General features: G+C 65.1%; 48 protein-coding genes, 1 tRNA gene and 1 pseudogene (1 of these 50 running past the window's edge). 22 read left to right on the top strand and 28 right to left on the bottom strand.

Translation table 11 applies throughout. The features are described 5' to 3' along the window. The 6 genes from QMA10_RS03440 to QMA10_RS03415 all read right to left on the bottom strand — a co-directional run. Positions 1–303 carry the start of a glutamate--cysteine ligase gene (locus tag QMA10_RS03440; protein ID WP_290166215.1) on the bottom strand. 849 nt of this gene lie to the left of the window's left edge, so only the first 303 of its 1,152 coding nucleotides appear in the window; its start codon is at positions 301–303; its stop codon lies off the left edge, out of view. Between the two features lie 64 nt (positions 304–367). Continuing rightward, positions 368–1,177, bottom strand: a complete 810-nt coding sequence (locus tag QMA10_RS03435; RefSeq protein WP_290166213.1) for a class I SAM-dependent methyltransferase — start codon at positions 1,175–1,177, stop codon at positions 368–370. A gap of 2 nt (positions 1,178–1,179) precedes the next feature. After that, positions 1,180–1,989, bottom strand: coding sequence for a histidinol-phosphatase (gene hisN / locus QMA10_RS03430; protein ID WP_290166211.1), 810 nt, complete (start codon positions 1,987–1,989; stop codon positions 1,180–1,182). A gap of 115 nt (positions 1,990–2,104) precedes the next feature. Continuing rightward, positions 2,105–3,220 (bottom strand): ribosome small subunit-dependent GTPase A, encoded by a 1,116-nt coding sequence (rsgA, locus tag QMA10_RS03425; protein WP_290166209.1) that lies wholly within the window; start codon positions 3,218–3,220, stop codon positions 2,105–2,107. Beyond that, positions 3,220–4,536: a 3-phosphoshikimate 1-carboxyvinyltransferase gene (aroA, locus tag QMA10_RS03420; RefSeq protein WP_290166207.1), complete on the bottom strand. Its 1,317-nt coding sequence runs from the start codon at positions 4,534–4,536 to the stop codon at positions 3,220–3,222. The genes rsgA and aroA overlap by 1 nt, the downstream gene beginning before the upstream one ends. Before the next feature lie 4 nt (positions 4,537–4,540). After that, positions 4,541–5,122, bottom strand: coding sequence for a DoxX family protein (locus tag QMA10_RS03415; protein ID WP_290166205.1), 582 nt, complete (start codon positions 5,120–5,122; stop codon positions 4,541–4,543). A gap of 355 nt (positions 5,123–5,477) precedes the next feature. Here QMA10_RS03415 and QMA10_RS03410 point away from each other — a divergent pair, with 355 nt between their 5' ends. Both QMA10_RS03410 and rsrA read left to right on the top strand, forming a co-directional pair. After that, a complete protein-coding gene (locus tag QMA10_RS03410) occupies positions 5,478–6,161 on the top strand; it encodes a sigma-70 family RNA polymerase sigma factor (protein ID WP_290166203.1) in 684 nt (227 codons plus the stop codon). Continuing rightward, positions 6,158–6,418, top strand: a complete 261-nt coding sequence (gene rsrA / locus QMA10_RS03405) for a mycothiol system anti-sigma-R factor (RefSeq protein WP_290166201.1) — start codon at positions 6,158–6,160, stop codon at positions 6,416–6,418. Before QMA10_RS03410 ends, rsrA begins: the two co-directional genes overlap by 4 nt. 298 nt (positions 6,419–6,716) lie before the next feature. Here rsrA and QMA10_RS03400 read toward each other — a convergent pair whose 3' ends face one another. The 6 genes from QMA10_RS03400 to QMA10_RS03375 all read right to left on the bottom strand — a co-directional run bounded on the left by QMA10_RS03400 (position 6,717) and on the right by QMA10_RS03375 (position 17,807). Then, positions 6,717–8,504, bottom strand: coding sequence for an ABC transporter ATP-binding protein (locus QMA10_RS03400; protein ID WP_290166199.1), 1,788 nt, complete (start codon positions 8,502–8,504; stop codon positions 6,717–6,719). Continuing rightward, positions 8,501–9,538 (bottom strand): ABC transporter permease, encoded by a 1,038-nt coding sequence (locus QMA10_RS03395; RefSeq protein WP_290166197.1) that lies wholly within the window; start codon positions 9,536–9,538, stop codon positions 8,501–8,503. Before QMA10_RS03395 ends, QMA10_RS03400 begins: the two co-directional genes overlap by 4 nt. Positions 9,539–9,550: 12 nt before the next feature. Beyond that, positions 9,551–11,083 carry an ABC transporter permease gene (locus tag QMA10_RS03390; RefSeq protein WP_290166195.1) on the bottom strand — a complete coding sequence of 511 codons (1,533 nt, stop codon included), beginning with the start codon at positions 11,081–11,083 and terminating at the stop codon, positions 9,551–9,553. A gap of 115 nt (positions 11,084–11,198) precedes the next feature. Further along, on the bottom strand, positions 11,199–12,953 hold the full coding sequence (locus tag QMA10_RS03385) for an ABC transporter family substrate-binding protein (RefSeq protein ID WP_290166193.1): 1,755 nt from the start codon (positions 12,951–12,953) through the stop codon (positions 11,199–11,201). Positions 12,954–13,295: 342 nt separating this feature from the next. Next, positions 13,296–13,895 (bottom strand): GDSL-type esterase/lipase family protein, encoded by a 600-nt coding sequence (locus QMA10_RS03380; RefSeq protein WP_290166191.1) that lies wholly within the window; start codon positions 13,893–13,895, stop codon positions 13,296–13,298. 63 nt (positions 13,896–13,958) lie between these two features. Beyond that, positions 13,959–17,807 carry a multifunctional oxoglutarate decarboxylase/oxoglutarate dehydrogenase thiamine pyrophosphate-binding subunit/dihydrolipoyllysine-residue succinyltransferase subunit gene (locus tag QMA10_RS03375; RefSeq protein WP_290166189.1) on the bottom strand — a complete coding sequence of 1,283 codons (3,849 nt, stop codon included), beginning with the start codon at positions 17,805–17,807 and terminating at the stop codon, positions 13,959–13,961. A 496-nt stretch (positions 17,808–18,303) separates the two neighbouring features. Here QMA10_RS03375 and QMA10_RS03370 point away from each other — a divergent pair, with 496 nt between their 5' ends. The 5 genes from QMA10_RS03370 (at position 18,304) to QMA10_RS03350 (ending at position 23,608) form a co-directional block, all read left to right on the top strand. Further along, on the top strand, positions 18,304–19,722 hold the full coding sequence (locus QMA10_RS03370; protein WP_290166187.1) for a hemolysin family protein: 1,419 nt from the start codon (positions 18,304–18,306) through the stop codon (positions 19,720–19,722). Then, positions 19,719–20,789 (top strand): hemolysin family protein, encoded by a 1,071-nt coding sequence (locus tag QMA10_RS03365; RefSeq protein ID WP_290166185.1) that lies wholly within the window; start codon positions 19,719–19,721, stop codon positions 20,787–20,789. The genes QMA10_RS03370 and QMA10_RS03365 overlap by 4 nt, the downstream gene beginning before the upstream one ends. 125 nt (positions 20,790–20,914) lie before the next feature. Further along, positions 20,915–21,940 carry a zinc ABC transporter substrate-binding protein gene (locus QMA10_RS03360; RefSeq protein ID WP_290166184.1) on the top strand — a complete coding sequence of 342 codons (1,026 nt, stop codon included), beginning with the start codon at positions 20,915–20,917 and terminating at the stop codon, positions 21,938–21,940. Beyond that, positions 21,937–22,752: a metal ABC transporter ATP-binding protein gene (locus QMA10_RS03355; protein ID WP_290166182.1), complete on the top strand. Its 816-nt coding sequence runs from the start codon at positions 21,937–21,939 to the stop codon at positions 22,750–22,752. Before QMA10_RS03360 ends, QMA10_RS03355 begins: the two co-directional genes overlap by 4 nt. Continuing rightward, positions 22,739–23,608 carry a metal ABC transporter permease gene (locus tag QMA10_RS03350; RefSeq protein ID WP_290166181.1) on the top strand — a complete coding sequence of 290 codons (870 nt, stop codon included), beginning with the start codon at positions 22,739–22,741 and terminating at the stop codon, positions 23,606–23,608. The genes QMA10_RS03355 and QMA10_RS03350 overlap by 14 nt, the downstream gene beginning before the upstream one ends. A 40-nt stretch (positions 23,609–23,648) precedes the next feature. Here QMA10_RS03350 and QMA10_RS03345 read toward each other — a convergent pair whose 3' ends face one another. Continuing rightward, entirely contained in the window at positions 23,649–24,071 is a 423-nt protein-coding gene (locus QMA10_RS03345) for a Fur family transcriptional regulator (protein WP_290166180.1), read from the bottom strand. A 177-nt stretch (positions 24,072–24,248) separates the two neighbouring features. On the opposite strand from QMA10_RS03345, the gene QMA10_RS03340 reads away from it, so the two are divergent. The 3 genes from QMA10_RS03340 (at position 24,249) to QMA10_RS03330 (ending at position 26,356) form a co-directional block, all read left to right on the top strand. After that, a complete protein-coding gene (locus QMA10_RS03340) occupies positions 24,249–24,923 on the top strand; it encodes an MBL fold metallo-hydrolase (RefSeq protein ID WP_290166179.1) in 675 nt (224 codons plus the stop codon). Next, positions 24,920–25,792: a sulfurtransferase gene (locus QMA10_RS03335; RefSeq protein WP_290166177.1), complete on the top strand. Its 873-nt coding sequence runs from the start codon at positions 24,920–24,922 to the stop codon at positions 25,790–25,792. Before QMA10_RS03340 ends, QMA10_RS03335 begins: the two co-directional genes overlap by 4 nt. 135 nt (positions 25,793–25,927) lie before the next feature. Then, on the top strand, positions 25,928–26,356 hold the full coding sequence (locus QMA10_RS03330) for an HIT family protein (RefSeq protein ID WP_290166175.1): 429 nt from the start codon (positions 25,928–25,930) through the stop codon (positions 26,354–26,356). On the opposite strand, the gene hrpA is transcribed toward QMA10_RS03330, so the two are convergent. Next, positions 26,353–30,267, bottom strand: coding sequence for an ATP-dependent RNA helicase HrpA (gene hrpA / locus QMA10_RS03325; RefSeq protein WP_290166173.1), 3,915 nt, complete (start codon positions 30,265–30,267; stop codon positions 26,353–26,355). The genes QMA10_RS03330 and hrpA overlap by 4 nt on opposite strands. A gap of 13 nt (positions 30,268–30,280) precedes the next feature. Next, positions 30,281–31,279, bottom strand: coding sequence for a YafY family protein (locus QMA10_RS03320; RefSeq protein ID WP_290166171.1), 999 nt, complete (start codon positions 31,277–31,279; stop codon positions 30,281–30,283). A 150-nt stretch (positions 31,280–31,429) separates the two neighbouring features. On the opposite strand from QMA10_RS03320, the gene QMA10_RS03315 reads away from it, so the two are divergent. The 3 genes from QMA10_RS03315 (at position 31,430) to QMA10_RS03305 (ending at position 33,414) form a co-directional block, all read left to right on the top strand. Further along, entirely contained in the window at positions 31,430–32,074 is a 645-nt protein-coding gene (locus QMA10_RS03315) for a DinB family protein (protein WP_290166169.1), read from the top strand. 111 nt (positions 32,075–32,185) lie between these two features. Then, complete coding sequence (fabG, locus tag QMA10_RS03310; protein ID WP_290166167.1) at positions 32,186–32,959, top strand: 3-oxoacyl-ACP reductase FabG; 774 nt, start codon at positions 32,186–32,188, stop codon at positions 32,957–32,959. Positions 32,960–32,961: 2 nt separating this feature from the next. Further along, on the top strand, positions 32,962–33,414 hold the full coding sequence (locus tag QMA10_RS03305; protein WP_290166165.1) for a MaoC family dehydratase: 453 nt from the start codon (positions 32,962–32,964) through the stop codon (positions 33,412–33,414). Between the two features lie 92 nt (positions 33,415–33,506). On the opposite strand, the gene QMA10_RS03300 is transcribed toward QMA10_RS03305, so the two are convergent. From QMA10_RS03300 to QMA10_RS03250, 11 genes are all read right to left on the bottom strand, one after another. Then, positions 33,507–34,844 (bottom strand): ABC transporter substrate-binding protein, encoded by a 1,338-nt coding sequence (locus QMA10_RS03300; RefSeq protein ID WP_290166163.1) that lies wholly within the window; start codon positions 34,842–34,844, stop codon positions 33,507–33,509. Next, the gene (locus tag QMA10_RS03295) at positions 34,841–36,022 is read right to left on the bottom strand and encodes a branched-chain amino acid ABC transporter permease (protein WP_290166161.1); all 1,182 of its coding nucleotides are present in this window, start codon (positions 36,020–36,022) and stop codon (positions 34,841–34,843) included. Before QMA10_RS03295 ends, QMA10_RS03300 begins: the two co-directional genes overlap by 4 nt. Further along, positions 36,019–36,897: a branched-chain amino acid ABC transporter permease gene (locus QMA10_RS03290; protein WP_290166159.1), complete on the bottom strand. Its 879-nt coding sequence runs from the start codon at positions 36,895–36,897 to the stop codon at positions 36,019–36,021. The genes QMA10_RS03295 and QMA10_RS03290 overlap by 4 nt, the downstream gene beginning before the upstream one ends. A 1-nt stretch (position 36,898) precedes the next feature. Continuing rightward, on the bottom strand, positions 36,899–37,615 hold the full coding sequence (locus QMA10_RS03285; RefSeq protein WP_290166157.1) for an ABC transporter ATP-binding protein: 717 nt from the start codon (positions 37,613–37,615) through the stop codon (positions 36,899–36,901). Then, positions 37,612–38,409, bottom strand: coding sequence for an ABC transporter ATP-binding protein (locus tag QMA10_RS03280; RefSeq protein WP_290166155.1), 798 nt, complete (start codon positions 38,407–38,409; stop codon positions 37,612–37,614). The genes QMA10_RS03285 and QMA10_RS03280 overlap by 4 nt, the downstream gene beginning before the upstream one ends. Positions 38,410–38,480: 71 nt before the next feature. Next, on the bottom strand, positions 38,481–39,455 hold the full coding sequence (locus QMA10_RS03275) for an NADPH:quinone oxidoreductase family protein (protein ID WP_290166153.1): 975 nt from the start codon (positions 39,453–39,455) through the stop codon (positions 38,481–38,483). Beyond that, positions 39,452–40,048, bottom strand: a complete 597-nt coding sequence (locus QMA10_RS03270) for a TetR/AcrR family transcriptional regulator (RefSeq protein ID WP_290166151.1) — start codon at positions 40,046–40,048, stop codon at positions 39,452–39,454. The genes QMA10_RS03275 and QMA10_RS03270 overlap by 4 nt, the downstream gene beginning before the upstream one ends. A gap of 343 nt (positions 40,049–40,391) precedes the next feature. Next, positions 40,392–40,464, bottom strand: a tRNA-Arg gene (locus QMA10_RS03265). Positions 40,465–40,546: 82 nt separating this feature from the next. Next, complete coding sequence (locus QMA10_RS03260; protein WP_290166149.1) at positions 40,547–42,088, bottom strand: FAD-dependent oxidoreductase; 1,542 nt, start codon at positions 42,086–42,088, stop codon at positions 40,547–40,549. Continuing rightward, a complete protein-coding gene (locus QMA10_RS03255) occupies positions 42,085–42,951 on the bottom strand; it encodes an FAD:protein FMN transferase (protein WP_290166147.1) in 867 nt (288 codons plus the stop codon). The genes QMA10_RS03260 and QMA10_RS03255 overlap by 4 nt, the downstream gene beginning before the upstream one ends. 7 nt (positions 42,952–42,958) lie before the next feature. After that, positions 42,959–43,396, bottom strand: a complete 438-nt coding sequence (locus QMA10_RS03250; RefSeq protein ID WP_290166145.1) for a hypothetical protein — start codon at positions 43,394–43,396, stop codon at positions 42,959–42,961. 187 nt (positions 43,397–43,583) lie between these two features. On the opposite strand from QMA10_RS03250, the gene argS reads away from it, so the two are divergent. The 9 genes and pseudogenes from argS to QMA10_RS03205 form a co-directional block, all read left to right on the top strand. Then, positions 43,584–45,233 carry an arginine--tRNA ligase gene (argS, locus tag QMA10_RS03245; RefSeq protein WP_290166143.1) on the top strand — a complete coding sequence of 550 codons (1,650 nt, stop codon included), beginning with the start codon at positions 43,584–43,586 and terminating at the stop codon, positions 45,231–45,233. Positions 45,234–45,236: 3 nt separating this feature from the next. Beyond that, positions 45,237–46,688, top strand: a complete 1,452-nt coding sequence (lysA, locus tag QMA10_RS03240; protein ID WP_290166141.1) for a diaminopimelate decarboxylase — start codon at positions 45,237–45,239, stop codon at positions 46,686–46,688. A 17-nt stretch (positions 46,689–46,705) separates the two neighbouring features. Next, a complete protein-coding gene (locus QMA10_RS03235; protein ID WP_290166139.1) occupies positions 46,706–48,004 on the top strand; it encodes a homoserine dehydrogenase in 1,299 nt (432 codons plus the stop codon). A gap of 4 nt (positions 48,005–48,008) precedes the next feature. Beyond that, positions 48,009–49,124: a threonine synthase gene (gene thrC / locus QMA10_RS03230; RefSeq protein ID WP_290166137.1), complete on the top strand. Its 1,116-nt coding sequence runs from the start codon at positions 48,009–48,011 to the stop codon at positions 49,122–49,124. A gap of 93 nt (positions 49,125–49,217) precedes the next feature. Then, positions 49,218–50,135 (top strand): homoserine kinase, encoded by a 918-nt coding sequence (gene thrB, locus QMA10_RS03225; protein ID WP_290166306.1) that lies wholly within the window; start codon positions 49,218–49,220, stop codon positions 50,133–50,135. A 380-nt stretch (positions 50,136–50,515) separates the two neighbouring features. Next, entirely contained in the window at positions 50,516–52,699 is a 2,184-nt protein-coding gene (rho, locus tag QMA10_RS03220) for a transcription termination factor Rho (RefSeq protein ID WP_290166135.1), read from the top strand. 218 nt (positions 52,700–52,917) lie between these two features. Continuing rightward, on the top strand, positions 52,918–53,997 hold the full coding sequence (gene prfA, locus QMA10_RS03215) for a peptide chain release factor 1 (protein WP_290166133.1): 1,080 nt from the start codon (positions 52,918–52,920) through the stop codon (positions 53,995–53,997). A 7-nt stretch (positions 53,998–54,004) separates the two neighbouring features. Then, positions 54,005–54,877, top strand: a complete 873-nt coding sequence (gene prmC / locus QMA10_RS03210) for a peptide chain release factor N(5)-glutamine methyltransferase (RefSeq protein WP_290166305.1) — start codon at positions 54,005–54,007, stop codon at positions 54,875–54,877. A gap of 56 nt (positions 54,878–54,933) precedes the next feature. Then, positions 54,934–55,584, top strand: a pseudogene (locus tag QMA10_RS03205) (L-threonylcarbamoyladenylate synthase); the annotation flags it as partial. A 138-nt stretch (positions 55,585–55,722) separates the two neighbouring features. Here the strand turns inward: QMA10_RS03205 and QMA10_RS03200 are convergent. Then, positions 55,723–56,736, bottom strand: coding sequence for an NAD-dependent epimerase/dehydratase family protein (locus tag QMA10_RS03200; RefSeq protein WP_290166132.1), 1,014 nt, complete (start codon positions 56,734–56,736; stop codon positions 55,723–55,725). Further along, positions 56,733–57,671 (bottom strand): glycosyltransferase (locus QMA10_RS03195; RefSeq protein WP_290166130.1); only part of this gene is annotated, 939 nt, incomplete at its 5' end. The genes QMA10_RS03195 and QMA10_RS03200, both read right to left, overlap by 4 nt.

The raw sequence follows: 57,671 nt of genomic DNA, 5'->3' as shown, positions 1-57,671 counted from the left end.
GGTGGGAGCGACGTCGAGACCCGCAGCGGCAGCCGCTTCGGCGAGGCGCTTGCGGAAATGCAGCAGGGAAACAGCCGCTTCCTCCCCGGTGCTGCATACCGGGGTGGAGCTTTCCACCTGGCAGGCCAGCAGTTCCGCGCTGCTGGTAAGACTGAGGCCGTCACCGGGAATCAGCGCCGCGATTACCTCGCCGGCACGGGAGCTGGGCATGTCACTGTCAGGGTTGACGAGCAGGAATTCTTCTTCGATTCCAAAGGTGACCACGTGCGTGCCCCCGTTCCGCAGCAGAGTATTGCAGGACAAGTCCGGCCACCCATCGGAGCCGGAGGCCTCAGACTACAGGCCGCGGGGTCTTGGCGAACAGGTACTACCTGACCCGCTGCTCATCAGCTCCTGACAACGCCATCCGCCAGGTAAGCGTCAGATAAGGCAGCTCCAGGGCTTGCCCCGGGCGGTAGTCCAAATGCTCAAACAGATACCAGGTCAGGTTCGCCATGACCTTCTCCCGGACCGGCTCGGAGGCTGAGAGGTAGTAGGAACGGGACTTCGCCAGTTCCATCAGATCCACGGGCGTCATTTCCTGGGACCAGCGCGTGGTGTGGGATGCGTCGGGAACAAACTCGGGGCCAACCACCGGCCGGAATCCGGGCTTGAGGACGTCTCCGGCATGGATGATGCGGGAATAGCGGTGAACCCAGGGAACGCTGACGTCCAGCTGGTTCCAGATCAGGCCCAGGATGCCGCCGGGCCGCAGAATTCGTGCCAGCTCGGTGCTCGCCGCGAGGGGATCGCACCAGTGCCAGGCCTGTGCCACGGTGGCGGCGGCCATGGAGGAGGACGGGATTCCGGTTGCCTCGGCCGTGCCCTGTAGAGCCGGTACTCCGGGCAGCATCTGCTGCAGCTGTTTGAGCATGCCGGCGGAAGGGTCGACGGCGGTTGGCCGGTATCCGGCGGCGGCCAGGGACCGGGTGTACTTACCGGTACCCGCCCCGATGTCGGCCACCGGGGCACCCGGCTCAACAGCTGTGCCCCGGTCCCCGGCAAACAACCACTGAACGGCCTCGGCGGGGTAGCCGGGCCGGATGCGGTCATAGTGTTCCCCGCCGTCCTCATAGCTGCGCGCCAGTTCCCGCCGGCGCAGCGCTTCCAGCCGGGGGCCGGACGTTGACGGTGCCATCGTCAGAGCAGGTCGTCCAGAGCCGGGTTCAGGCGGCGGAGGACGTCACTGTGCAGCGCGCCGTTGGTGGCCAGGGCGTTGCCGCCGAACGGACCGTCTTCACCTTCCAGGGAAGTGAACCGGCCCCCGGCCTCGGTAATGATGGGGACCAGCGCCGCCATGTCATAGAGGTTCAGCTCAGGCTCGCAGGCAATATCCACGGCGCCCTCGGCAACCATGCAGTAGGACCAGAAATCGCCGAACGCCCGGGTGCGCCAGACTGATTCCGTCAGCCCGATGAACTCGTCAAAGTTGCCGCGTTCCTTCCAGCCTCCGAGGCTGGAGTAGGACAGCGACGCGTCTGAGAGGTTCGAAACATTGGACACCCGCAGGCGTGTGGCCGAGGCCAGGGACCGTCCCATATAGGCGCCGGTTCCCGTGGCCGCCCACCAGCGCTTGCCGAGCGCCGGGGCACTGACGACCCCCAGGACGGGAACGCCGTCGTCCACCAGGGAAATCAGGGTGGCCCAGACGGGGACGCCGCGGATAAAGTTCTTGGTCCCGTCAATGGGATCAATAACCCAGCGGCGCGGGCCGTTTCCGGTGGAGCCAAACTCTTCACCGAGGACCGCGTCCCGCGGCCGGGCACGGGAGAGCTGGCCGCGGATGGCATCTTCCGCCGCCTTGTCGGCATCGGTCACGGGGGTCAGGTCCGGCTTGGTTTCGACCTTCAAGTCCAGGGCCTTGAAGCGGGACATTGTCTGATCGTCCACGGAATCGGCCATGACGTGGGCGAGTCGGAGATCATCGTTGTAGTTCTGGGCGAACGGCATACTGTTCAACTTATCCTTATTCGGTGGGCGGTGCCCACGATTACACGGCCCGGGGCCCGCCGTGGCGCTGTCCCGGGGAAGAACCGGCGGACTGCCGGGGTGTTGCCGGCAGGCGTCACTGCGCGCCGAGCTCCTTGGCGGATGCCCGGTTTTCCGTCCGGGTCCCTGAGCCCAGGAGCCTGCGCAGGGAAGCGAGCCGGGCCGGGCCGGCAGTGCCGGCCTGCCCTGATTCCACCCACGGGTCCAAGCCGCAGTTTTTAGCCTGGTCGTCGTGCCGGCACCCGCGTTCGCAGGCTTCAGTCCCGGGTGCCAGATCCGGGAACGCCTGGAGGATGCGGTCCGGGTCCACATGTGCAAGGCCAAAGGAACGGATGCCGGGAGTGTCAATGATCCAGCTGCCCGACGGCGCCTCCAGGACCTTCAGGGCGAGCGCTGACGAGGAGGTGTGCCGGCCGCGGCCGGTCACGGCGTTGACGCCGCCGGTGGCGCGGTCGGAGCCGGTCAGCGCATTCACCAGCGTGGACTTGCCGACACCGGAATGCCCCACCAGGACCGAGACCTTGCCCTCGAGATGACGGTGCAGCTGCTGCACTGCGTCTCCCTGCAGGCGGGCAGACAATCCGTCGTCGGAACGGGCGTCGATCCCGGACGCATCATCTGCCGCCGTGCGGCTGATAATCACGTCCAGATCCAAATGCTCGTAATTGGCCAGCAGCTCCGCGGGGTCTTTGATATCTGCTTTGGTGATGCACAGCAGCGGTGAGATGCCGGCGTCGTAAGCGGCAACCAGGGCGCGGTCGATGAACCCGGTGCGCGGCTCTGGGTTGGCTGCGGCCACCACGATGACCAGCTGGTCAGCGTTGGCGACGACGGCGCGTTCCACGGGATCGGTGTCATCGGCGCTGCGGCGCAGCAGGGTCCGGCGGTCCTGGATGCGCACCAGGCGGGCCAGCGTGTCGGGTCCGCCCGACACATCCCCCACCAGCGACACGAGGTCGCCGGCAACCACCGGGTTTCGGCGCAGCTCACGGGCCCGGGCTGCAATGACGATGCGTTCAGCGGGGGTGTCTTCATCCACGACGGCGGTGTAGCGTCCCCGGTCCACAGTGATGATGCGTCCGGTTACGGCCTCGTCGTAGGCCGGCCGGTCTTTGGTGCGGGGGCGCGAGCCCTTTTTGTTCGGACGGATCCGGACGTCTGATTCATCCCAGCTGCCGGTAGAGCGGGCCATCAGTGCATTCCTCCCGTGAGTTCGCGCCACAGCCGCGGGAACTCCGGCAGGGTCTTGGCTGTGGTCCCGATGTCCTGCACCAGCACGTCGGGGACAGCCAGGCCGATCAGGGCGCCGGCGGTGGCCATCCGGTGATCCGCATACGTTTCAAAGACGCCGCCGTGCAGCGGGGCCGGCCGGATGATCAGGCCGTCCGCCGTCTCTTCGGCATCGCCGCCCAGCCGGTTGATCTCGCTGACCAGGGCTGCAAGCCGGTCGGTTTCGTGGCCCCGCAGATGTGCAATGCCGGTAAGGACTGACGGGGAGTCAGCCAATGCGCACAGGGCAGCCGCTGTGGGCGCCAGCTCGCTGGTGTCGGCGAGCCGTGCTCCGGTAATGCGGCCGGTGCCGGTAACTGTCAGGGTGCCTCCGGACAGGGTAGCCGTGCCGCCGAGGGCGGGCAGGATGCTCCGCCAGCGGTCGCCCACCTGCGTGGTGTGCTCTGGCCAGCCGTGCAGCCGCACGGTACCGCCGGCCACGAGCGCTGCTCCCAGAAACGGTCCGGCATTGGACAGGTCGGGTTCGATGGCGACGTCGAAGGCCCGGATGGGACCGGGGGAGACCCGCCATTCGTTGGGAACGGAGTCATCCACCTGAACGCCGACACCGCGCAGGACCTGCACCGTCATGGCAATGTGTTCACGGCTGGGGAGGGTGGAGCCCACATGGACCAGGTGCAGCCCGTTGGCGAACCGCGCCCCCGCCAGCAGCAGCGCAGAGACAAACTGGGACGACGCGCCTGCGTCAATCTCCAGCCGGCCTCCGGCCACCGCGCCGGTGCCGGCCACGGTAAACGGAAGGGATCCGGTGCCGTCGTCGTGCACCGTCACGCCCAGCGCCCGGAGGGCATCAATGATCGCAGCCATCGGCCGCTCGCGCGCGTGGGGATCGCCGTCAAACTCGGTGCTTCCGGCTTTCAGTGCGGCCAGGGGAGGCACAAACCTCATGACGGTTCCCGCCAACCCGCAGTCAATGCCTGTTCCGGTTGCGCTGCCCGAATCCATTGGACGGATCTCCAGATCCGGTCCGAAGGAACCGTCGCCGTCGATCTCGGTCACCGTGGCGCCCAGCGCACGCAATGACTGGACCATGAGCGCGGTGTCCCGGGAATGGAGGGGAGCGCGGAGCCTGCTGGGGCCGTCAGCCAAGGCAGCGAGGACCAGATACCTGTTGGTCAGGGACTTGGAACCCGGCACCCGGACGTCGGCGTCCAGCGGCGCGGACACCCGGGGAGCGGGCCAGGGAGAGACTGTCTGCGGATCGGCGGAAAAAGACATGGAGCTAGGAACCCACAATGCCGGCTGCGGTGGTGCGGACGGTCTTGTTGGCCTTCTTGAGCTGCTTGGCGGCATCCTTCTGGACCGACCGCGACTTGCGGCCGGCATCCTTGCCCAGGGAAGCAACGCCGCGGCGCGTGTCATCAGCAAGGTGGCCGGCACGCCACGCCAGGCCGGGGCGGCCGTTGGTGTCAACGGCGACCAGAAGAACGGCGCCGATCAGCGACAGGTTCTTGAGCAGGGCCGCACGGCGGGCCTTGCGCTCATCGGCGGTGTCCGTTTCGGCGTTCTTGTACTCGACGACTGCGTTCAGCACAGCCGTGCCCGTGAGCAGCAGGCCGGAGAGACGCGGCAGCTTGCCCATTGCCAGCAGCGAACCGGCACCCACCTGCGTGGCGCCAAGCACCTTGGCTACCAGCTGGGGGTTCCCGGTGACGGATGCAGCCGAAGGCACCAGTGCGCCCACGCGGTCCAGGGTGGGGCGCAGCTGATGAGCTGTCTGATCTGAATCCCGCAGGCGGTCAACACCGGCTGCGATAAAACCTGTGGCCAGCAGCGGACGGGCGAGCAAACGGACAATCGACATATTGACCTCCTGGTTGCTGCCCGTTCTCGGAAATTACCGGGCAGAATACTCCTAGTTTGGCACTTTTGCGGAGCTGGCACACCTTGTGCCGCGCTGTGCGGGCAAATCCCGGCGGCGGAATAAGTCCCCGGGCCTCTGTGTTGGAAGGGTGTACGGCATTCTTTCTGAAAGGGGGGATTACCGGATTCGAGGACCGTCGGCTGCCTGCGGACAAGTGACTGGCAGAAGCGGTCCCCAAGTGAGGAGAGTGAACGTGCCAGCTGCTTTGGTCATGACAGATGCGCAGCGTGAAGCTTCCGCGTCTGCAGTTCAGTTGCGTGTGGGACCGGCGCCCCGCACCGTAGACTTGGAAGTGATGAGAACTGATGTGCCGGAAGGCAGCCCCCAGGTGGAAGACTCCGAGCTGGATGTCGCTTCCGAATCGGAAGAGGCCCGCAAAATACGCTTTGAGCGCGATGCCATGCAGTACGTGGACCAGCTCTACTCTGCAGCTATGCGCATGGCCCGTAACCCCTCCGACGCCGAGGACCTGGTCCAGGAGGCCTATACCAAGGCCTTCTCTGCGTTCCACCAGTACCGTCCCGGGACCAATCTGAAGGCCTGGCTGTACCGGATCCTGACAAACACCTACATCAACCTGTACCGGAAGCGTCAGCGCGAACCGCTGCAGGCGAACTCGGACGGTGTGGAAGATTGGCAGCTGGCCCGTGCGGCTGAACACAGCTCCACCGGGCTGCGCTCCGCCGAAGCGGTGGCGCTGGACCACCTTCCCGATTCGGATGTAAAGAATGCCCTGCAGTCCATTCCCGAGGAATTCCGTTTGGCTGTGTATTTCTCCGACGTGGAGGGATTCGCATACAAGGAAATCTCGGAAATCATGAACACTCCCATCGGAACCGTAATGTCGCGCCTGCACCGGGGCCGCAAAATGCTCCGTGAACTATTGGCCGAATATGCACACGAACGCGGCATCCGCGGCAAGGCAGCACCTGCACCCGCCGCGGCCAGCCAGAACAAGAAACAGGGGAACACGCTATGAGCGATTGCCAAAGCCTGGGCGATTGCGAGGATGCCCGCATCGCACGGCTGTACGAATACCTTGACGGTGCGCTGTCCCATGAGGACATCGTCGAAATCAAAGAGCACCTGGACGGTTGCCCCGAATGCGCCGAAGAGCATGATTTGGAGTGCGTCATCCGGTCAGTGGTGAAGCGGTCCTGCACCGAAGCCGCTCCGGAAACACTCAAGGCCAACATCCTGGCAAGGATCAGCCAGATCCAGACCGCCGAGCATTAGCAGGCCGTGATCCGTACCGAAGACTGAATAACAGAAAACCCCCGGCGGCCGTAAGGCTCCCGGGGGTTTTCTGTTAGTGGCGATGGGCCACACGGTTAGTCCAAGACTTAAGTGTTGGGACGCTTACCGTGATTGGCGCCGCCGCGCTTACGGTCACGACGCTTGCGTGCACGCTTGCTCATAGCTGCCTCCTTCGATTTGCTGAAAGTTCTGCCCTCCAGTGTCCCACAAGGTGAGCCCGACAACCTAAACCGCGGCGCGGGTCGGTCCGCGGAACCGGTCCGCGGAACCGGTCCGCCTACTCGATCGAACTGCCTGCAGCCATCAGGGCGTTGCGCTGTTCCCGGCGAAGGGCCTGCTCGGCCGGGTCCGGCACCGGAGCGGCGGCGAGCAGCCGGCGGGTGTAGGCGTCCTGCGGATACCGCAGCACCTGCTCCGTTGACCCCTGCTCCACCATGACGCCCTTATTCAGCACGGCAATGTGGCTGGCCAGGATTTCCACCACTGCCAGGTCGTGGCTGACGAACAGGCACGCGAAACCATACTGCTGCTGCAGGTCCTGGAGAAGGGAAAGCACCCTGGCCTGAACCGAGACGTCCAGTGCTGACGTTGGCTCATCGGCCACGAGCAGCGAAGGCCGCAGCGAGAGTGCCCGGGCAATACCGACCCGCTGCCGCTGCCCGCCGGACAGCTCATGCGGGTACCGGTTGCGGAAACTGGTGGGAAGCTGAACATCGTCAAGCAACCCCTCCACCCGGTGATCGAGGTCCTTGCGGGAGAGCTTCTCGTGCAGGAACAACGGCTCTCCGATGGATTCGCCGATGGACATGCGCGGATTCAGCGACGCCGCCGGGTCCTGGAACACGATGGCGAACTTCCTGCGCAGCGGCAGCATCTTTTTGGGTGACAAACCGGCGATGTTGGTGCCGTTGATGTCCACGCTGCCGGCACTGACCGGAAGCAGGCCGGTTACGGCCCGGGCAATGGTCGATTTTCCGGACCCGGATTCACCCACCAGTCCCATGACCTCGCCGGGATTGATGACGAAGGAAACATCGTTCACGGCTTTGAACCCGGGCTGGCGGAACCGTCCCGGGTATTCAATGGACACCCCGGTCAGCTGCAGTGCGGGCACGATGCCGGCGTCAGCTGTGACGAGGTCTGCAGAGTCCCGGAGCACGGCCCGCGGAGCGTCGGAGATCTGCAGCGCTCCGCCTTCCTCCACCTCAACGGACGACAGCACACCGCCGACTATGGAGCCCAAGTGGGGCACAGCTGCCAGCAGTTGGCGGGTGTACTCCTCCTTCGGGTTGGAAAACAGTTCAGCCACGGGTGCGGACTCAACAATCCGGCCCTTCTCCATAACAACCACTTTGTCAGCGAGGTCCGCCACCACACCCATGTCGTGGGTGATCAGCATGACGGCGCTGTTCAGCCGCTTGCTGAGGTTCCGCAGCAGTTCCAGGACTTCGGCCTGGACCGTGACATCCAGCGCGGTGGTGGGCTCATCAGCGACGAGCAGGATGGGGTCATTGGCGATGGCGATGGCAATCATGGCCCGCTGGCGCTGTCCGCCGGAGAACTGGTGGGGATAGGACTCGTAACGCCTCTCCGGCTCCGGAATTTCCACCATGCGCAGCAACTCGATGGCCCGTTCCCTGGCCTGCGCCGGAGAAGCATCCGTGTGCTGTTCGATGATTTCCTTGATCTGCTCACCGACAGTCAGGACGGGATTGAGCGCCGTCATGGGTTCCTGGAAAATCATGGCGATGTCATTGCCGCGGATTTTCCGCAGCGCCGACTGCGGAGCACCGATCAGCTCCTTGCCCTGAAGCTTGGCGCTGCCTTTGGAACGTCCGTTGCCGGGAAGCAGGCCCAGCAGCGCCATGGACGACATGCTTTTTCCTGAACCGGATTCACCCACGATGGCCAGGATCTCGCCGGGCGAAACTGTGAAGGAGACGTCCTCCGCTGCCATCACCCATTTGTTGTCCACGCTGAAATCGACGCCCAGACCCGAAACTTCCAGAATGGGAGCCGTTGTCGCCGTCGGGGCGACGTCGCTGTACAGGGGTGCCGAACTCATTGCTTGTTCCTTGTCTGTCGGGGATCAAACGCGTCCCGGAGGCCGTCGCCGATGAAGTTCACGGTGAGCGCGATGGCGACAATAAAGATGCCGGGCCAGAAAAAGAGCCACGGACGGGTGGTCATGGCCGCCCGGTTTTCATTGATGAGCTTGCCCAGCGACGTGTCCGGCGGCTGCACGCCCAGGCCCAGGAAGCTCAGGGCCGTCTCCAGCAGGATGGCCCCGGAGATGGCCAGCGTTGCGGACACGATGATGACGCCAACGGTGTTGGGCAGGATGTGCTTGAAGATAATGCGGCGCGAACTGGCGCCCACGGATTTAGCGGCTTCGACGAACTCCTTTTCCCGCAGGGACAGGAATTCGCCGCGGACGATGCGGGCCAGCCCGGTCCAGGTCAGCAGGCCCAGGAAGATGGCGAACACCACGATGCCGTATTTCGAGACCACGCTGGCCAGCACTGCAGCCACCACCAGAAGGGGGATGGTGATGATGACGTCGGTCAGGCGCATCAGGACGGCCTCGGTGAAACCGCGGAAATAGCCGGCAAGTGCACCAATGACAGTTCCCACCACGGTTCCGACTATCCCGACAATGAAGGCAATGGTCAGCGAGATCTGGGCGCCGCGCATGGTCATGGCAAAGTAGTCGCGTCCCAGGGTGTCCTGGCCGAACGGGTGGTTCCCCAGCCCGGTCCAGGAGAGGGTCGGAGACCCGCCGTCCTCCAGCGGCATGACGGTGGAGAACGTGTGGGGCCACCAGCCGGGGATGCGCAGGGGCCCTACGGAGATCCCAATTGAGGTAAAGGCCAGCAGCATGATGAAGATCAGCCCGCTGAGGCCTACGAGTGCTCCCTTGTGGCGGAAGAACCGTTCCCGGACCAGCTGGCCCTGGCTCTTGGCAGCGGTGATCTGTGGATCCGCGGTGACGGCCCGGGTTGCGGGCGCATCTGCGATATCCGTTCTCTGGCTTTCCAGAGTCATGCTCGTCAGCTCCGGGCTGCTGCCCGTGGTTCCGGACGGTATTTTCTCAGTCATATCTATCGCCTATCAGTTCAGGCTAATGCGCGGGTCGAGGAACGCGTATGCGATGTCGGCCAGCATGTTGAAGGTCACCGCTGCCACGCCGGTCACGAGGAAGAAGGCCATGATGACATTGGGATCCACGTTGTTCAGACCGTCCGTGAACATTCTGCCCATGCCGCTCCAGCCGAAGACGGCCTCGGTGATGACCGCACCGCCCAGAACGCCGGCAAAGTCGAAGGCCATCAGTGTGGTGATGGGAATCATGGCATTGCGGAACGCATGCTTGACGACCACGGAGCGCTCGCTCAGGCCCTTGGCCCGGGCGGTGCGGACATAATCCTGGTTCATGACTTCAAGCATGCTGGCACGCGTGTACCGGGTGTAGGTGGCAAAGGAGATCAGCATGATGGCAATGGTCGGCAGGACCAGGTAGAGGGCGTAGTCCAGGTTGATCTCCCAGAACGTGCCCTGCAGGTTGGGCGTGGAGGAACCCGTGGTGGGAATGGGACGGCCGCCGTTTTTGCGGGCGAGCGAAGGATAAGCACCCAGCAGCGCGTCAATGAAGACAAAGAAGCCGATGGCGAGCCCGATGACGGCGGTCAGGTTGCGTGTTTGCTTGGCATAGGGTCCGCCGATGAAGTGGCCAAGAGCCAGGGAAACCAGGAGGGTAACGGCAGCGAGGCCGGCAATGAGGACCCAGTTCGGATCCTGCATCAGCGGCTGGGTCACCAGGTACCCGATAAAGCCAACAGCTGCAGTGGCAAGGGCCGCATACACGATCCGGCGGCGGCGGAATCCCGCCAGCAGGGCGGTCAGCCCAAGAGCCAGGCCAAAGGCCGTAATGAGGAGGCCGATGGGGCCCAGGCCCGGAGTCTTGAACCAGTTGGTAATAAGCAGCAGGTAGAACGTGACTGACGTGGCAACGGCGGCAATGGCGAAGACACGCAGGCGGCGGTTCCTGTCGCCGCCGATGACGACAGCTGCGACGACACCCGCTGCGAGCCCGACGGCGGCTATGCCCAGATAGGACATTTGCGGGTCCGCCAGCCAGCTGTTCAGGTCAATCGCCAGGTACTGCTTGAGCAGTGTGGAGAGCCAGAACAGCGGCATGGAGAAGAGCAGGAAGGCAACGAAGGTAATGGAGTAGTCAAAGACGCTGTACTGGCGCAGGGCCGTGATCAGGCCAACGGCGACGCCCAGGACAATGGCCACCAGGGTGGCTACGACGACGAGCCGGAAAGTGGAACCGATGGCGGTCTGCAGCTGTTCGATGACGGGGTTCCCGGCACGGTTCAGTCCGAGCGTACATTCGGCGCCGCCGGGGATCATGCAGCGTCCCACTTCCTGCAGCCAGAGGAGATAGCGGACGGGCACGGGCTGGTCCAGGTTCAGGGCAGCGGTTCGCTGGGCAATGCGTGACTCGCGGTCCGCGCTCTGCAATTCAATCAGGTCATGAAAGGGATCGCCCGAGTTGACGGCAAGGATAAACATCAGCACTGTGGCGGCGAGAAGGACGAAGAACGAGGTCACCGCTCTTCTAAGGATGAAAAAGAACACCGAAGGCTCCTATTGGGGGGTGGTACGTAAAGCCGCTAGCGGGGCAAAAGTTTGGGATGGGCAGACCATGGGTCTGCCCATCCCGCTTTCTAACCGTTATGGCGTGATGCCTTGGTTAGGCCTGCTTGGTCCACTCGAAGGCGTTCCAGGTGACGCCGCTCTGGGTGGGGTTGTACACCACTTCCTCCATGGTGGAGTTATGGGCAACGATGTCGGCGTTGGCGAAGAGGAGGACGTTGTAGACGTCCTTGGCGAGTTCCTCTTCGAGCTGCATCTTCAGCTCCTTGACCTTGTCGGCGTCTGTGGTCTGGGCAATTTCATCCCACAGGTCGTCGACCTTTTCGCTCTTGAACTTGCCGTAGTTCTGGACACCCTCGGAGTCGTAGATCGACTGGCCGCTGGCGACCAGGCCGGAACCGGCCCAACCGAACAGGGCTGCGTCCCAGGAACCAAGCTCATCAAGCTTCTTGGTCCACTCGGCATCCGGGGTGGCAATGATGTTGAAGCCGGCCTGGTCGCAGGAATCCTTGATCAGGGCGGTCATGTCAGCGCGGACCTGGCTGGCTGAGGAGAAGAGCACGCGGACGTCAACGGGCTCGGTCTTTCCGGCTTCAGCCATGAGGGCCTTGGCGCCTTCAAGATCAACTTCGTCGTATTCGCTCGCAGCAGGTGCACCCTCGAGGATCTCGTCGTACTCAGGCTGTGAGGGCTGGTATTCGCGCAGGTTGACCACGGTGGCTTCGGGATCGACCGGCTTGACGAACTTGTCAACGATGTCCTGGCGCGGAACGCACTTGGAGAATGCCTGGCGAACCTTGATGTCTTTGAACACACCGTTTTCGGACTGGTCCAGGTCGATGTGCGAGAACGTCATGCCCGTGCCGGTGAGCATGTTCACGGACTCGCCGATGGCCTCGATCTGGGACTTGGTGTCACCGGTGGGGCCGGACGGCTCGATGACGTCAACATCGCCGTTCTGCAGTGCCTGCACGGCTTCGGTGTCCTCGATGGTCTTGAAGACGATGCTCTCCGTGGCGCCGGCGCGCTCTTCGCCCCAGTAGTTCTCATTCTTGGTCAGCGTAAGGTTGCCGCCGGCTGCGTTGTCCAGCGTGTACGGTCCCGAGGAGGGGATGAGGGCTGCATCAGGAAGCGAGGGGAGGCCTTCGGCATAACCCCAGCCGGTGTTCCAGAACTCGGCAACGGGCTTCAGGGAAGCCAGATCGTTGTCCTGGATGGCGGCAACAAGTGCTTCGCCGTTGTTCTCGGTGCTCAGGCCACCCTGCTCAGCCGCAACGTGGGCCGGCATGATGGAGCCGATCATGAGGTTTTCCCAGTCAGCGTAAGGCTGCTCGAAAACGTAGGTGAATTCCTTGTCTCCGGCTTCGCCTTCGGGCATGGCCAGGTACTCGTAGCCGTTGTTGGAGGAAGGCTCGAAGATTTCTGCCTCTCCGTCCACCACCTTGCCGGAGAACGCGGCCCAGTTCAGCAGCACGTCATCGAAGTCGATGGGCGTACCGTCGGACCACTGGGCGTCCTCGTTGATCTTGTATTCAACGGTCAGGGGATCGTCGCTGGTCTTTTCGAAGGTGCCAAACTCTTCATTGCGAATAACACCCTCGGGGCTGTACTCCGAGAAGTTGCTGTGGACCAAGTTGTCCACGTACGTGTTGTACACGCTGTTGGACTTGGACGTGCCGCCGTTGTAGAAATCCGGGGCCTGGCTGATGGCAACGGAGATGGACGACGCGAGGTTGGCGTCCTCGGTGCTGTCGCCTTCAGTGGTTTCTCCGCCTCCGGCTGAACCGCAGGCGCCCAGGAAGAGGGCTCCCACGGAAAGTGCGGCAAGAGTTGCCGTGCGCTTTGTACGCATTCGTAGTCCTAACTTGTGAAGAAGTCGTCAGGAACCACCGCTGGCGGCTCCCCCAAGCGATCGTGATGACCGCCACATGTTCCGAAAGACTAGTCACTAAATGTTTCCGCTGTGCTAACTGTGAGCGGACGTTAACTGATTGTTACCTGGAAAGCGCGTCAGCAGGGTTGTGCAGGAAGGTGCGTTGGGTGCAGAAGCGGACCGTAACTCCGCGGTTCTGCACGGATTTCCTGTTGCCGCCGCCAGAGCGGGCGGGGAAAACTACTTGGGGCAATGCGACTTAATGTGTAGAGGGCCCCCGGCGTGTCGCCGGGGGCCCTCAGGGAGTGCTTTTTTCTATTTTCAGTTCATATCCGGAAGGTCCAGCCAGCGGTACCAGCCGCGGTGGAGGACCAGCCAGGCCATGAGGCCGTAGCCGGCCTGTCCGGGTGTTCCACCGTTGGATGCCAGATCAGTGCGCCACTGTTCATGGTTGAGCAGCGGGGTCAGGGTGTCCACGTACATGTGCTTGCGCCGTGTAGTCACGTCACCAAAAGCCGCTGAGAGATCGGACAGGCGGCGGTTCCGCTCGGCATCCAGCCCCGGCGGGGGACCGACGACGAAAACCTTGATGCTCATCTGTGCAGCCCCGTCGAGGATATTCGCCAGGTTGAGGCGGCTTCTGGCTGTAGACAGATCGAGATCCAGGTCCCGGTCGGACAGCCCGATCACCAGCCGGTTTTCACATCTTTCGTCAAAACGGCGGCCGGCTTCCTGCAGCCAGCGGTTGGCCAGCGACTCGGTTCCCTCCTGGGGCGCCGCAAGGGTATACGCCTGTACATTGACGTTTTCGGGGGTGGTGCGGGCCAAAACGCGGCCCAGCCAGCCCAGGGCGCGAGGGTCGCCGTGCCCGGCCAGCAGCTCGTCGCCGACGGCTGCAAGCCTGATTTTGCGTTGTTCCACTAGTCACCTTCTCCGGTCACAAAAAACGGGGTGGGGCGCCGCGGCGCCCCACCCCAACTTAGCCTACTGACGCTCGAAGGCCTTCTTGACAAGAATGTCCTGCTCCACGGCGTGCCGCTTGGCCGAGCCGGTGGCAGTGGACGCGGATGCCGGACGCGACACCAGGCGCAGCGGACGGTCCAGCTGTGCCGGCAGGTTCAGGCCGATGAACGGCCAGGGACCCTGGTTGGCAGGCTCATCCTGTGCCCAAACGATGTCAGCGTTCGGGTACTTGGCGACAGCCGCCTGGATTTCCGCGACGGGCAGCGGGTACAGCTGCTCGACACGGACAATGGCCGTCTTTTCGTCACCTGTCTTCTGCCGGTTGGCCAGCAGATCGTAGTACAGGCGGCCGGAGACGAGCAGCACGCGGTCGACGGCGTTCGCGTCCAGGTCTGCGTGCTCCGGGATGACCGGCTGGAACGAACCCTGCGTGAAGTCTTCCACGGACGTTGCTGCTGCCTTCAGGCGCAGCAGCTGCTTCGGCGTGAAGATAATCAGCGGCTTCCGCGGCCGGCTGTAGGCCTGGCGGCGCAGCAGGTGGAAGTGCGAAGCACCCGTGGTGGGGTTCGCCACGATCATGTTGTCCTCGGCGCACATCTGCAGGAAGCGCTCAATCCGGGCCGAGGAGTGGTCCGGGCCCTGGCCTTCGTAGCCGTGCGGAAGCATCAGCACCAGCGAGGAACGCTGGCCCCACTTCTGTTCCGCCGAGGAGATGAACTCGTCGATGATGGTCTGCGCACCGTTGACGAAGTCGCCAAACTGCGCTTCCCACAGCACGAGGGCATCCGGTCGCTCCACGGAGTATCCGTACTCGAAGCCCATGGCAGCGAATTCCGACAGCAGCGAGTCGTAGATCCACAGCTTGGCCTGGTTCGGATCCAGGTCGGCCAGCGGCATCCATTCCTCACCGGTTGCCCGGTCGTGGAAGACGGCATGGCGCTGCGTGAAGGTACCGCGGCGGGAATCCTGGCCGGCAAGGCGGACGGGGACGCCTTCCATGACCAACGAGCCAAAGGCTGCGATCTCAGCAAAGCCCCAGTCGATGCCGCCTTCGCGGGACATCTGCTCGCGCTTTTCCAGCAGGGCCTTCAGCTTCGGGTGCACCGTGAAGCCTTCGGGTACGGCTACGTGAGCCTTGCCGATGTGTGCCAGGACCTCGGCGGAAATGGCCGTGGACGCCGGGGAGACAATGGTGCTGCCTTCCTGCTGGGACGCCGGGCGTTCCAGATCCGAGACGGCTTCGGTGTCCTTGGTGATGACCGGCAGGGGAGAGGTCTGGGCAGCGTGTGTTTCTGCGAACACCCGTTCCAGGCGGCCCTGGTAGTCGCGCAGTGCCTGTTCCGCTTCTTCCTGGCTGATGTCTCCGCGTCCGATCAGGGACTCGGTGTACAGCTTGCGCACGGAGCGCTTGGCCTCGATCAGGCTGTACATCATCGGCTGGGTCATCGAGGGGTCATCGCCCTCGTTGTGCCCGCGGCGGCGGTAGCAGACCATGTCGATGACGACATCCTTGTGGAAGCGCTGGCGGTAGTCATAGGCCAGCTGCGCAATGCGCACCACCTGCTCCGGGTCATCGCCGTTCACGTGGAAGATCGGAGCCTGAACCATCTTGGCGACGTCGGTGGAGTACACCGAGGAGCGCGACGACGTGGGCGAGGTGGTGAAACCCACCTGGTTGTTGACCACAACGTGGATGGTTCCGCCGGTGCGGTAGCCGCGGAGCTGGGAAAGGTTCAGCGTCTCCGCCACCACGCCCTGGCCGGCAAAAGCGGCGTCGCCGTGGATCAGGATCGGCAGGACAGGGAACTCGTCACCCTGGTCCAGGCGGTCCTGCTTGGCACGCACGATGCCTTCGAGCACGGAATCCCCGGCTTCGAGGTGGGACGGGTTGGCAGCCAGATACACCTTGGTCTGGTTGCCGTTGTCCGAGGTGAAGGTGCCTTCGGTGCCGAGGTGGTACTTCACGTCACCGGAGCCCTGGACGCTGCGCGGGTCCTGGGTTCCTTCGAATTCACGGAAGACCTGGGCGTAGGTCTTGCCTGCGATGTTGGTCAGCACGTTCAGGCGGCCGCGGTGGGCCATGCCGATGCCGACCTCAGCCAGACCGTCGTCGGCGGCACCGGAAATCACGGTGTCCAGCAGCGGGATCAGGGACTCGCCGCCTTCCAGCGAGAAGCGCTTCTGGCCGACGAACTTCGTCTGCAGGAAGGTCTCGAAAGCTTCGGCCGCATTCAGCTTGCCGAGGATGCGCAGCTGTTCTTCGCGCGTCGGCTTGCTGTACTTGGTTTCCAGACGGTTCTGGAACCACTCGCGTTCCGCCGGATCCTGGATGTGCATGTACTCGATTCCGGCGGTGCGGCAGTACGCATCGCGGAGCACGCCAAGAATCTTGCGCAGCTTGAGCATGGGCTTGCCGCCGAAGCCGCCGGTGGGCCACTCCCGGTCCAGGTCCCAAAGGGTCAGGCCGTGGGTCAGCACATCCAGGTCCGCGTGGCGGCGCTGGACGTACTCCAGCGGGTTGGTGTCCGCCATCAGGTGTCCGCGGACGCGGTACGCATGGATCAGCTGCTGGATGCGGGCAACCTTGTTGATCTGCTCGTCCGGATTGACCTGGATGTCCGGGCTCCAGCGCACGGGCTCGTAGGGGATCCGCAGGGATTCGAAAATCTCGTCGTAGAACCCCTGCTCGCCGAGGAGCAGCTGGTGGATGATCCGCAGGAATTCGCCGCTGCCGGCACCCTGGATCACGCGGTGATCGTAGGTGGAGGTCAGGGTGATGACCTTGGAGATGGCATTCTGGGCCAGGATCTTCTCGTTGGAACCCTGGAACTCAGCCGGGTAATCCAGGGCGCCGGCACCGATGATGCAGGCCTGGCCCTTGGACAGGCGGGGAACGGAGTGGACCGTTCCAATGCCGCCCGGGTTGGTCAGCGAGATGGTGGTGCCCTTGTAATCGTCCGCCGTGAGCTTGCCGTTCCGGGCCTTCTTCACGAGATCTTCATACGCCTGCCAGAACTCCGAGAAGTTCAGCGTTTCGGCCTTCTTGATGTTCGGCACCACAAGCAGGCGGGTTCCGTCCGGCTTCGGCATATCAATGGCCAGGCCGAAGTTCACATGCGCGGGCTGCACAGCCACAGGCTTGCCGTCCACGACGTCGTAGTAGACGTTCTGTGACGGGAACTGGGCTGCGGCGCGGATGATGGCGTAGCCGAGGAGGTGGGTGAAGGAGACCTTGCCGCCGCGGGCGCGCTCCAGATGGCTGTTGATGACAATGCGGTTGTCGATCAGCAGCTTTGCGGGCACGGCACGCACAGTGGTTGCCGTGGGGACGCTCAGGCTCAGGTCCATGTTGGTGGCGATGGCCTTGGCCGGTCCGCGCAGGACGTTGACCTTGTCCTCTTCCGAGGGCTTGCTGTTGGGCTGGGTCTTGGGCAGCTGGGCCGGAATCGGCGGAGTCTTGCTCTCTGCTGGCTTGGTTCCCTCAGCTTCGGCCTTGCCTGCTGCGGGCTTGGAGTCCTTGGCGGCCGAGTTGGACGCTGCGGACTCCTTGGCAACCGGAGGCTTGCCGGACTGCTGGGTGGAGGCGGGGGATTCGCCGGAGGCCTTCGGCTTGGCGGACTCGGCCTGCACTACAGGGAGCTGGCGCGTTGTGGGATTGGCGCCGAGTTCGCTCGGAGCTGACGATCCGTTTCCACGGGAAGCAGCTGAAGCGGAGTCCCCGGCTTCCTCGTTCTTAAAGGAGTCGAAAATGCTCCACCACTTCTTGTCAACCGAGTTCTTGTCCTTGAGGTACTGCTCGTAGAGTTCATCGACAAGCCACTCGTTGCCGCCGAATTCTTCCGGCAGCCGGTGGTTGGATTGGTCTGGCACTGTTAATACGCCTCTTCCATGAGTTGCCTTTTGCCCTGATTGGCACCATGTCTGAGGGCAAGAAGCCTCAAAGCTCACTGGTGCGGCCCGGCCGGTGCGCAGTGACCGAGACTTCATGCCAGTCTAGTGACATTGCGGGACAACTGGCCAATTCTGTTTGACATCCGTCCTGCAGCGGGGTCTCACGCGCGCAGGCTTCTCCGCGGGTGCGCGGCCGTTCCGTTTTACCAGTGGCGCGGCAAACCCAAACCTGTAAACTGAAAATCTCATGGACAGTTTCTCTAGGCGCCGGCCTGCGTCCCCGTCCGCAGCTCCTGCGGACCGCACGCACAGAGCCGGCCACGCCCGCACCCACTCACCCCGCACCCCCGGCGCCGCATCGGAGCCTTCCAGACCGGCTTCGGCCGATCACCCCCCGCCTGCCGCACACTGCGGGCACTCCCCAGCGGTGCTTCCTGCCGCGCTTCCCCTGATGATTCCGGCGGTGGAAGCTTAAATGGAATGGTTATATCTCTTCTTTGGCCTGGTGCTGATTCTCGGCACCGGCTTTTTTGTGGCTGTTGAGTTTTCCCTGGTTGCCCTCGACCAGCCCACGGTCCGGCGGGCGGTGGAAAACGGCGACAAGGGCGCCGAGCCGCTCCTGCGCTGCCTGACCTCCCTGTCCACGCAGCTGTCCAGCTGCCAGCTGGGCATTACGCTCACCACGCTGCTGACCGGTTTCGTGATGGAACCGTCAGTGGGCCGCCTGCTGAAAACCCCGCTGGCGGCGCTGGGACTGCCGCCCGTTGCAGTGGATTCGGTGTCCGTCGTGACGGCCATGGTCCTGGCGACGTTCCTGTCCATGCTCCTGGGTGAGCTGATCCCCAAGAACATGTCCATCTCACTGCCGTTCCGCATGGGGCGCGCCCTTGCCCGGCCGCAGCTGGCCTTCACCGTGGTCTTCAAGCCGGCCATCCTGGTGCTCAACGGCTTCTCCAACAAGGTCCTGAACCTCTTTGGCCTCGAGGCCAAGGAGGAAGTCACCGGAGCGCGCACCCCCGCCGAGCTTTCTTCCATGGTCCGCAGGTCAGCCGAGATGGGCACCCTGGACCAGGGAACAGCGAACTTCCTGTCCCGCACGTTTTCCTTCGCGGAGCGGACGGCGGCCGATGTCATGACGCCGCGCATCCGGCTGGAGACCATTGATTCGGAGCAGTCCGTGGCGGATGTCATTGAAGCTGCCCGCCGCACCGGATATTCACGCTTTCCCGTCCTGGGGGATTCCCCGGATGACATCAGGGGAGTGGTGCACGTGAAAAAGGCCGTGGCTGTGCCCCGCAGCCGCCGCGCGGACCTGCCGGCGGGAGCCATTATGAGCGAGGTCCTCCGCGTGCCCGAAACGGTGCACCTGGACAGTCTGCTCTCCGAGCTCCGGGGTGCAAACCTGCAGCTCGCCGTCGTACTCGATGAATGGGGCGGAACAGCAGGGGTAGCAACCCTTGAGGACCTGGTGGAGGAGATCGTCGGGGAAGTCTCCGACGAACACGACAAGATCAAGCCGGGCGTGCTGCAGAGCGCCGCCGGCGCCTGGTACTTCCCGGGCATCATGCGGCCTGACGAAGTCTCCAGGCTTGTGCCGCTGCTGAACATTCCCGATGAATCCGGTTATGAAACGGTGGGCGGCTACATCATGGCCGAGCTGGGCCGCATTGCAGCCGCGGGTGACCGCGTGAACGTTGAGGGCGGTCTCCTGGAAGTTGAACGCATGGACGGCCGGCGCATTGACCGCGTCAGTTTCATTCCCCGGTACGACGACGACGATCCTTCCGCTGTCGATGAAAGTGCGCCCGCTGCTTCGAAAAAGTCCGGGCCCAAGAGCGAAGCCGGAGCTGATGCTCCGGTGAAGGATGCTGCCGGCGGGGGGAACCAGCGATGAGCGACGTCATGGGTATTTTCTGGCTGGTGGTTCTGCTGATCGGCAACGCGTTCTTCGTGGGCGGCGAATTTGCCGTCATGTCCGCGCGCCGCAGCCAAATTGAGCCGTTGGCCGAAGCGGGGTCCAAGCGGGCGAAAACCACATTGTGGGCCATGGAGCACGTCTCCCTGATGCTGGCCTGCGCCCAGCTGGGCATCACGGTGTGCTCCCTGCTCATTCTCTCCGTGGCCGAACCGGCGATCCACCACCTGCTGGCCGCTCCGCTGGAGGCCCTGGGCCTTCCGGTGGAATTCGCCGACGGCGCCGGGTTCCTGGTGGCGCTGCTGATTGTTACTTTCCTGCACGTGACCTTCGGTGAAATGGTGCCGAAGAATATCTCCGTGTCCGTGGCGGACCGGGCGGCGCTGCTTCTGGCGCCTCCGCTGGTCTTCATTTCCCGGCTGGTCCGGCCTGTGATTGGGAGCCTGAACTGGCTGGCCAACCATGCGCTGCGGGTCATGGGCATTACCCCCAAGGATGAGGTGTCCTCGGCCTTCACCCTGGAAGAAATGCAGTCCATTGTGCAGGAGTCCACGAAGCACGGGTTGGTGGCCGATGATTCGGGCGTTATCTCGGGAGCGCTGGAGTTCTCCGGGCAGTCCGCCGGGACAGTGATGGTGCCGCTGGACGAGCTTGTCACGCTGAGCACCGACACCACCCCGGCAGAATTCGAAAAAGCCGTGGGACGCACGGGTTTCTCCCGGTTTGTACTGATGGATGAACACGGCAACCTGACGGGGTACATGCACCTGAAGGACATCATGGCCATGCCGCTGGATGCTTATGACCGTCCGCTGACCGAAAACAAGGTGCGGACGCTGGCGAACCTGCGGCTCGAGGACGGGATTGAGGATGCCCTGGCCACCATGCAGCGCACCGGATCCCACTTGGCCCGTGTGCTCGGCCCGGACAACCAGACGCGCGGCGTGCTCTTCCTGGAAGACATTATTGAGCAGCTGGTGGGCGAGATTCGTGACGCTACGCAGGCCCAGGGTTTTCGGCGGTCCGGGGAAAGCTATTCCGAGTAACCCGTGACCGGTATCAGGCATTCCTAGATGCGAATGATTCGCGTTTAGGTTATGCTGGGGGAGTTCCCACGCGGGACTCCCCCTTCATCTCCATGTACTTCCGCTCGACAGGGAAACAAAAACTTATGCGACGACCCTCCGTCCGTCTTGCCGGCCTCTACCTGGCCGGGGGAGCCCTGCTGCTCTCCGGCTGCTCCAGCGAATCCGGCACCGGATCCTCCGGAGGCGGGGGCGACGGCACGCTTGACGTGGTGGCTTCCACCAATGTTTACGGGAACATCATGGAGAGCGTGGGCGGGGACCGGGTCAGCGTCACTTCGATCATCGACCGTCCCAGCCAGGACCCGCACTCCTATGAAGCGACGGCGCGCGACAAGCTGGCCGTCTCCGAGGCGGACCTCGTGGTCCTGAACGGCGGGGGCTACGACACCTTCATGGAGACGCTGGTGGCAGATTCCGGCATCGACAGTGCGGACGTCCTCAACGCCGTGGAGATTTCAGGACTGGAGGACACAGCCGGTGAAACGCACGACGGCGGTGAAGCACACGACGACGAAGCACACAGCGGCGACTCCACCGCCGGGAGCGGGGACGGGCACGCGCACGGCCACGCCGGACATTCCCACGGTTCCTTCAACGAACACGTTTGGTACAGCCCCGAGGCGATGGGGCTGCTCGCCGAGGCGGCCGCAGAACGCCTGGCCACCGTGGACCCGGATCACGCCTCCACCTACCGGGACAACGCCGCAGCCTTCAACAGCGGCATCGACGAGCTCACGGCAAACCTGGCCGAAGACTCTGCCGCGGCCGGCGGCCGGGATGTAGCGGTGACGGAACCTGTTCCCGAATACCTGTTTGAAGCTGCCGGCCTGCACAACGTAACGCCCGCTGACTTCACCGCTGCCGTGGAAGAAGGCGCCGACGTTCCGCCGGCAGTGCTGAAGGAGATGCAGGATCTGCTGCGCTCCGGCGACGTGGCCTTCCTGGCCTACAACACCCAAACCTCCACGGCACAGACAGAAACTGTCCGGGCGGTCGCAGAGGATGCAGGCGTACCCGTGCTGGACTTCTCCGAAACCCTGCCTGACGGCCAGGACTATCTGGGGTGGATGGGGTCCAACGTGACCGCCATCGACGACGTCCTGCGGTGAGCGACCCCGTTGTCCGGCTGCGAAACGCCGGGCTGTCCTACGGTTCCCGCACTCTCTGGGACGGTTTGGATCTGGACATCCATGCCGGAGAATTCCTGGCGGTGCTGGGACCCAACGGTTCCGGCAAGACAAGCTTCCTGAAGATCCTGCTCGGCCTGCAGCAACTGAGCCGGGGAACCGTTGAAATCAACGGAAGGCCCGCCCAGCGCGGCAGCCGGGACATTGGCTACATTCCCCAGCAGAAGGCCTTTGGCCCGGGAACCCCCCTGCGCGCAAGAGACCTGGTGGGTCTCGGCGTCGACGGCAACAAATGGGGACTGCGCCTGAACCGGTCCCCGGTGCGGCGCCGGGTGGATGAGCTCCTGGACCAGGTGGGCGCCACCCGGTACGCCAATGAGCCCGTGGGGCTGCTGTCCGGCGGCGAGCTCCAGCGGCTGCGTGCCGCACAGGCGCTGGCCACCGACCCCGATCTGCTGCTCTGCGATGAACCGCTGCTGTCCCTGGACCTGCACCACCAGCAGGCCATCAGCGCCCTGATCGACCGCCGATGCCACCGGGAGAACTCGGCCGTGGTGTTCGTGACGCATGAGATCAACCCGGTGATCGACTATGTGGACCGGGTCCTGTACCTGGCCGGCGGAACTTTCCGCACCGGAACGCCGTCGGAGGTGCTGCGCTCGGACGTGCTCTCGGAAATGTACGGAAGCCGCGTGGAAGTCCTGCGCAGCCACGGCCGGATTGTTGTGCTGGGTATCCCCGATGCCACCACCCATGTCCACGGCGAGAGCGGGGATGACCATGGACTTGAGTGATTACTTCTCTGCCGTCTTCGACTTCAGTGATTACGGGCAGCTGCTGCCCCTGGTCTCCAACTCCATCTGGGCAGCCGCCATCCTTGGGCTGGTGGGCGGCCTGATCGGCACCTTCGTCCTGATGCGGGATCTGGCCTTCGCCGTGCACGGCATTGCCGAACTGTCCTTCGCCGGTGCGGCGTTTGCGCTGCTGATCGGCGCCAATGTGGTGTTCGGGTCCCTGGCGGGTTCCGTGGCTGCTGCGGTGCTGCTGGCGGTTATGGGGCTGAAAGCCCGGGACCGAAACTCCGTGACAGGGGTAATCATGCCCTTCGGGCTAGGACTGGGCATCCTGTTCCTGGGCCTTTATGAGGGCCGCTCGGCCAACAAGTTCGGCCTGCTGACCGGGCAGATCGTTGCCGTTGATACGGTGCAGCTGAACCTGCTGGCCGGCACCGCCGTCGTTGTTGTGGCCGGGCTGGTCCTGATCTGGCGGCCGCTGACCTTCGCCAGCGCGGACCCGGAGCTGGCTGAGGCGCGCGGCGTTCCCGTGCGCGTGCTCTCCATTGTCTTCATGATCCTGCTGGGGCTCTCAGTGGCCCTGTCCATCCAGGTGGTGGGTGCGCTGCTGGTGCTCTCGCTCCTGATCACGCCGTCGGCCGCGGCACTGCTGGTGACCTCGTCGCCGCGGCTGGTTGTGCTGCTCAGCGTGCTCTTCGCCGTGACGTCGGCGGTGGGCGGCATTCTCCTGGCGCTGGGCGGGCGGATCTCGATCAGCCCCTACATCACCACCATCTCATTCCTGATCTACCTGGTCTGCCGCCTGATTAAGCGGACGCGGACGAAGGGACGGGTGCGGGCGGGCGCTGCCGCGTAGGGCTCAGCTGTCGTCCAGGGCTCAGGAGCCCCGGCAGGGCTTAGGCGCTGCAGTCCGGACAGAGCCCGAAGATCTCCACTGTGTGGGCCACATCGGTGAAGCCGTACTGGGCTCCCAGCCCCGCTGCCCATGCTTCTACGGCGGGAGCTTCCACTTCCACGGCTTTCCCGCAGTTTCGGCAGACCAGGTGGTGGTGGTGGTGCTCGACGGTGCAGCGGCGGTAAAGCGCTTCGCCGTCGCTGTTGCGCAGCACATCGACCTGGTTCTCTTCCGCCATGGACTGCAGGATGCGGTACGTGGTGGCGAGGGAGACACTGTCGCCGCGTTCATGCAGCAGACGGTAGAGCTCCTGGGTGCTGACGAAATCATCAAGCTCGTCCAGGGTCCGGCCGACGGCGAGCCGCTGGCGCGTGACCCGCTGTTCGGGGGTCCGCTTCGCTGGGCGGGACGTCTCGGATGACATGCTCCTCCTTGGAACGGTGGTGCCGGTGCCGCGGCCCCGGCAGGGCAACAGCGGGACATGAACTTTTCAGCCCGCAGCCTGCGCAACCTCCAGATTATCGCACCGGCCCACCACGGCCACTGCGGGTCAAGGTGAAGCCTTCCGGCCAAGAACGGACACCGGGGGTACTGTGACCCTATGAAACTGACCAAGTACACCCATTCCTGCGTGCGGCTGGAGCGCGGCGGCAACGTGCTCGTACTGGATCCCGGTTCATTCTCCGAGGTGGAGGAAGCCCTGGACGGTGCGTCAGCAGTACTGATCACCCATGAGCACGCCGATCATCTGGACCGGGACCGCGTCCTGGCCGTCATGGACACAGCTCCGAACCTGGTGCTCTACGCCCCGGCGGCCCTGGCCGCAGAGCTGCGGTCGGCGCTGGCCGGCTCCGGGACCGGCAGCGGTGCCGCGGACCGGATCATCGACGTTGAACCCAACACTGCCTTTGACGCTGCGGGCTTCGAAGTGCGCTCCTTCGGCGGACAGCACGCGCTGATCCATCCCCTCGTGCCGGTGGTGGCGAACCTCGGCTACCTGATCGACGGGAGCCTTTACCATCCGGGGGATTCCTTCGTGATCCCGAACGGGCTGACCGTGCAGACCCTCCTGGTACCCATCCACGCTCCCTGGTCCAAGGTGGGGGAGGTCATCGACTTTGTCATCGCGTCCGGCGCCGAGCGGGCCTATCCGATCCATGACGCACTGTTGAATGAGCGCGGCCTGGGGATCGCCGAGAGTCATGTGACCCGTTTCGGTGAACTGTACGGAACCGTGTATCAGCACCTGTCCGCCGGTGATTCGGTGCAGATATGAGCGGGCCGGTGATCGATGTCCAGACCCTGCAGGAGCTGCTGGCGAGCGGCGAACCGGTGGCGCTGCTGGATGTGAGATGGGCCCTGGGCCACACTGACGGGCACAAGCAGCACGAGCGCGGGCACATCCCGGGCGCCGTTTATGTGGATCTGGAAAAGGAGTTGGCTGCCCCGGCGGGGAAGGGTGCCGGGGGCCGGCATCCGCTGCCGGACCCGGAAGATTTTCACCGCACGGTCCGCCGCTGGGGGGTGAGCCAGGGGGATACCGTCGTTGTGTATGACGCCGTTGGCGGCACCTCCGCTGCACGCGCCTGGTGGCTGCTGCGTCACGCCGGACTGGAGTCCGTCTACCTGCTCGACGGCGGCATCGTCGCCTGGCACCGGGCAGGTTTCGCTTTGGAGGGCGGACCCGTGGAACCCGTCCCCGGGAACGTGGAGCTCTCCTGGGGCCGGATGCCGGTCCTGGAGATGTGGGATGTTCCGGCGGTAGTGGCAGGCGGTCGCCTGCTCGATGCCCGGGCCAGGGAGCGCTACCGCGGGGACCGTGAGCCGGTGGACCCGCGGGCCGGGCACATTCCCGGTGCCGTCAATGCGCCCGCCGCGCACAACCTGACTGAGGAGGGCACCTTCCGCACCCCGGAGGAACTGCGCGCCGTCTACGAGGAGCTGGGCGTGCGCCGCGATGCCCCCGTTGCCGTGTACTGCGGGTCCGGCGTCAGCGCTGCCCACAACGTTGTGGCACTGGAAGTAGCCGGCTACCGGGCCGCCCTTTACCCGGGATCCTGGTCCCAGTGGTCCTCCACCAAGGGCTCGCCGGTTGCCGTGGGAACGCGCGCAGGGGAATGGCCGGGGACAGCCAAAAAGAGATAGCGTCTAAACATGATGACCGGCCGACCAGTTCCGCCGCCCCTGCGCCTGAAGGTACCTGCCAACACGCAGCCCTCCACCGCAGCCGGCGCTGCCCGGAACCCATCCCCTTCCCCCCAACAGTCTCCAGGAGCACCCATGCCCACTCTTTTCACCAAGATCATCAACGGCGAGATCCCCGGCCGCTTTGTCTGGAAGGACGACGACGTGGTGGCGTTCCTGAGCATCGGCCCCCTGAGCGACGGCCACACTCTGGTGGTGCCGCGGCAGGAGGTCGACAAATGGACGGATGCCCCCGCTGATCTGATGCAGAAGCTCACAGCCGTTGCGCATGCCATTGGGCAGGCGCAGGTTGCCGCTTTCGGTTCGGAACGGGCGGGGCTGAGCATTGCCGGCTTCGAAATCGACCACCTGCACCTGCATGTCTGGCCGACTAATTCCCTGCAGGACTTCGACTTCAGCCGGGCCGAGTCCAATCCCGATCCGCAGCGTATGGACGCCAATGCGGAAAAGCTCCGCCGGGCGCTGCGCGACGCAGGACACGGGGAGTTCGTGCCGGAGGCCTAGGCCGGAGCCAAAGCAGCGTTCAGGGCGGTGCGGATCCGCTTTTCCGACACCGACCGCACGGTTCCCAGTTCCTGGGCGAAGAAGCTGATCCGCAGCTCCTCGATCATCCACCGGACTTCGGTCAGCGCAGGGGGTGTTCCTGCGCCGGGGAGCAGCGCCGCGACGGCGTCGTCGTAGTCGTCCTCCAGCGCCTGCACCACTGCCATCTGCTGCGCATCACGCTGCACGTTGGTGGGCAGCTTTTCCAGCCGCCGCTCAACCCCCGCCAGGTAACGCGGCAGGTGCGTCAGCTGGGCGTAGCCGGTGCGTGCCACAAACCCCGGGTACACCAGCGAGTCCAGTTGTGCGCGGATGTCATTCAGGGCGCTGATGAGGGCCAGGGACTGTGTTCCCTTCAGCGCCTTGGTGATGCGGCGGGTGCTGGAGAGGATCTTCTCCACCGTGGCGGTCACGGTGAAGACAGTATCGATCAGCTCGGCCCGGACCTTTTCATACAGTTCATCAAACTGTTCCCGGGTCCACGGGAGGGCCTCGGGCGTGAGCTTGTCGACGGCGGCCAGGGTGCAGTCTTCAATCAGCGCGGCCACTGAGCCGTGCGGATTCTGGCTGAAGGTCAGCTTCTCCGTGTTGCTCAGGTGCTCCAGGACGTATTTTGCCGGGCTCGGAACGCGCAGCACCAGCAGCCGGATCACGCCGCCGCGCATGGCAGCGGCCTGTTCTGCGGCATTCTGGAACATGCGCAGTCCGACGCTTTTCCCTTCATCCACCAGTGCGGGATAGCCGGTGACCATATGCCCGGCCACAAGCCGCTGCACCTGCTTGTCGATGGTGCCGACGCTCCACTCCGTCAGCCCCGTCTGTTCTGCCAGCGAGGGGCCCGACGACGACGCCGGCTGTCCTGCTACGGTGTTTGCCGCCGGTCCGGAAGGCTTGCCCCCGTGCTTGCCGGCCGCCTTGGGCGTCACGGTTTTGGGAGTGGCGCCCAGCGACTCGGCAATGGCGCGGCGGGTGGCGGGGGCGAGGGATTCCTGCAGTGCGGCAAGGTCCTTGCCTTCGTCCAGGACCCTGCCCGAGCCGTCCACCACGCTGAAACTCATGCGCAGGTGTTCAGGCACAGCGTCCCAGTTCCAGGACCCGGGCGGGATGATGTGGCCCTTGAGCCGGCGCAGCGCCAGTTCGAGGGAGGGCTCGAGTGCGTCCTGTGCGGGGTCGAAGTCAGCAGCCAGTGCAGCCGCAGCCGCACGTGCCACGTCGGGGGCAGGAATGAAATTCTTCCGGATGGCCTTGGGCAGCGACTTGATCAGCGCGGTGATCAGTTCGGCCCGCAGGCCCGGAATCTGCCACTTGAACGGCTCGGGATCGAGCTGGTTCAGGAACAGCACGGGAACCTCCACGCTGACGCCGTCGCCCGCCCCGGCAACGCCGGGGGAGAACTCGTAGGTCAGCGGCAGGTCAAAGTCGCCGTAGCGGAAACTCTTCGGGAAGTCGTTTTCATCCAGCCCGGAGGCGTCGTCGGTGCGCAGAGCCTCGGGGTCGAAGTCCAGCAGCGTCGGATTCTCGTGCCGGGCGCTCTTCCACCACTTGTCGAAGTGCCGTTCGGAGACCACATCCTTGCCCACGCGCTCGTCGTAGAACTCGAAGAGCGTCTCGTCGTCCACCCGCAGGCCACGGCGGCGAACCCGGTTCTCCAGCTCCTCCACTTCGGCCAGCAGCGCCTGGTTGCGGTGGAAGAACTTGTGGTGGGTGCGCCAGTCGCCCTCCACCAGGGCATGACGGATGAACATTTCCCGGGACAGTTCCGGGTCCACCCGGCCGTAGTTGATGCTCCGCTGGGGAATGACCGGCACACCGTAGAGCGTGACCTTTTCGTAGGCCATCACCGAGCCGCGGCTCTTGGACCAGTGCGGCTCGCTGTAACTGCGCTTGATCAGGTGGGGAGCCACTTCCTCCACCCACAGCGGGTCAAACTTGGCAGCTACGCGGGCCCACAGGCGCGAGGTTTCCACCAGCTCGGCGGCCATGACCCAGTCCGGTGTCTTCTTGAACAGGGCCGAGCCGGGAAAGACCGCAAAGCGTGTGCCGCGGGCACCGGAGTATTCCCGCTTGCGCTGGTCGTAGAGACCGATGTGGCTGAGCAGGCCGGCCAGCAGGCTCATATGGATTTCTTTGTCATGTGCCACCGGATCCACCGGGCCGGGGGACAGCGTAATGCCCAGCGGCTTGGCAATCTGGCGCAGCTGGGTGAACAGGTCCTGCCACTCACGGATGCGCAGATAATTCAGGAACTCGTTTTTGCACAGCCGGCGGAAGGCCGACGACGAGAGTTCCTTTTGCTTCTCCTGTACGTAGCGCCACAGGTTCAGGTAGCCGGTGAAATCGGAGTTCTCGTCCACGAAGCGCTTGTGCAGCTCGGCGGCCTTCTGGGCGCGGGCCGCATCGTCCTTCGAGGGGCGCTCGCGCGGATCCTGGATGGTCAGCGCGGCGGTGAGCACCATGACTTCCTTGGCGCAGCCCCGTGCGCCCGCCTCCACGATCATCCGGCCCAGCCGCGGGTCAACCGGCAGCTGGGACAGCTTGCGGCCCACCGGGGTGATGCCGCCGGCCGGCTGAAGGGCGCCGAGTTCTTTGAGCAGCGTGGCGCCGTCGTTGATGGCTTTGGAGTCCGGGGGCTGGACGAAGGGGAAATCGGCCACATCCTTGGGCCCCTTGGCCACGCCCATGGCGGCCATCTGCAGGATGACGGCGGCAAGGTTGGTGCGCAGGATCTCGGGATCCGTGAACTCCGGACGGGATTCGAAGTCCTCCTGGGAGTAGAGCCGGATGGCGATGCCGTCGGAGACGCGGCCGCAACGTCCCGAACGCTGGTTGGCGGAGGCCTGGGAGATGCGCTCGATGGGCAGCCGCTGGACCTTGGTGCGGTGCGAGTACCGGGAGATGCGCGCGGTGCCCGTGTCGATGACGTACTTGATGCCCGGCACGGTCAGCGAGGTCTCGGCAACGTTGGTGGCCAGGATGATGCGCCGGTGCTTGCCGGGGTGGAACACCTTGTGCTGGTCGGCCAGGGAAAGCCGGGCATACAGCGGCAGAATTTCGGTGTTGGCCAGCCGCGGGACCCGCTGGACCGAGGAGCGCAGCGCGTCGGCGGCGTCGCGGATTTCACGCTCGCCGGAGAAGAACACCAGGATGTCGCCGGGGGCTTCGCGGGAGAGCTCTTCGACGGCGTCGCAGACGGCGTCCACCGGATCGCGGTCCTCTTCCAGCTCATCGTCGACGTCTTCGTCGTCCGATCCGCCGTTGGCCGGCTGGTTCAGCGGACGGTAGCGGATCTCCACCGGGAACGTTCGTCCGGACACCTCGATGATGGGGGCCGGTTTGCCGTCCGCCGCGAAATGTTTGGCGAAGCGTTCCGGATCAATGGTGGCCGAGGTGATGATGACCTTCAGATCCGGGCGTTCCGGCAGCAGCCGGCGCAGGTAGCCAAGGATGAAGTCGATGTTCAGGCTGCGCTCGTGCGCCTCATCAATGATGATGGTGCTGTATTTCTTCAGCTTGCGGTCGTGCTGGATCTCGGCCAGCAGGATGCCGTCGGTCATCAGCTTGATCTTGGTTGAGCGGCTGGTTTCACCGGTAAAGCGCACCTGGTAGCCCACTTCGGCGCCCAGTTCGACGTCGAGCTCTTCGGCGATGCGTTCGGCCACCGTGCGGGCAGCGAGGCGCCGCGGCTGGGTGTGGCCGATGAGCCCCTTTTCCGCCAACCCGAGTTCCAGGCACATCTTGGGGATCTGGGTGGTCTTGCCGGAACCGGTTTCGCCGGCGATGATTGTCACCTGGTTGGCGGCGATGGCCGCCATGATGTCTTCACGGCGCTCCGAAACGGGCAGGAGCGCGGGGTAGGAAATAGTCAGTGCCATGATTGTTCCCAGTCTAATCGCTGGAATCCGCGGCCTTCCCGTATTCCGCCGAGGGCTGGACACCGCCGGCCCGCTGGAGCAGCGCTGCCGCCGCCCGCGCCCGGTCCCGCATTTCGGCCGGTGCCAGGATTTCGAACTCGATGTCCAGGGCGGCCAGGCGCATCAGCGGCAAATCCAGGGAATCCCAGCCGCCGCGCAGGATGGTGTGTTCCGGCCCGTCTGCCTCCAGTGAGGCTGCCTCCGGCGGAATCCGCTCCTGCAGGTCGGTAACGGGCGCGGCCAGCCGCAATACGACGTCGTACCGGTAGGGAAAGCGCGTAATGGAGTCCTGGACATAGGCGGCCATGTCCCTGGCCGGCAGCGGGCGCGGGAAAAAGCGCTCACGGATGGCCGGAATGCTCTGGCAGCGGTCCATGCGGAAGGTCCGCCAGTCCTGCCGTTCAAGATCCCAGGCCGCCAGGTACCAGCGCCGGCCGGTGCTCACCAGCTTGTAGGGTTCCACGAGCCGTCGTCCGGGGGCGTTGCCGGCCGCCGTGTAGCGGAACGAGACCACACGCTGTTCGGCAATGGCTCCGGACATGGCGGTCAGAGTTTGCGGATCCACGTTCGCGGCATTGCCGCCCAGCACGCTGACGGACTGGCGAAGCGCGGAAAACTTGGGCCGGAGGCGTCCGGGAAGGACCTGTTCCAGTTTTGCGAGGGCGCGGACCGAAGCTTCACCGATCCCGGACACGGGACCGGTGGCGACGGCGGTCAGTCCGAGGGCGACGGCGAGCGCTTCGTCGTCGTCCAGCAGCAGCGGCGGAAGCTGCGCGCCGGATCCCAGCTGGTAACCTCCGGCGATGCCCGGGGAAGCGGAGATCGGATACCCCAGGCTGCGCAGCTTGCTGATGTCGCGCCGCACCGTGCGCTCGGTGACCGTCATCCGGTCCGCCAGGGCAGCCCCGGTCCACTCCCGCCTCATCTGCAGCAGTGAGAGCAGGTGCAGCAGCCGAGCCGAGGTTTCCAACATGGTTTCAAGCTACTCCCATATGCGGACGAAAGCTGTCCTCATGTGCTTCTAGGGTGAAGTGACTGAGCGGTTGAAGGACACGGCGACTTGGGCACCGGAGTTCCGGCAGTCCCGTCGCTTCGATACGGAAGGTAACGGAAGGTAAAGGTTATGGAACGCGAACGGGACATGGTTGAGGCACCCGCTGCGGAAGAGGAGGGCAGGGGGCCGTCAGGCGGAGAAAGCCGAAGGTCCGGAGGCCCGCTGGATATTCCGCGCCTGCTGACTGACCAGATGCAGTGGCATTGGGAAAACCAGGCCCGCCCGCGGCTGGAAGGGCTGACGGACGACGAGTATTTCCGGGAACCCGTGCCGGGAGCCTGGAATGTACGGCCGCGGCCCTCGGGCGCGGGTGCGGAGGTGCCCGGGAAGGGCGGTTTCACGATCGACTTTGAGTATCCGGAACCGGTTCCTGCTCCGTTCACCACGATTGCCTGGCGGCTCAGCCACATCCTCGTAGGGGTGCTGGGCATGCGCAATGCTGCGCACTTCGGCGCTCCGGCGGTCAGCTACGAAACGTTTGAGTACCCTGGAACAGCGGCGGGAGCGCTGGAGCTGCTGGATGAGTATTACGGGACCTGGATCCGGTCCGTGGGGGCACTGGATGACGCAGCGCTCGCCGTGCCGGTGGGTGAGGCGGAGGGAAACTGGTCCCAGGCACCCATGGCAGAGCTGGTCCTGCATATCCACCGCGAGATGATCCATCACCTGGCCGAAGTCGCACTCCTCCGGGACTTGTACGTGCACCGTCAGTGATGGCCGGGCGGCCGGTTGAAGGCATCAACCGGAGAGTGATTGCTTACGTACCGCCCGGTCGGTACGCTCAGCCGTGACAGTATGACCCAGCTCACTCTTCGAGGAGAAAAGATGACCGAAGCCCAGGCACCTCCTTTTCAGCGGACCGCCATTGTCACCGGGGCAGCGCGGGGCATCGGCGCCGCCGTTGCCGCCCGTCTGGCGGCCGACGGCCACCGGGTCGGTGTGATCGACCTGCGGGAGGAGGACACCGCCGCCACAGTCGAAGCCATCAACTATTCCGGCGGAAAAGCGGTGGGGGTGGGAGCGGATGTCTCGGACGCGGGGGCAGTCGAAACGGCAGTAGCGCGGATCGCGGACGAACTGGGCGCCCCCGCCATCCTGGTCAACAACGCCGGCATCCTGCGGGACAACCTGTTGTTCAAGATGACGGACACGGACTGGGATGCCGTCATGGGCGTTCACCTGCGCGGCGCCTTCCTGATGAGCCGTGCCGTCCAGGTGCACCAGGTGCAGGAGAAATGGGGGCGTATCGTCAACCTTTCCAGCACCTCTGCCCTGGGCAACCGCGGCCAGGCCAACTACGCCGCTGCCAAAGCGGGGCTGCAGGGGTTCACCAAAACACTCGCCATCGAGCTGGGCCGGTACAACGTCACGGTCAATGCCATTGCCCCGGGCTTCATTGAAACCGACATGACCCGGGCGACGGCGGAGCGGGTCGGAGTGCCGTTTGACGACTTCGTGAAGCATGCGGTGGCGGAAATCCCGGTGGGCCGTGCAGGGACTCCGGCTGACATTGCCGCTGCGGCATCGTTCTTCATTCGGGAGGAAGCATCCTTTGTTTCCGGCCAGGTACTGTACGTAGCCGGCGGACCGAAGGCCTAGCAATGACACACTATGCCTCCGTCCAAGAACTTGAAGCCGCGGTGGGACAGCGCGAAACGAGCGAGTGGATCACGATCGACCAGGACCGGATCAACCGTTTCGCGGATGCCACGGATGATCATCAGTGGATCCACACCGAGCCTGAACGGGCTGCCGCCGGCCCGTTCGGCGCCACCATTGCCCACGGTTTCCTGGTCCTCTCACTGCTGCCCGCGCTGACCGCGGAGCGCGTGAGCCTCGACGGAACCGTCATGGGCATCAATTACGGTCTGGACCGCGTACGGTTTCCGCACCCCGTACCGGTGAACAGCCGGGTCCGGGTGGTCTCCGAGCTCTCGAAGGTTCAGAGCACAGTCCAGGGCCTCCGTGTTGTCACCGGCATCACCATTGAACTGGAGGGTGCGGACAAGCCGGCCGTGGTTGCCGACTGGATCACGCTGTACGTGCTGGCTTGAGCCCGGCAGGACGCTGAACGGGACGGACAGGAAAGGGACGGACCCGCCGCCGGCGGATCCGTCCCTTTTTTGATGCAGCCGCCCGGAGGGGCCTACTGCGGAATACCGTTCTCCGGCATTGCCGGACGGTCTTCGGTGTAGGCGCTGACCGAATCGCCGTCAGCGGAGTACGGCGATCCCGTGTAGGCCTGCACGCCGTCCGAAACCAGGGTGATCATGCCTCCGGTGTAACCGGCATGGCTGTCTGCGCTGAAGCCCAGCGGCACATGTCCGTTGCCCTGTACATCGCCGGACTCCAGTGCCTCCAGCAGCGACTCCCTTGTGGGGTTCTCGCCCGCCTCATGAAGGGCTTCGGCGAAGAGATAGCCAATGGACATGCCGAAAATGGTGTTTCCGTCAAATGCAGCTCCCGGATTGTATTCCTCGTTGATCTCCTTGAACTTGGCCGTCCACTCATCGTCCGTGTCGGTGTTGGCCGGAAGGTAGTTCGAACTGATGAAACCCTCCAGGAGTGCGTCGGTGTTCTCGCCGAGGTAACTGGACAGCGTGTTGTAATCCCCGCCGGCAGAGGACGCCGCCCACCTCGGCATATAGCCCAGCTTGGCCGCCGTTCCGATGGCCTGTGCGGTGAAGCCGTTGATGGACGCCAGGAAGTTGACATCGCAGCCGGCGGCCTGCAGGTCACTGATCTGCGCTGCCACGTCAGTGTTCGTCGTGGAATACACCTGGGTGCTGGCCAGCGAGTCACTGCCCAGCGCCGACTCAAGCCCGGTCTTGAAGTCCGCTCCGAAGTCGTCGTCCTGGCCGAAAAGGCAGTACGTGGCGTCCGGAAACTCTTCCTGCACATAGGCAGCCAGGCCCTTGGCCTCGGTGTCATAGTCCTGCATGAAACCGTAGGTGTAGGGATAGTTTTCGGGCTGGTTCCAGGTGGGGCTTCCCGAGGCAACAAACAGATCCGGGACCTCGTTGTCATTCAGGAAGTCCAGCACTGAGCTGTGCGGCGGCGTGCCGAGGCCGCCGACGACCGCGAACACTTCGTCCTGGAGCACCATTTCGCGCACCACGCTCTGGGTATTGGCGGGGTTGTAGCCGTCATCCTTGACCGTGTACTCAATGGTGCGGCCGTGGATTCCGCCGTTGGCGTTGACGTGGTCGAAGTAGGCCTTGGTGGCCGGTGAAATCGAGGCATATCCTGCTGCCGCCGGCCCGGTCAGGGGCTGGTGCGTTCCCACTGTGACCGTGCTGTCGGTGATCCCCGGAACGTCTTCAGCTGCCGTTGACGTACCTTCTCCGGAGGATCCGCAGGCCGCCAGGGTCAGGGCCGCCGCCGTGACCGCTGCGGCGAGGACGCTGTGTCTGCGCTTGTTTGCGGCGGGGCGCCTCTGGGCAGGAGTGCTGCGGACAGGGCCGGGGTGCTGGGAAACAATCATCGTTGACCTTTCGTGGTGGACAGTGTTCCTGAAGGGGGAGTGCCTGTTTCTGTGGCAGGAGCTTGTGTTCCTGATGAGGGAGTTTCTGCTGATGGGCGGGACTGCGGAACGGGTACGACGGCGGAGGCAGGGTTGGAAGGGCTTTGTCCGGGCGGGAAACGGGCCCGGAACCGCCGCCCGGCGGCCGTGATCAGCCCCTGGATGCCCCGCGGGGCGAGGAGGATGACCAGCACGAGGATGGTGCCGAACACCGCTACGGCGAGGTTGCCGTCCAGCCGGGCGGCGACGTCGGCGGAGACCGGCAGATTGGCAGTGAACGTATTGACCGCGTAGGGCAGGAACACCATGATCAGAGCGCCCCAGACCGCCCCGGTGAGCGAGCCGATGCCGCCAATGACCGCTGCCATCAGCAGATAGAGGGACAGCACCAGCGAGTAGGCCCCGGGGCTGGCGCTTTGGGTGACGTAGGCGAGCAGGCCTCCGCCCAGCCCCGCCGCGGCGGCACTGACCGTAAAGGAGATGATCTTGGTGCGGGCCGCGTTGACACCGGACAGGGAAGCAGCGGCGTCGTTGTCGCGCACGGCCCGCAGCTGGCGGCCAAACCGTCCGCGCAGCAGGTTATTCAGCACCACCATCACGGCGACGGCGCAGATGATGGCCAGCCATGCCTGCCACTGCTCGTTGCTGACGGTGCCGCGCAGCGCCGTCGGACGCTTCTCCACTGTGATCCACAGGCCCTGGTCTCCGCCCAGAACGGCGGAGAACGTGCTTGTGACCGCAGGTATGGCCACCACCAGGGCAAGGGTGAAGCCGGCGAGGTACGGCCCGTGCAGCCGTCCGGCGGCGCATCCGATGACCACGCCCAGGATGGAGGCGCCCAGGATGGAGGCGCCGAGCGGCACCAGCAGCAGGAGGGCGCCTTCCACTCCGGCCCCGGCGAGTGCGTTGGCGCTGAGGGCGTAGCTGTAGGCGCCGGCGGCCATGAGCGCCGCCTGCCCCAGGGAGAGCTGCCCGCCGGCTCCGGTCAGGAGGGTCAGCCCGGCCACGGCGCACAGGTACGCGCACGCGGTGGCCAATTGATAGGACCGGAAGGGTTCGACGACGAACGTCAGTCCGATCAGTGCCGCCGCCGCGGCGGCAGCCAGCAGCAGGGAAACCAGGGGTGTCAGCGGTCTCATGCCGTGCGCTCCTTCGTCATCGAAAACAGTCCCGCGGGGCGGAGCAGCAGCACTGCCAGCAGCAGGACCAGCACCGCGATGGGAGTCAGGGTGGCACCCAGATAGCCGCTGACCCAGCTGAGCACCACGCCCACGGCCAGCCCGCCCGCAACCGCACCGCCGGCGGAGTCGAGTCCGCCCACCACGGCAACGGTGAAGGCGTAGACGAAGACGGTGTCCACGGCATGCGGGTTCAGCCCCAGCTCCGTGGGGATGATCAGCAGTGCGGCCAGGGCGCCCACGGCCGAGGACAGGGCCCATCCCAGGGTCAGCATGCGGGAGGAGCGCACGCCCAGCAGCCGGGCCAGATCCGGGGCAAAGGCCGAGGCCCGCAGCCGCAGCCCCAGGGAGGTTTTCGTGAAGAGCAGGGCAAGGCCAACCACCATCAGTCCTACGCAGATGAAGATGAACAGATCGTAGGGGGAGACGGCGCTGACGCCGCCGACGGAAATCGGGGTGGAGCTGAACGGTGTGGCCATGGCCCGGTAACCGTTGCCGAAGATCATGCCCAGGGCAGCCTGTATCACCAGCAGCAGGCCCAGCCCGGCAATCACCGAGTTCAAGGGATTGGTGTTTCCCACAAACCGCATCACGGTCCGTTCCACCAGGGCGCCAAGCACCAGCCCGGCGACGACTGCGGACGCCAGCCCCAGCCAGTAGTTGCCGGTGGCGCTGGTGACGGTGAAGGCGATGTACGTGGTGGCCACGGCCATCGCTCCCTGGGCGAAGTTCACGATGCGGGCGGCGCGCCAGATGATGACCAGTGAAAGCGCGAAGGCGGCCAGTACGGCACCGCGGGCCAGACCGTCGACGGTGAGGAAGAGAAATCTGTCCATGTCAGAACCCCAGGTAGGTGTGGCGCAGGTCGGTGTCCGCAGCCAGGTCGGCAGCGGAGCGGGCAGCGACGACGGAGCCGAGGTTGAGGACCACGCCGTCGTCGGCCACGGAAAGGGCGCTGCGGACGTTCTGCTCGATCAGCAGGACGGTCAGGCCGGTGTCGTCGCACAGGGTGCGCAGCAGGCCCAGAATCTGGGCGGTGATGCGCGGAGCCAGGCCGAGCGAGGGTTCATCGAGCAACAGCAGCCGCGGATTGGCCATGAGGGCGCGGCCGAGGGCGAGCATCTGGCGTTCACCGCCGGAGAGCTGATGCCCGGGGGCCCTGCGGCGCCGGGCCAGCGGCTCAAACAGTTCGTACATGCGCGCCAGCAGAGTTGCCGCTGCGGCACGGTCCCGGCGCCACAAGCCGCCCAGGCGCAGGTTTTCCTCCACTGTCAGTTCGGTGATGACGCCGCGGCCCTCCGGTACGAGTGCGATGCCGCGGCGCACCATGTTTTCCACCTTGGTGCCGGCCAGGGCAGCGCCGTCGAAACTGATGTATCCCGCGGCCGGTTGCAGCTGACCGATGATCGTGCGCAGCAGGGTGGTTTTGCCCGCACCGTTGGCGCCGACGACGGCGGTGATGCTGCCTGCCGCCACACTGAGGCTGACGCCGTGCAGGACCGGAACCGGGCCGTAGCCGGCACTGACTGATTCCATCACCAGGAGTCCGCTCATACCGGTTCAACTCCCAGATAAGCATCAGTGACGGCTTGGTTGGCACCGATTTCCGCGGGGGTGCCTTCGGCAATCAGCTTGCCGAAGTCCAGGACCGCAATGCGCTCGCAGACGTTCATGACCAGGTCAACGTGGTGTTCCACCAGGACCACGGAACAGCCGGTTGCCGGAACGGACTGGATGATCGCGGCAAGTTCATCGATGTCCTCGTGCGCCAGTCCGCCGGCGGGTTCATCCAGCAGCAGGAGGCGGGGAGCACCTGCGAGTGCGCGGGCGAGGGCTACCTTCTTCCGGATGCCGTAGGGGAGGGTGTCCGGCAGCGCGGCCGCAAAGGACACAATGCCGAGGTCATCCAGGCTCCGGAGTCCGCGCTCGCGCAGCAGTGCCTCTCCGCGCCGGGAGCGGGGCAGGGCCAGGGCATCCTCCGCAGGGTTGTGCCGGGCGGTGCTTTCCAGCCCGAGCATGACGTTTTCCAGGACGGTCAAACCGGGAAACAGGCCCAGGCCCTGGAGGGTTCTGGCGACACCTTGACGCGTGAGCCGGTGGCGCCGCGGCCGGAACGCTTCACCGTCGAGTTCCAGGGATCCTGATGCCTGCGTGGTGAACCCGCAGATGACGTTGAAGAGCGTCGTCTTGCCGGCGCCGTTGGGTCCGATAATGCCGACGACGGCGCCCGCCGGGACAGCGAATGACACCGAGTCCAGGGCTGTCAGGCCGCCGAACCGCACACTGACACCGGCGAAGCGCAGACGTGGCGGTTCTAAAACCGACTGGTCGGTATGTATAACTTCCATGAGTACTCCGTTGTCTCGTTGAAGCTTCCTGTGTTGAAACGGATCGGGCTGAGCCGCGTTGGCGCGTGCAGTTACAGGGTCAGCACCACCCGCCCTGCGGTCTTGCCGTCGCCCAGGCGCTGGACGGCGTCGGGGGCTGATGCAAACGGTGCGGTTTCGGTGACCACGGGACGGATCAACCCCTTGTCCGCCAGAAGGGTGAGCTGTTCATGCACCTCGGCAACGAGTTCCGGTGCCTTCTTGGTGTACAGCGCCCAGTGCAGTCCCAGGAGCGAGTAGTTCTTGACCAGGGCATGGTTCATGCGGGCGGTCTGCAGGGTTCCGCCGGCAAACCCGACGATGACAATGCGTCCTTCGAAGGCGATGCACTTGGTGGAGCGGTCAAAGGTTTCGCCGCCCACGGGATCGTAGATGACGTCGGCTCCGCGGCCGCCGGTTGCTTCGTTGACAACTTGGACAAAGTCCTCGGTGCTGCGATTAACGACAATGTCCGCGCCTGCCGTTTCCGCAACCCTGCGTTTGGCTTCGTTGCCCACCACGCCGATCACGGTGGCGCCGGCGGCTTTGCCCAGCTGCACGGCTGCCGTGCCCACGCCGCCCGCTGCGGCATGGACCAGCAGGGTTTCGCCGGGGACAATCCGTGCCCGCCGGTGCAGCCCAAAGTAGCCGGTCTGGTAGCCGATGCACAGGGCGGCGGCTTCGGCGTCGGAGAGGGATGCCGGAGCAGGAAATGCCGTGGCAGCCGGAACCTGCACCTCCTCGGCCATCACGCCCAGATGCGTGGCAATGACGCGGTCGCCCAGTTGAAAGCCGCTGACTCCGTCGCCGATTCCGGTGACGGTGCCGCAGAGTTCGATGCCCGGCACGAAGGGCAGCTCCGGCTTTTCCTGGTATTCCCCGCGGCACAGCAGCACATCGGGGAAATTCAGCGCCACGGCGAGGGTTTTCAGCACCAGCGACCCCGGTGCAGCGGATGGGGAGGGCAGATCCGTGAGGCGCAGGGCCTCACGCGGCTCGGCAAGGGTTACGACGTTCCAGGCTTTCATGGGGATCCTTCGAGGGAAGCAGGCCGCAGCCCGGCGAGGTACAGATCGGTCAGTTGTTTTGCCACCTGCTGCTTGGTCAGGGGGCCGTGCGGCTGGTACCAGTACGAGAGATAGTGCGGGTTGGCGAAAAAGTTGGCCACGAGGACAGCTGTGGGAATGTCGCTGCGGAAAACGCCTTCGTTTTGGCCGCGGACGATCAGGGCAGCGAAGACCTCGCTGTAACTGCGGCGCCGTCTCTTTACTTCTTCCATCCGGTCGGGGCTGAGCATGTGCTGGGAGCGGAAAAAGACGGCGCCTTCGCGGATCCACTCAATCGAGGTGATGAGGACGTCTTCACACGCCAGCCGCACGGTCTCCTCCACCGGAAGGTTCCGTGCCGTAATTTCTTCCAGGTTGCGGTGCTGCAGGGTCAGGATGCGGTCGTAGATATCGAAAAGCAGATCATCCTTGGAATCGAAGTAGTGGTACAGCGCCCCCTTGGTGACTCCGGCGGCGTCGACAATCTGCTGGACGCTCGTTTTGGCATAGCCTTGGGTGGCGAAGAGGTCCACGGAAACGCGGGTGAGTTCCTCTTTGATGTTCAGGGTTTTCATGGGGCGGTGTTCCGTGTTTCTCGTAGCGGGATTCGGCCACCCGGACCCGGCTTCTCGAGATCGAGGAACCGACCGGTTGGTATGTGCCACACCATACCGCCCGCCGGCCTGCTCTGCGCAAGGGTTTTGAGTAACTATTTGCGGGGCGGGTGAATTTTTACTACGTGGTCTGATCCCCGTCCTGGACCCGCCCCACCAAGGGGTCAGCCGGACGCGGCAGCGCGCCCATGAACAGCGGGCCGCCGGGAAATGCGGAAATCGCCGGAACGCAGGAACCCGGAACTCAGAAACCCGGAACGCAAAAGAACCCCGCAACCAGTGCGGGGTTCTTTCTGTCTCAAAGTGCCCTCGATAGGATTCGAACCTACGGCCTGTTGCTCCGGAGGCAACCGCTCTATCCCCTGAGCTACGAGGGCAAGGACGCCGGTAAACCGGCAGGTCCTGTGGGACTCAAGAAGCTTAGCAGGTCCGGCGCGCCGTGTGAAAACGCAGCCTGAATCAGTAGCCCAGAAAGGCATCCGTCTTCACGGTGCGGACGCCGGCTCCGCGGACTGCGGCACGTGCCTCAGCCACTGCCGAGGGGGAACCGGAGATGTAGGCGGCACGCCGTGCGGCGTCGGGAACCGCGCGGCCCAGGGCCTGTGCATCCGGCAGGCCGGGTCCCAGCCAGGTCCATCCGCTGATCTGCGGATCGGTGGGAGTGCAGGCCAAAACGCGGATTCCCATGCCGTGCAGTTCCGCCGCATAGGCCAGTTCCTCCGTTGAAGAGGCCGCGTAGACCAGGACGATGTCGGATCCGTTGGTGCCCCTGCCGATCTGCCCGCGCGCGGCCAGCGAACGCAGCTGGCTCATGAATGGAGTGATTCCGATGCCGGAAGCTATCAGCAGCACAGGAACGCCGGGACGGCGGGGGAGCAGGAAGTCCCCGGCCACTGACGTTCCGGTCACCACAGAACCGGGCTTCAGCTTCATCAGGGTGGCTTTGAAGGAGCTGGACGGTTCGCTGACGCGCAGCCCCACCGCCACTGTTTCCGGCTTTTCCGGTGCCGTGGTGAGGCTGAAGATGCGGCGGGCGCCGCGGGCATCGGGGCTGGCATGGGGCAGGCTCAGCTCCACATACTGTCCCGGGCGGAACTTCAGCGGCCGCAGCGGCTCAAAGACCAGCTCCCGGGCCGTGGGCGTCAGTGCGCGGTTGTCCCGCAGCCGCAGCCGGATTCCTGCACGCGGTGCCAAGGCAAAGGCCAGCAGGTTCCCGGCGAGCAGCGCCAGTTCAGGGGACATATAAACCGGACCCAGGTTTAGCGGTACGGCAAACAGGACGCCGACGACGGCGGCCTCCAGCAGGCGCTGGATATGCCTGGGCGGCAGGGTCAGCGGCTCGGACAGCATGAATCCGGCGAAGAACAGCACCGGGTAGGACGCAAACAGGGTGGCCAGCGCCGTCGTCAGCGGTTCCCCGCCGGACAGGAACCGCGCCGTGATGATTGTCCCCGAGGCCAGCAGGAACACTCCGGCCATGGGCAGCAGCCGGTTGCGGTAAAGAATCAGCGCGGCAGCGGGCAGGACAACCACCAGGATCAGCGGTGCCGCCACCCACCACACGGCGCTGTTCAGGCCGGTGACGGCCAGCAGAGCTGCGCCGAAGGCCGCGGGATTGAAGATGTGCCGGCCGCGCCACACCAGCAGGTACTTGGACGCCGTGGCAGCCCCGGCCGCGAGCGCCACGGTCAGGAGCTGGCCTCCTTCGGTGGAGGGCCAGAACAGGAAGAAGAGAAGCAAACCGGTAATCAGCGAAGAGTCGGTCTGCGGCCGGGTGCGGAACAGCAGCCCCATGACGCGGCTGGCCACCAATGAGGAGACAACGGCGGTGGCGGCCGTGGCCGCGAGTTCGGCCGGAGTGTAGAACAGCTGTCCGGCAACGGAGAGCGCAAAGGACCACGCCGTCATGACCAGCAGCAGGACAACGGTCAGCCGGTACATCGTCCAGCGGCCGGCGAAAGCGTCCAGCCGGCGGGAGGTGGCGGACAGGGAAAGACTCATGAAAACAGAACTCCAGCCATGGCATCTGAGAAAGTGGCCCGCCCGTCCGAAAACATCCGCACATAGTCAAAGGCGAATTCTTCGGCGAGCGTGCCGGGGTCGGTGAAAAACAGGGCGGTGGCCAGCCCGTCGGCGGTCATGGCGTCATCTGCCAGCACCCAGGCGGCTGCCACCGTCTCCACGGGACGGCCGGTCCCTGCATCAACAATATGGTGCAGTCCGTCTCCCCATTGCCGGCGGTTGGACGCCGAGGCACACAGCGCCCGGTTGTGCAGCGGAAGCACACCCACGGCCCGCGTGGTGTCATACGGGTGTTCCAGGGCCACCCGCAGCGGGCGGGGGCCGCTGTGCCGCAGGTCGGAACCGGCGTCCACCGTCAGCTCCCGGTGTCCGGACGCGTGCAGCAGCTCGAAGACCAGGTCAACCAGCTGTCCCTTTCCCGCGGCGCCGATGTCGAAGGTCACCGGCACTGAGGTGTTCAGCACGGTTCGGTCCCCAAGCGCCTGCCAGGACGCCGAAGCCGCCCAGTCCGGTGCCGGAGACGGGCCTGCGGAGGCAAACGAGTACGCCGCGTCGTAGCCGAGCTTCTCCAGCGACGACCCGACCAGGGGATTGACGGCGCCGCCGCTGAGCCGGTGGAGGGTGTCGAAGAGACTCAGCAGCGGTGCAGCGGTGACCGGAAGGTCCACGGTCCCCGGGGCTGCGGCCAGCGGTGCGATGGCCGAGTCCTGCCGGAAACGTGAGTAAGTCCGGTCATAGGACTCCACCGCCTCTGCGAGGGCGGCCCGCTCCTGGACCGTCAGCGGGGCGGCGGTGCTCACGGTCCAGGCGGTGCCAATGGCCTCGAAGCTGAAATCCGGCATGGAAAGGTCAGCTCGCGGCTTCCATCCGGATGGCGTCCAGGGCCTTGTTGAATCCGGAGCTGGTCAGGGACGAGCCGGCAACCTTGTCCACATTCAGCTCATCAAGCTTCTTGCCGACCACCTGTGACTCGATGCCGGAGGTGAATTCGCGCTGATACTGCTTGGAGGTGGGGTTGTTGCCGGACGTTTGAACGTCCAGGGAGGTGACAACGTTGCCTTCCAGCGTCAGCGTCACATCCACTTCTTCGGTCTGGTTGGACGGCGGGATGTAACTTCCGGCGGCGGAGTACGTTCCGTCCCCGTAGCTGCCGGTACGAACCGGCGACTCCGCAGCCGGAGACTCTTCCGCGGCGGAAGCGCCGTCGTTCGCTGTGCCGGCGCAGGCAGTGGAGGCCAGCGTCATTGATGCGGCGGCGAACAGCAGGGTCTTGCGTGTGGGGGTCATTATTCTCTCCTTGGAGGCGGGATCCCTATCCATTACAACGTATTCGGATGTGCCTTGCCTGTGCCCCGCCTGAGCAGCGGGTGCTGCCGTCCCCTCCGGACCCGTCCCGGCCGCGGGGCTGGATGACTGTGAGCGGGCGCCGTCACAGTTCGCGGACCGGCACCTGCCCGGAGGCTATGCTTAACCGGTGACTCCTGAAGAACTTTCCTCCGCCGTAACTGCCTGCCTCCAAGACGCCATCGATGCCGGTGATTTCAGCATCGACGTGCCCCGGGAGGTGCGCGTGGAGCGGCCGAAGAACCGCGACCACGGTGACTGGGCCACCAACATCGCGCTGCAGCTCTCCAAGCAGGCCGGCATGAACCCGCGCCAGTTCGCGGAGATTCTCAAGGGCCGCCTTGAAAAGATCGACGGCGTTGCCAAGGTGGACATTGCCGGACCCGGCTTCCTGAACATTACGCTCGACGCCGGTGCCGCCGGCGAGCTGGTCAAGACCATTGTGGATGCCGGTGAGTCCTACGGCACCTCGGAGATCCTCAAGGGCACCCGGATCAACCTCGAGTTTGTTTCCGCGAACCCCACCGGACCCATCCACCTGGGCGGAACCCGCTGGGCCGCCGTCGGCGACGCCCTGGCCCGAATCTTCCAGTCGCAGGGCGCCGAAGTCACCCGCGAGTACTACTTCAATGACCACGGCGCGCAGATTGACCGCTTTGCCCGGTCCCTGCTGGCCTCAGCCAAGGGCGAGGCCGCTCCCGAGGACGGCTACGCCGGCGGATACATTGAAGACATTGCCAACCGCATCCTGGCGGTGGAACCGGACATTATGGAACTGCCTGACGCCGAAGCCCAGGAACACTTCCGCGCAGCCGGCGTCGACTTTATGTTCGCCGACATCAAAGAATCCCTGCATAACTTCGGCGTGGACTTTGACGTCTTCTTCCATGAAGATTCCCTGCATGAAAACGGCCAGGTGGACAAGCTGCTGGAGCAGCTCAAGGGTTCGGGGAACCTGTATGAGAAGGACGGCGCCTGGTGGCTGAACTCCTCCGAGTTCGGTGATGACAAGGACCGCGTAGTCATCAAGTCCGACGGCAACGCCGCTTACATCGCCGGAGACATCGCCTACATCCAGAACAAGCGCGACCGCGGCTTCGACCTGAACTTCTATATGCTCGGCGCCGACCACCACGGCTACGTGGCCCGGCTCAAAGCCGCTGCCGCCGCTCTGGGCCATGACCCGGAGTGCGTTGAGGTGCTGATCGGCCAGATGGTGAACCTGGTCAAGGACGGCAAGCCCGTGCGCATGTCCAAGCGCAACGGCACCGTGGTTACCCTTGAGGACCTGGTGGACGCCGTGGGCGTGGACGCGGCCCGCTACACGCTGGCCCGCTTCTCCGCCGACTCCAACATTGACATTGATCTGGACCTGCTGACCAAGCGCAGCAACGAGAATCCGGTGTTCTACGTCCAGTACGCCCACGCCCGCACCTACGCCCTGGCCCGCAATGCCGAGGCCGCCGGCGTAGACGACTCGGCCTTCGATGCGTCCCTGCTGACGCACCCCACCGAGGGCGAACTGCTGGCTGCGCTGGGACAGTTCCCCGGCGTCGTCGCGCAGGCCAGCGCGTTCCGTGAACCGCACCGCGTGGCCCGCCATCTGGAAGTTATTGCCGGCACCTACCACCGCTGGTACGACGCCTGCCGCATCGCACCCCAGGGTGACGAGGAAATCACCGATGTGAACCGCACCCGCCTGTGGCTGAACCTTGCCACCCGCCAGGTCCTGGCCAACGGCCTGGGCCTGCTGGGAGTCTCCGCTCCGGAACGGATGTAATTCATGACTGTTTCCCCGCTCGCCCCCGAATGGCTCAGCCACCCGGAGGACGCCGATGCACTGCGCCCGCAGATGTGGGCCCGCGACGTCAGCCGCAGCACCCACGGCGAACTGCAGGTGGCCGGCGTGTCCGTCTCCGCACTGGCCGAGGAGTTCGGCACCCCGCTGTTCGTAGTCTCCGAAGCGGACTTCCGTGCCCGTGCCCGCGATTTCAAGGATTCCTTTGACGCTGCCTTTGCCGATCTGTGCGGGGGAGTGGACGTCTACTATGCGGGCAAGGCGTTCCTCTGCACCGCGGTGGCCCGCTGGGTGCGGGAAGAAGGTCTGCGGCTGGACACCTGCTCCGGCGGGGAGCTGGCCGTGGCCCGCCGCGCCGGGATTCCCGGCAGCGAACTCGGCCTGCACGGCAACAACAAGTCCGACGCCGAGCTGATCCGCGCCCTGGACATGGGCCTGGGGCGGATTGTGGTGGACAGCATGGCCGAGCTGCAGCGTTTGGACGCCCTGGCGGTGTCCCGCGGGGAACAGGCCAACGTCATGCTGCGGCTAACCCCCGGTGTGCACGCGCACACGCATGAATTCATTGCCACGGCCCACGAGGACCAGAAGTTCGGCCTCTCCATGGCACCGGACCCGGCTGCCGGCGGCGTATCGCCGGCCGCTGCCGCTGTAGCCGCTGCGCTGGACGCCAGGGGCATCCGCCTGCTGGGCCTGCACTGCCACATCGGCTCGCAGATCTTCGAACCCGAAGGCTTTGAACTGGCCGCCAAGCGGCTGCTGGGCTTTTTGGCGGACATCAAGGCAGCCCACGGCGTCGAACTGCCGGAGCTGGACCTTGGCGGCGGTTACGGCATTGCCTATACCGAAGCGGACACCCCGCGCCCGCCGGCCGAAATCGCGCAGGCGATGGCCGCCGTCGTCGGCTCCACCTGCACCGAGCTGGGACTGGCCGTTCCGCGGATCTCGATTGAGCCCGGCCGCGCCATCGTTGGCCCCACCACCTTCACCCTGTACCGCGCCGGGACGGTCAAGACGGTGCGGGTGGACACTGCCGGCGGCGGTACCGCCGAACGCCGTTACGTTTCAGTGGACGGCGGCATGAGCGACAACGCCCGCCCCGTGCTCTACGACGCTGACTATTCCGCCGTGCTTGCCTCGCGGACGTCGGAACATGACGCCGTTATGTCACGCGTAGTTGGCAAACACTGCGAGAGCGGGGACATAGTGGTTCGGGACGTCTATCTTCCGGCGGACACCGGCGACGGCGATCTGCTGGCCGTTCCGGGAACGGGCGCGTACTGCTGGGCCCTGTCCAGCAATTACAACTACATTGCCCGTCCGCCCGTGGTTGCCGTATCGAACGGCGCCGCGCGGCTCATTATCCGCGGAGAAACCGAAGAAGACCTGCTGGCCCGGGACGTAGATACACCGGCGCCCGACCGCCCGAATCGCTGAAGGAGAAGGCACGCACCATGAAGACCCTGAAAGTTGCCCTGCTGGGCTGCGGAAACGTTGGCTCGCAGGTTGCCCGGATCCTTCTTGACGACGCCGAAGACCTGGCCTCGCGCACCGGAGCCCGTTTGGAACTGACCGGCATTGCCGTGCGCAATCCGGACGCGCCGCGCGACACGGAGCTGCCGCGGAACCTGTTCACCACCGATGCCGAGAAGCTGGTGGAAGACGCGGATATTGTCATCGAGCTGATGGGCGGCATGGAGCCGGCCCGCTCGCTGATGCTGCACGCCATCGGCCACGGCGCTTCAGTGGTCACCGGCAACAAGGCCCTGCTCGCCGCCGATGGAGCCGCACTGTTCGAAAAGGCCGACGCAGCAGGTGTCCGGCTGGCTTACGAAGCCGCCGTCGCCGGAGCCATTCCCATCCTGCGCCCCATCCGCGACAGCCTCTCCGGTGACCGCATCACCAAGGTCATGGGCATCGTCAACGGCACCACCAACTACATCCTGGACGCCATGGACAGCACCGGCGCCCAGTTCGCCGATGCCCTGGCCGAGGCGCAGCGCCTGGGCTACGCGGAAGCGGATCCCACCGCAGACGTTGAAGGACACGACGCCGCCGCCAAGGGTGCCATCCTCGCCTCGCTGGCCTTCCACACCAACTTTGACCTGGCGAATGTGTCCTGTGAGGGAATCTCTTCCGTGACGGCCGATGACATTGCCGCGGCAAAGGACGCCGGCTTTGTCATCAAGCTGCTGGCCATCGCGGAAAAGCTGGACAACGACGGCGAACCCGGCGTCAGTGTCCGCGTACATCCCACGCTGCTGCCGCGCACACATCCTCTCGCCGCTGTGCACGGGGCCTTCAACGCGGTGTTCGTGGAAGCCGAAAACGCCGGGGAACTCATGTTCTACGGCCAGGGCGCCGGCGGCGCACCCACGGCGTCGGCCGTGATGGGCGACGTCGTCTCCACCGCCCGCCGACTCGTCCTGGGCGGACCGCTCGGTGCTGAAACGCCCACCGGATCCGTGCCGGCACTGCCGTTCGCCAAGGTCACCACCAGCTACAGCATCGGCCTGCAGGTCACCGACCAGCCGGGCGTCCTGGCTGCGGTTGCGCGGGTCTTCGCCGAGCACGGTGTGTCCATCGAGACCATGCGCCAAACCATCCATGCTGACGGCACGGCGTCATCCGCCGAACTGCGTTTTGTTACGCACCGTGCATCCGAGGCTGCACTGGCCGCCACCGTCGAGGCCATCAAGGGCCTGGACATCATCAATTCAGTCACATCCGTCCTGCGGGTAGAAGGGGTCTAATACCGTGGCTCATCAATGGCGCGGCGTCATCGCCGAATACGCCGATCGTCTTCCCGTCACCGAGAGCACCGAGATCATTACCCTCGGTGAGGGCGGTACTCCGCTGGTGAAGGCGAAGGCCCTTTCCGAACTGACCGGCAACGAGGTTTACCTCAAGGTCGAGGGCATGAATCCCACCGGCTCCTTCAAGGACCGCGGGATGACGATGGCCATGACGGCCGCCGTCGAATCCGGCGCCAAGGCCGTGGTGTGCGCCTCCACCGGCAATACCTCCGCTTCGGCCGCCGCGTATGCAACGCAGGCCGGCATCACCTGCGCCGTCCTGGTTCCGGACGGCAAGATCTCCATGGGCAAGCTCAGCCAGGCCATTGCGCACGGCGCTGAACTGCTGCAGGTTAACGGCAACTTCGACAACTGCCTGGACGTGGCCCGCAAGCTCGCCGAGGCCTACCCGGTGTTCCTCGTGAACTCCGTCAACCCCGCCCGCATCGAAGGCCAGAAGACCGCTGCCTTCGAAGTGGTGGACTACCTCGGTGATGCCCCCGATTACCACCTGCTGCCCGTGGGCAACGCCGGAAACATCACCGCGTACTGGAAGGGCTACCGGGAATACGCCGAGCCCTACACCAACGTTGCAGGCGAGGAACTGGCCCCGGTGGCCACCAAGACTCCCGTCATGTGGGGTTTCCAAGCCGAAGGCGCATCGCCGCTGGTCAAGGGCCACCCGGTGACGGACCCGGACACCATTGCCACCGCCATCCGCATTGGCAACCCCGCCTCCTGGGAGCAGGCCATTGCCGCCCGCGACGAGTCCGGCGGCCTGATCGAAGCCGTGACGGATACCGAGATCCTCGAAGCGCACCGCTGGCTGTCCTCCCGGGAAGGCGTCTTTGTGGAGCCGGCCTCCGCCGCGGGAGTGGCAGGGCTGCTCAAGAAGCACGCCGCCGGGGAAGCTCCCGCCGGCAAGAAAATTGTCATCACCGTCACCGGCCACGGCCTGAAGGATCCGCAGTGGGCCCTGCGCACCGCGGACGGTTCCGATGTTGAACCCACCAAGGTGGACTTCGACGTCGTTTCCGTTGCCGCTGCACTGGGCCTGGAAGCACAGGCTGCGGGCTAGGCGAACATGCACGTGAGCGATTCCGCCGCATCCCGCACCGCCCCCGCGGCTCCGTTCGGAGCTGCGGGGGCAGCCGTTGCCGCCGGACAGGACATCACCGTCCGTGTGCCGGCGACCAGCGCCAACCTGGGTCCGGGCTTCGACAGCCTGGGGCTTGCTGTTGGTCTGTATGACACCGTGCGGGTGCGCACTTCGGCGGAGCCCGGCACCACGGTGAGCATCAGCGGGGAAGGCGCCGCAACGCTGCCCACGGATGACACCCATCTGGTGGTCCGAACCATCCGGGAAACCGTTGCGTCCGCCGGGTTTTCCGTGCCCGGGCTGCAGCTGGAGGCACAGAACGTTATTCCGCACGGCCGCGGTCTGGGCTCCTCGGCGTCCGCCATTGTGTCAGGGGTGCTGGCAGGCAATGCCCTGCTGCCCGCAGAACAGCGTTTGGATGCCGCAGCTTTGCTGGATCTCTGCTCGAGGCTGGAAGGCCACCCGGACAATGTGGCCCCTGCACTGGCCGGCGGTTTGGCAATCTCCTGGGAAGAGGACGGCATCTTCCGGTCGGTCAGCGCGCCGGTGCACGGGGAGATCATCCCGGTTGCCGCGGTCCCGGCCACCGAGCTGTCCACTGAGAGCGCCCGCGGTTTGCTCCCGGGAGAGGTTCCGCATGCTGCCGCTGCGGCGAACTCCGGGCGGGCTGCCCTGCTCATTCATGCCCTTGGCACCGAACCCGCGCTGCTGCCCGAAGGAACAGTTGATTTCCTGCACCAGGAATACCGGGCGGCAGCAATGGCACCCAGTGCCGCCCTCATGCTGCACCTGCGCAAACACGGCATTGCGGCGGTCATTTCCGGTGCGGGTCCGACGGTGATGGCGCTGGCCAACGGCGAGGCCCAGGCGGAGCAGGCCGAGCGGTTGATCGCCAGCCACCTTGCAGCCGCGAAAACTGCCGACTTCTGGCGTGTTTTGCGGCTGAGTGTTGATCGTGTTGGTGCTAGAGTGGAAGAGCACCAGCGGTAATAACCGTCTTTTGTGCTCCCGCATCCAGGCCGTCCGTATCTGGACCGCCCTGAGTAATTGTTGAAAACTCGCTGTCAGGGGCATACTGTCCAAGCATCGTGTTGAATACTCTTATTCAATTGCGGAAGCGCAAATCCTCGGTGCAGCCTTCGGGTACTGCCAAGAAAAGGTCAGTTCCCTTGAATGCCGCGTAGTTCGGCAGCAAAGCTGACCTAACTCCTGTGGATTTCTTTCCAAGAGGCACCAGTAGATTCGCCGTTGCCCGGCTCTTGCCGGAACCGGCGAACCCTGACCCCCATGTCTGACCATCGGGGGACCAGGGCCAAATCATCCGCGGCCGGCATTGCGCCGGACCGCCCGACGAGGGGGAAGGATCCTTCGTGACCGATACCACTGACCTGACAACAGGTGTGGACTCAGCTACCGCCGGAACCAACGGCGAAGCGACTTCAAAGAGCTCCGGACTGGCAGGCCTCAAGCTTGCACAGCTTCAGGCGCTTGCCGGCCAGCTGGGCATTACCGGCGGATCCCGCATGCGTAAGGGAGATCTCGTAACGGCCATCTCCAACCATCAGCGGGGCGGCGCAGTCGCCGACCGGCCGGTCCGGGGCGCCAAGACCGAGACCGCCCAGGCCGATGTTGCCACTGCTGCGTCCGCCGCCCCGGCCGCAGCTGAGGCTCCGGCCGCAGAGCAGACTGCTCCCGAGCGTCCTGCGCGGACCCGTAACCGCAACCGCCGTGCAGCCAGTGACGGAGTAGTCACCACGCCCGCCGCCGAGGCTCCCGCGCGCAACGCCGCTGAGCCCGCACAGGCCGAGGCACCGCGCGAGGAAAACTCCCGCGAGGAAGCTCCGCATGAAGAGCAGCCGCAGCGCGAGCGCACCAACCGCCGTTCACGCAGCCGCCGTGCGGACAGCGACGGCCTTTCCGAGAACAGCCGGACAGACAACAGCAAGGCCGAGCAGTCGAACGCCGACTCCGCGCAGTCCAACGCTTCGGAGAACGGTGCGGGCGCCCCGGCAAACGGCACGCCCTCCGAGGACCGCCGCGACAACAGCCGCAGCGACAGCCGTGAGAACAAGCGCGACAATAACCGCGGCGAGCGCGAGAACAACCGCGGCGATCGTGACAGCAACCGCGGCGAGCGCGAGAACAACCGGAATGACCGCAGCGACAGCCGCGACAACAACCGGAATGACCGCAGCGACAGCCGCGACAACAACCGGAATGACCGCAGCGACAGCCGCGACAACGACGGCGACGAGAACGGGCGCGGACGCAACCGCCGCAACCGCAACCGGAATGACCGCAATGACCGCAGCGACCGGAACGACCGTTTCCGTGACCGCAACGAGCGCCGCCGCAACCGGAACCAGAACCCGGATGTTGACGACGTCGAGGTCACCGACGATGACGTTCTGCTGCCCGTAGCCGGCATCCTGGACGTCCTGGAAAACTACGCGTTTGTCCGCACCTCCGGTTACCTGCCGGGCCCGAACGACGTCTACGTGTCCCTTGCCCAGGTCAAGAAGTACAACCTGCGCAAGGGTGACGCCGTTGTCGGCGCCATCCGTGCACCGCGTGAAGGCGAAAACCAGGGCGGCAACCAGCGCCAGAAGTTCAACGCACTGGTTCGTCTGACCTCGGTCAACGGCAAGCCCGCGGAGGACAACAAGGACCGCGTGGAGTTCTCCAAGCTGGTTCCCCTGTACCCCTCAGAACGCCTGCGCCTGGAGACCTCCGCCAAGGTGATCGGCCCCCGGGTCATTGACCTCGTTGCTCCGATCGGCAAGGGCCAGCGCGGCCTGATCGTCTCCCCGCCGAAGGCCGGTAAGACCCTGATCCTGCAGGCAATCGCCAACGCCATCACGATCAACAATCCTGAGGTTCACCTCATGATGGTCCTCGTGGACGAGCGTCCCGAAGAAGTCACGGACATGCAGCGAACGGTCAAGGGCGAGGTCATCGCCTCCACCTTCGACCGTCCCGCCGATGACCACACCACGGTCGCCGAACTCGCCATCGAGCGGGCCAAGCGCCTCGTGGAAATGGGGAACGACGTCGTCGTCCTCCTGGACTCCATGACCCGCCTGGGCCGTGCCTACAACCTGGCCGCTCCGGCGTCGGGCCGTATCCTGTCCGGTGGTGTGGATTCGTCCGCACTGTACCCGCCCAAGCGTTTCTTCGGTGCTGCCCGCAACATCGAAAACGGCGGTTCGCTGACCATCCTGGCCACAGCCCTGGTGGAGACCGGATCCAAGATGGACGAGGTCATCTTCGAGGAATTCAAGGGCACCGGCAACATGGAACTGCGCCTGTCCCGCAATCTTGCGGACAAGCGCATCTTCCCAGCCGTGGACGTCAACGCGTCCGGTACCCGCCGCGAAGAGAACCTGCTGTCTCCGGACGAGGTCAAGATCATGTGGAAGCTGCGCCGCGTCCTGTCCGGCCTGGACACCCAGCAGGCGCTGGAGCTGCTCACCGGAAAGATCCGGGAGACGCAGTCCAATGTTGAGTTCCTGATGCAGGTCCAGCAGACCACCCTGGGCACCAAGGACAACTAGCTGCCTTACCAAGCCGCTCATATTCCGGCCTCCGCCTTCCGCGGACGGACGGAGTCTGGGCGGCTTGGCAGTTAACGCGCGGTCCCGGAGGCTCAGGCACACCGGGCGGCCGGGCGCGGATAAACTGCTGGTGGGCAGTCGAATAATCTCCGCCGTGAAATTGCCATGGAACCGTCCGGTTTGGGACGGTTCCAACCATGGAAAGAGGAACGTAAAACATGTTTGAGTCCATACAGGGTCTGTTGGATGAGCACGCAGAGCTGCAGCTGCGGCTTTCCGATCCCGCAGTGCATGCGGATCAGGGCCTGGCCCGGCGGCTTGGGCGGCGCTATGCCGAGCTCAGCCGCATCGTGGACGCCTACAACAAGTGGCACGCCCTCGAAGACGACCTCGCAGCAGCGTCCGAGATGGCAGCGGAGGATCCGGAATTTGCCGCCGAGGTGCCGGTCCTGAAGGAGCAGCTGGCTGAGGCACAGGAAATCCTGCGCCGCCTGCTGATTCCGCGTGACCCCAATGACGGCCGTGATGTCATCATCGAGGTCAAGGGCGGCGAAGGCGGCGACGAAGCAGCACTGTTCGCCGGGGATCTGCTGCGCATGTACACCCGTTATGCCGAACACCGCGGCTGGCGCACCGAGATTATCTCCGCCACCGAGTCCGATCTGGGCGGCTACAAGGATGTCTCGATGGCTATCAAGGGCAATTCGAATGACCCGGCGGAAGGCGTTTACGCCCGTCTGAAGTATGAGGGCGGCGTGCACCGCGTCCAGCGTGTGCCCGTGACTGAGTCCCAGGGCCGCATCCACACCTCGGCCGCCGGCGTGCTGGTGCTGCCCGAAGTGGATGAGCCTGAAGAAGTCGAAATCAACCAGAATGACCTGAAGATCGACGTCTACCGTTCCTCCGGCCCCGGCGGACAGTCAGTGAACACCACCGACTCCGCCGTGCGCATTACCCACCTGCCCACGGGAATTGTGGTGGCCATGCAGAACGAGAAATCGCAGCTGCAGAACCGCGAAGCCGCCATGCGTGTCCTCCGCTCCCGCATCCTTGCGCACGAGCAGGAGAAGATCGACGCCGCGAACTCGGATATCCGGAAGTCGCAGATCCGCACCATGGACCGCTCCGAGCGCATCCGCACGTACAACTACCCGGAAAACCGGATTGTGGATCACCGCACCGGCTACAAGGCGTACAACCTGGACACCGTCCTGAACGGCGAGCTTGAAGCCGTGGTCCAGGCCGCCATCGAAATGGATGAGCAGGCCCGCCTGGACGCCATTGGTGACGAGAACTAACCTGCCGATGGAATCCACCACCCTGGCAGCGGCTCTGCGTGAGGCGACAGCCACTCTGGCCGCCGCCGGGGTACCCACCCCGGCCGTGGACGCCGAACTGCTGGCCGCCCATCTGCTGGGGGAGTCCCGCGGCAGGGTGAAGGCGCTGGCCTTCACCGAGGCACCGGTTCCGGCGGGCTACGCCGAGCTGGTGGCCGAGCGGGCCACCCGCGTGCCGCTGCAGCACCTGACTGGTTCCGCGTCCTTCCGCTACCTCGAGCTGAAGGTAGGCCCCGGCGTCTTTGTGCCCCGGCCCGAGACGGAGACGGTGGTGCAGCTGGCCATCGACCATGCCCGTGCGGTTCTGGCCGCAGGGAAGCCTGCGGTTCGGGCCGTGGATTTGGGCACCGGCTCCGGGGCCATTGCCGCAGCCCTGGCCTCCGAGGTTCCGGAGGCCGAGGTGACCGCCGTCGAGCTGAGCCCGCTGGCGCTGGCCTGGGCACGGCAAAACCTTGAACCGCGAGGAGTCCGCCTCCTGCACGCAGACCTGCGGACCGCTCTGGCGGATGAAAACGGCAGCTTTGACGTGGTGGTCTCCAACCCGCCCTACGTCCCCGCCGATGCCGTTCCCAATGAACCCGAAGCCGCCGAGCATGATCCGGCCATGGCACTGTACGGCGGCGGGCAGGACGGACTTGAACTGCCGCTGGCTGCGGCGGCCACCGCTGCCCGGCTGCTGCTTCCGGACGGTTACTTTGTCATGGAACACGCCGAGGTCCAGGCCGAGCGGATTGCTGCGCTGCTGTCCGCGCAAGCGTGCTGGAGCGGCGTTGCCACGCACACCGATTTGAACGGACGTCCGCGGGCCACTTCCGCGGTGCGGACCCCGTACCCCGGCTAAACCCACTGAACCTCACATCAAACAGATGTACTGATCCCAAGGAAACAAGGAACCCCGTGACTACCACTTACGACTGCACTGATCCGCAGAGCCGAAGCGAGGGCCTGGCCAAGGCCCAGCAGGCTGTGGCTGCCAAGCAGTGCGTGGTCCTGCCCACCGACACCGTGTACGGCATCGGTGCTGACGCCTTTTCGCCCCAGGCCGTGGCAACTCTGCTGGCTTCGAAAGGCCGGGGCCGGTCAATGCCGCCGCCCGTGCTGATCCCCCGGATGCAGACCATGGACGGGCTGGCCACGGATGTTTCCGAGGACGCGCGGGCGCTGGCCCAGGCCTTCTGGCCCGGCGGGCTGACGCTGATTTTCCATGCCCAGCCCTCCCTGACCTGGGACCTTGGCGACACGATGGGTACTGTTGCCCTGCGGATGCCCGATGACCCCGTTGCCCTGGAACTGCTGAACCTCACCGGGCCGCTGGCAGTCTCATCGGCTAACCGCACCGGCAACCCCGCAGCTCAGACTGCGGCCCAGGCCCGTGAGCAGCTGGCCGAGTCTGTGGAGGTTTATCTGGAGGCCGGACCCCGTCCTGAACACGGCGAGGCCGGCGTGCCGTCCACCATTATCGATGCCACCTCCGACACCCTGCGCGTGGTGCGGCAGGGTGCGATCAGCCTGGAGCGGCTGCAGGAGGTCGTGCCGGGAGTTCAGGGTCCGTCTCAGGACGCAGCCTAAGGCCAGATCCCGCTTGAGTGTCGACGTCGTGCGGTTTTCCGGCCGCGGCCGAAGCGGCGTGATCTCTACACTCGGCGGGGAGGGTGCGGGGGCGGTGCGGGGCCACCCGCGAACGGGCTAGCGGTTCGCCGGTTCCCGGACCTGCACCGAGCGCAGGACTTCCTGCACCCGGGGCTCGGGAACGTTGCCGGTCGCTTCGGCCCACCCGGGAACCTGCCGCTGGCCAAACCACATCATTTCCAGACGGCGCAGCGGACCGTGCAGGCGCTCCCCGGCGAGGGAGGAGAGTCGGTAGCCGATCCGGAGGGCGCTGCGGCACAGCCATTGGGGCAGGCGCAGCGGCTTCCGCCCGCCCGCCGCTTCCAGCACGCCTGCCACCGTGGCCTGCTCCCAGGGCTGCAGGACGACGGCGGGAACAGGGCCTGAGTGCAGGCCCACCGTGCGGACGAACTGCACGAGTGAATCCACCGAGCTGACCGGGGAAGGCGCCGATCCTGTGCCCGCAACAGTGGCCAGGGGCGAGGAGGCCAAACGGGCAAGACTGACCGTGGTGGGCCGCTGCGGTCCCTGAACAGAGGTAGCCCGGATAGTCACAACGCCGCAGGAACCCCCGGACCGTGCCGCCAAACCGCGCTCACCCAGGGCCTTGGACCGCGAATAGGCGGAAAACGGCTGCACATAGCTGGTTTCATCAAGGAACGGACGGTGCCCCTGGACGGCGGCGCTGCTCAGATGGACGAAACGTCGAACCCCGGCGGTGTCTGCGGCATCGGCAACCACCAGCGGCAGCAGCCCATTTGCGCCGCGGAGAGCGGGGGAGTCTGTTCCCCCGGGCGTGGCGAGACCGGCGGCATTAATAACGACGTCGGCACCGGCCAAGGCGTCCGCGAGCTCCGCCCGCACCGCAGCCAGCGCAAAAGCTTCCTTCAGCAGCCCCTCCGTATCTTCGGCGCTCGATTCAAGCCTGGGTGCTGTTACAGCACGCACGCTAAGCCCGGCGGCACGCAGCGAGGCGCATAAGGCGCTGCCGATGAAACCGGAGGATCCCAGCACGGCCCAAACGCCCGGGCGCGGCGGCTCGCCGGCGCTGGAGCTCTGAACTGCGGGATGGTGCGGAAAAGAGTACGTCAAACCTGGTGCTTCCGATCGGGGGAGGGGTCCGGGTCAAGCGGCCTCATGGGCTGCCATGATCCATCGTGCAGGATCAACCGGCTTTCCCGCCAACCGCGCCACAGGCTCGGCACTCCGGCAACGCGGCGCTCCACGGCAACCAGCCGGAGAATCTCCTTGCCTGCCGTCAGCAGCGTACCCAGTGCAAAGCCGAGGCGGTTGTACCGCCCGTGTGCCCGCAGGTACTGGCCGGTGTGGCCCCGGTTGCGCATGGAATAGAAGCGGCTGAGGTCACTGGAATCGTTCAAGTGCCGGATTCCCAGGTCAATCTGTTTCTGCGGGCGGACCTTCTGCAGCACAAAGTCATTGACGTAGACCACGTCGGTGAGGCGGGAAGCAAGCCAGCCGTAGATCTCATCATCGCCGTTGATGAAGTACCGCTCGTCCGGAAGCCCGATTCGGCGCACGAGATCAGCTGAAATCAGCATGCCTTCAAAGCAGCCCACATTCGTTGAGAAAGCCGCGCTGTCCCGGAAGACGTTGCCGCGGACCGGAATGTGGATGCCGAGGAACGGAAGGAAACGGTGCTGCCAGAAGAACGGAGTGCCTGCCTCGTCCAGGCGTCTGCCGTGGATGCAGCCGTACGTTCCGGTCCATTTGCGAAGTGCCGTCACGGCACCCGGAAGCACCACGACGTCGTCGTCCATCAGCCACAGCCATGACGCGCCTTCGTCCAGGGCACGCTCGACGCCGGCCGCGAATCCGCCGGCACCGCCGGCATTGACGGACAGCCGCACGTTTACCAGCGGCATCGTGAGCCGGGAGGCAGCGGCTGTTATGACGTCCTGGGTGTCATCGGTGCTGGCATTGTCCACCACCACAATCCGCTCCGGCGCCGGATCCAGGGCGGACACCGAATCCAGCAGCCCGCGCAAATATCCGGACCGGTTGAAAGT

The sequence above is a fragment of the Arthrobacter sp. APC 3897 genome (assembly GCF_030407495.1).
Classification (GTDB): domain Bacteria; phylum Actinomycetota; class Actinomycetes; order Actinomycetales; family Micrococcaceae; genus Arthrobacter_B.
This window is presented reverse-complemented; position numbering and strand designations above follow the sequence as displayed.

What these genes read in the sequence shown, in the direction of transcription:
- QMA10_RS03435 (WP_290166213.1), bottom strand. Translation starts at nt 1,177, where the DNA reads ATGGCACCGTCAACGTCCGGCCCCCGGCTGGAAGCGCTGCGCCGGCGG.
- hisN (WP_290166211.1), bottom strand. Translation starts at nt 1,989, where the DNA reads ATGCCGTTCGCCCAGAACTACAACGATGATCTCCGACTCGCCCACGTC.
- rsgA (WP_290166209.1), bottom strand. Translation starts at nt 3,220, where the DNA reads ATGGCCCGCTCTACCGGCAGCTGGGATGAATCAGACGTCCGGATCCGT.
- aroA (WP_290166207.1), bottom strand. Translation starts at nt 4,536, where the DNA reads ATGTCTTTTTCCGCCGATCCGCAGACAGTCTCTCCCTGGCCCGCTCCC.
- QMA10_RS03415 (WP_290166205.1), bottom strand. Translation starts at nt 5,122, where the DNA reads ATGTCGATTGTCCGTTTGCTCGCCCGTCCGCTGCTGGCCACAGGTTTT.
- QMA10_RS03410 (WP_290166203.1), top strand. Translation starts at nt 5,478, where the DNA reads ATGAGAACTGATGTGCCGGAAGGCAGCCCCCAGGTGGAAGACTCCGAG.
- rsrA (WP_290166201.1), top strand. Translation starts at nt 6,158, where the DNA reads ATGAGCGATTGCCAAAGCCTGGGCGATTGCGAGGATGCCCGCATCGCA.
- QMA10_RS03400 (WP_290166199.1), bottom strand. Translation starts at nt 8,504, where the DNA reads ATGAGTTCGGCACCCCTGTACAGCGACGTCGCCCCGACGGCGACAACG.
- QMA10_RS03395 (WP_290166197.1), bottom strand. Translation starts at nt 9,538, where the DNA reads ATGACTGAGAAAATACCGTCCGGAACCACGGGCAGCAGCCCGGAGCTG.
- QMA10_RS03385 (WP_290166193.1), bottom strand. Translation starts at nt 12,953, where the DNA reads ATGCGTACAAAGCGCACGGCAACTCTTGCCGCACTTTCCGTGGGAGCC.
- QMA10_RS03370 (WP_290166187.1), top strand. Translation starts at nt 18,304, where the DNA reads ATGGAATGGTTATATCTCTTCTTTGGCCTGGTGCTGATTCTCGGCACC.
- QMA10_RS03365 (WP_290166185.1), top strand. Translation starts at nt 19,719, where the DNA reads ATGAGCGACGTCATGGGTATTTTCTGGCTGGTGGTTCTGCTGATCGGC.
- QMA10_RS03360 (WP_290166184.1), top strand. Translation starts at nt 20,915, where the DNA reads ATGCGACGACCCTCCGTCCGTCTTGCCGGCCTCTACCTGGCCGGGGGA.
- QMA10_RS03350 (WP_290166181.1), top strand. Translation starts at nt 22,739, where the DNA reads ATGGACTTGAGTGATTACTTCTCTGCCGTCTTCGACTTCAGTGATTAC.
- QMA10_RS03345 (WP_290166180.1), bottom strand. Translation starts at nt 24,071, where the DNA reads ATGTCATCCGAGACGTCCCGCCCAGCGAAGCGGACCCCCGAACAGCGG.
- QMA10_RS03340 (WP_290166179.1), top strand. Translation starts at nt 24,249, where the DNA reads ATGAAACTGACCAAGTACACCCATTCCTGCGTGCGGCTGGAGCGCGGC.
- QMA10_RS03335 (WP_290166177.1), top strand. Translation starts at nt 24,920, where the DNA reads ATGAGCGGGCCGGTGATCGATGTCCAGACCCTGCAGGAGCTGCTGGCG.
- QMA10_RS03330 (WP_290166175.1), top strand. Translation starts at nt 25,928, where the DNA reads ATGCCCACTCTTTTCACCAAGATCATCAACGGCGAGATCCCCGGCCGC.
- hrpA (WP_290166173.1), bottom strand. Translation starts at nt 30,267, where the DNA reads ATGGCACTGACTATTTCCTACCCCGCGCTCCTGCCCGTTTCGGAGCGC.
- QMA10_RS03320 (WP_290166171.1), bottom strand. Translation starts at nt 31,279, where the DNA reads ATGTTGGAAACCTCGGCTCGGCTGCTGCACCTGCTCTCACTGCTGCAG.
- QMA10_RS03315 (WP_290166169.1), top strand. Translation starts at nt 31,430, where the DNA reads ATGGAACGCGAACGGGACATGGTTGAGGCACCCGCTGCGGAAGAGGAG.
- fabG (WP_290166167.1), top strand. Translation starts at nt 32,186, where the DNA reads ATGACCGAAGCCCAGGCACCTCCTTTTCAGCGGACCGCCATTGTCACC.
- QMA10_RS03305 (WP_290166165.1), top strand. Translation starts at nt 32,962, where the DNA reads ATGACACACTATGCCTCCGTCCAAGAACTTGAAGCCGCGGTGGGACAG.
- QMA10_RS03300 (WP_290166163.1), bottom strand. Translation starts at nt 34,844, where the DNA reads ATGATTGTTTCCCAGCACCCCGGCCCTGTCCGCAGCACTCCTGCCCAG.
- QMA10_RS03295 (WP_290166161.1), bottom strand. Translation starts at nt 36,022, where the DNA reads ATGAGACCGCTGACACCCCTGGTTTCCCTGCTGCTGGCTGCCGCCGCG.
- QMA10_RS03290 (WP_290166159.1), bottom strand. Translation starts at nt 36,897, where the DNA reads ATGGACAGATTTCTCTTCCTCACCGTCGACGGTCTGGCCCGCGGTGCC.
- QMA10_RS03285 (WP_290166157.1), bottom strand. Translation starts at nt 37,615, where the DNA reads ATGAGCGGACTCCTGGTGATGGAATCAGTCAGTGCCGGCTACGGCCCG.
- QMA10_RS03280 (WP_290166155.1), bottom strand. Translation starts at nt 38,409, where the DNA reads ATGGAAGTTATACATACCGACCAGTCGGTTTTAGAACCGCCACGTCTG.
- QMA10_RS03275 (WP_290166153.1), bottom strand. Translation starts at nt 39,455, where the DNA reads ATGAAAGCCTGGAACGTCGTAACCCTTGCCGAGCCGCGTGAGGCCCTG.
- QMA10_RS03270 (WP_290166151.1), bottom strand. Translation starts at nt 40,048, where the DNA reads ATGAAAACCCTGAACATCAAAGAGGAACTCACCCGCGTTTCCGTGGAC.
- QMA10_RS03260 (WP_290166149.1), bottom strand. Translation starts at nt 42,088, where the DNA reads ATGAGTCTTTCCCTGTCCGCCACCTCCCGCCGGCTGGACGCTTTCGCC.
- QMA10_RS03255 (WP_290166147.1), bottom strand. Translation starts at nt 42,951, where the DNA reads ATGCCGGATTTCAGCTTCGAGGCCATTGGCACCGCCTGGACCGTGAGC.
- QMA10_RS03250 (WP_290166145.1), bottom strand. Translation starts at nt 43,396, where the DNA reads ATGACCCCCACACGCAAGACCCTGCTGTTCGCCGCCGCATCAATGACG.
- lysA (WP_290166141.1), top strand. Translation starts at nt 45,237, where the DNA reads ATGACTGTTTCCCCGCTCGCCCCCGAATGGCTCAGCCACCCGGAGGAC.
- QMA10_RS03235 (WP_290166139.1), top strand. Translation starts at nt 46,706, where the DNA reads ATGAAGACCCTGAAAGTTGCCCTGCTGGGCTGCGGAAACGTTGGCTCG.
- prfA (WP_290166133.1), top strand. Translation starts at nt 52,918, where the DNA reads ATGTTTGAGTCCATACAGGGTCTGTTGGATGAGCACGCAGAGCTGCAG.
- prmC (WP_290166305.1), top strand. Translation starts at nt 54,005, where the DNA reads ATGGAATCCACCACCCTGGCAGCGGCTCTGCGTGAGGCGACAGCCACT.